At 48.4% G+C, this 57,671-nt stretch carries 54 protein-coding genes and 1 pseudogene (1 of these 55 running past the window's edge); 28 read left to right on the forward strand and 27 right to left on the reverse strand.

The annotated features are described in order from the left end of the window. The 8 genes and pseudogenes from BLU87_RS17900 to BLU87_RS15990 all read left to right on the forward strand — a co-directional run. Positions 1–173 (forward strand): annotated as a pseudogene (locus BLU87_RS17900) (L-glutamate gamma-semialdehyde dehydrogenase); the annotation flags it as partial. Positions 174–250: 77 nt separating this feature from the next. Next, the gene (locus BLU87_RS15955; RefSeq protein ID WP_092350667.1) at positions 251–1,159 is read left to right on the forward strand and encodes a proline dehydrogenase family protein; all 909 of its coding nucleotides are present in this window, start codon (positions 251–253) and stop codon (positions 1,157–1,159) included. A gap of 945 nt (positions 1,160–2,104) precedes the next feature. Next, positions 2,105–3,445, forward strand: coding sequence for a LuxR C-terminal-related transcriptional regulator (locus BLU87_RS15960; protein ID WP_092350669.1), 1,341 nt, complete (start codon positions 2,105–2,107; stop codon positions 3,443–3,445). Positions 3,446–3,997: 552 nt separating this feature from the next. Then, positions 3,998–6,166, forward strand: coding sequence for a molybdopterin-containing oxidoreductase family protein (locus BLU87_RS15970; protein WP_092350673.1), 2,169 nt, complete (start codon positions 3,998–4,000; stop codon positions 6,164–6,166). Positions 6,167–6,195: 29 nt separating this feature from the next. Next, a complete protein-coding gene (locus BLU87_RS15975) occupies positions 6,196–6,804 on the forward strand; it encodes a 4Fe-4S dicluster domain-containing protein (RefSeq protein ID WP_092350675.1) in 609 nt (202 codons plus the stop codon). A 405-nt stretch (positions 6,805–7,209) separates the two neighbouring features. Continuing rightward, positions 7,210–8,610, forward strand: coding sequence for an efflux transporter outer membrane subunit (locus tag BLU87_RS15980; RefSeq protein WP_092350677.1), 1,401 nt, complete (start codon positions 7,210–7,212; stop codon positions 8,608–8,610). Next, positions 8,607–9,842: an efflux RND transporter periplasmic adaptor subunit gene (locus tag BLU87_RS15985; protein WP_092350679.1), complete on the forward strand. Its 1,236-nt coding sequence runs from the start codon at positions 8,607–8,609 to the stop codon at positions 9,840–9,842. Before BLU87_RS15980 ends, BLU87_RS15985 begins: the two co-directional genes overlap by 4 nt. Then, positions 9,839–12,997, forward strand: coding sequence for an efflux RND transporter permease subunit (locus BLU87_RS15990; RefSeq protein WP_092350681.1), 3,159 nt, complete (start codon positions 9,839–9,841; stop codon positions 12,995–12,997). The genes BLU87_RS15985 and BLU87_RS15990 overlap by 4 nt, the downstream gene beginning before the upstream one ends. 116 nt (positions 12,998–13,113) lie before the next feature. On the opposite strand, the gene BLU87_RS15995 is transcribed toward BLU87_RS15990, so the two are convergent. Next, positions 13,114–14,613 (reverse strand): SDR family oxidoreductase, encoded by a 1,500-nt coding sequence (locus BLU87_RS15995; protein ID WP_245706655.1) that lies wholly within the window; start codon positions 14,611–14,613, stop codon positions 13,114–13,116. A gap of 58 nt (positions 14,614–14,671) precedes the next feature. Continuing rightward, positions 14,672–15,124, reverse strand: coding sequence for a DUF1499 domain-containing protein (locus BLU87_RS16000; RefSeq protein ID WP_092350685.1), 453 nt, complete (start codon positions 15,122–15,124; stop codon positions 14,672–14,674). Between the two features lie 336 nt (positions 15,125–15,460). Here BLU87_RS16000 and BLU87_RS16005 point away from each other — a divergent pair, with 336 nt between their 5' ends. Next, a complete protein-coding gene (locus BLU87_RS16005; protein ID WP_092350687.1) occupies positions 15,461–15,736 on the forward strand; it encodes a hypothetical protein in 276 nt (91 codons plus the stop codon). 1 nt (position 15,737) lies between these two features. Next, positions 15,738–17,315 carry an ABC1 kinase family protein gene (locus BLU87_RS16010; RefSeq protein WP_245706656.1) on the forward strand — a complete coding sequence of 526 codons (1,578 nt, stop codon included), beginning with the start codon at positions 15,738–15,740 and terminating at the stop codon, positions 17,313–17,315. 78 nt (positions 17,316–17,393) lie between these two features. Here BLU87_RS16010 and BLU87_RS16015 read toward each other — a convergent pair whose 3' ends face one another. Genes BLU87_RS16015 through BLU87_RS16025 form a run of 3 tightly spaced genes read right to left on the reverse strand, consistent with a single transcriptional unit; the run spans position 17,394 to position 20,668 of the window. Then, on the reverse strand, positions 17,394–18,506 hold the full coding sequence (locus BLU87_RS16015) for an NAD(P)/FAD-dependent oxidoreductase (protein ID WP_092350689.1): 1,113 nt from the start codon (positions 18,504–18,506) through the stop codon (positions 17,394–17,396). Positions 18,507–18,549: 43 nt separating this feature from the next. Then, a complete protein-coding gene (locus BLU87_RS16020; protein WP_092350691.1) occupies positions 18,550–20,016 on the reverse strand; it encodes a cryptochrome/DNA photolyase family protein in 1,467 nt (488 codons plus the stop codon). Further along, complete coding sequence (locus BLU87_RS16025) at positions 20,009–20,668, reverse strand: YbgA family protein (protein ID WP_245706657.1); 660 nt, start codon at positions 20,666–20,668, stop codon at positions 20,009–20,011. Before BLU87_RS16025 ends, BLU87_RS16020 begins: the two co-directional genes overlap by 8 nt. A gap of 210 nt (positions 20,669–20,878) precedes the next feature. On the opposite strand from BLU87_RS16025, the gene BLU87_RS16030 reads away from it, so the two are divergent. The 7 genes from BLU87_RS16030 (at position 20,879) to BLU87_RS16055 (ending at position 27,233) form a co-directional block, all read left to right on the forward strand. Next, positions 20,879–21,532, forward strand: a complete 654-nt coding sequence (locus BLU87_RS16030) for an endonuclease III domain-containing protein (RefSeq protein WP_092350695.1) — start codon at positions 20,879–20,881, stop codon at positions 21,530–21,532. Between the two features lie 68 nt (positions 21,533–21,600). Further along, positions 21,601–22,389 (forward strand): ElyC/SanA/YdcF family protein, encoded by a 789-nt coding sequence (locus BLU87_RS16035; RefSeq protein WP_092350697.1) that lies wholly within the window; start codon positions 21,601–21,603, stop codon positions 22,387–22,389. A gap of 167 nt (positions 22,390–22,556) precedes the next feature. After that, positions 22,557–25,337 (forward strand): isoleucine--tRNA ligase, encoded by a 2,781-nt coding sequence (gene ileS, locus BLU87_RS16040; protein ID WP_092350699.1) that lies wholly within the window; start codon positions 22,557–22,559, stop codon positions 25,335–25,337. Between the two features lies 1 nt (position 25,338). After that, entirely contained in the window at positions 25,339–25,833 is a 495-nt protein-coding gene (lspA, locus tag BLU87_RS16045) for a signal peptidase II (protein WP_092350811.1), read from the forward strand. A 5-nt stretch (positions 25,834–25,838) separates the two neighbouring features. Next, positions 25,839–26,480, forward strand: a complete 642-nt coding sequence (locus BLU87_RS16050) for a YigZ family protein (protein WP_092350701.1) — start codon at positions 25,839–25,841, stop codon at positions 26,478–26,480. Between the two features lie 73 nt (positions 26,481–26,553). Then, positions 26,554–26,679 carry a hypothetical protein gene (locus BLU87_RS17830; protein WP_281242588.1) on the forward strand — a complete coding sequence of 42 codons (126 nt, stop codon included), beginning with the start codon at positions 26,554–26,556 and terminating at the stop codon, positions 26,677–26,679. 50 nt (positions 26,680–26,729) lie between these two features. Next, positions 26,730–27,233 carry a DUF309 domain-containing protein gene (locus tag BLU87_RS16055; protein ID WP_092350703.1) on the forward strand — a complete coding sequence of 168 codons (504 nt, stop codon included), beginning with the start codon at positions 26,730–26,732 and terminating at the stop codon, positions 27,231–27,233. On the opposite strand, the gene BLU87_RS16060 is transcribed toward BLU87_RS16055, so the two are convergent. The 4 genes from BLU87_RS16060 to ilvA form a co-directional block, all read right to left on the reverse strand. After that, on the reverse strand, positions 27,219–27,662 hold the full coding sequence (locus BLU87_RS16060; protein WP_092350705.1) for a CGGC domain-containing protein: 444 nt from the start codon (positions 27,660–27,662) through the stop codon (positions 27,219–27,221). The two genes, BLU87_RS16055 and BLU87_RS16060, sit on opposite strands and share 15 nt — an antisense overlap. Before the next feature lie 36 nt (positions 27,663–27,698). Then, the gene (locus tag BLU87_RS16065; RefSeq protein WP_092350707.1) at positions 27,699–28,412 is read right to left on the reverse strand and encodes a TVP38/TMEM64 family protein; all 714 of its coding nucleotides are present in this window, start codon (positions 28,410–28,412) and stop codon (positions 27,699–27,701) included. Between the two features lie 153 nt (positions 28,413–28,565). Continuing rightward, positions 28,566–30,002 (reverse strand): cardiolipin synthase, encoded by a 1,437-nt coding sequence (cls, locus tag BLU87_RS16070; RefSeq protein WP_092350709.1) that lies wholly within the window; start codon positions 30,000–30,002, stop codon positions 28,566–28,568. An 89-nt stretch (positions 30,003–30,091) separates the two neighbouring features. Further along, entirely contained in the window at positions 30,092–31,303 is a 1,212-nt protein-coding gene (gene ilvA, locus BLU87_RS16075) for a threonine ammonia-lyase (RefSeq protein ID WP_092350711.1), read from the reverse strand. A gap of 221 nt (positions 31,304–31,524) precedes the next feature. On the opposite strand from ilvA, the gene BLU87_RS16080 reads away from it, so the two are divergent. The 5 genes from BLU87_RS16080 to BLU87_RS16100 all read left to right on the forward strand — a co-directional run bounded on the left by BLU87_RS16080 (position 31,525) and on the right by BLU87_RS16100 (position 36,941). After that, positions 31,525–32,040, forward strand: coding sequence for a Pycsar system effector family protein (locus BLU87_RS16080; protein ID WP_092350713.1), 516 nt, complete (start codon positions 31,525–31,527; stop codon positions 32,038–32,040). Next, positions 32,037–32,747, forward strand: a complete 711-nt coding sequence (locus BLU87_RS16085; protein ID WP_092350715.1) for a 16S rRNA (uracil(1498)-N(3))-methyltransferase — start codon at positions 32,037–32,039, stop codon at positions 32,745–32,747. The genes BLU87_RS16080 and BLU87_RS16085 overlap by 4 nt, the downstream gene beginning before the upstream one ends. 18 nt (positions 32,748–32,765) lie before the next feature. Next, positions 32,766–33,674, forward strand: coding sequence for a DMT family transporter (locus tag BLU87_RS16090; RefSeq protein WP_092350717.1), 909 nt, complete (start codon positions 32,766–32,768; stop codon positions 33,672–33,674). Beyond that, on the forward strand, positions 33,671–34,684 hold the full coding sequence (gene rsgA, locus BLU87_RS16095) for a ribosome small subunit-dependent GTPase A (RefSeq protein WP_092350719.1): 1,014 nt from the start codon (positions 33,671–33,673) through the stop codon (positions 34,682–34,684). Before BLU87_RS16090 ends, rsgA begins: the two co-directional genes overlap by 4 nt. Positions 34,685–34,766: 82 nt before the next feature. Then, positions 34,767–36,941: a diguanylate cyclase domain-containing protein gene (locus tag BLU87_RS16100; RefSeq protein WP_092350721.1), complete on the forward strand. Its 2,175-nt coding sequence runs from the start codon at positions 34,767–34,769 to the stop codon at positions 36,939–36,941. A 4-nt stretch (positions 36,942–36,945) separates the two neighbouring features. On the opposite strand, the gene BLU87_RS16105 is transcribed toward BLU87_RS16100, so the two are convergent. From BLU87_RS16105 to BLU87_RS16135, 7 genes are all read right to left on the reverse strand, one after another. Beyond that, complete coding sequence (locus tag BLU87_RS16105) at positions 36,946–38,187, reverse strand: BaiN/RdsA family NAD(P)/FAD-dependent oxidoreductase (RefSeq protein ID WP_092350723.1); 1,242 nt, start codon at positions 38,185–38,187, stop codon at positions 36,946–36,948. Between the two features lie 15 nt (positions 38,188–38,202). Next, the gene (gene pncB / locus BLU87_RS16110; protein ID WP_175498435.1) at positions 38,203–39,399 is read right to left on the reverse strand and encodes a nicotinate phosphoribosyltransferase; all 1,197 of its coding nucleotides are present in this window, start codon (positions 39,397–39,399) and stop codon (positions 38,203–38,205) included. Then, positions 39,396–40,043, reverse strand: coding sequence for an isochorismatase family protein (locus tag BLU87_RS16115; RefSeq protein WP_092350725.1), 648 nt, complete (start codon positions 40,041–40,043; stop codon positions 39,396–39,398). Before BLU87_RS16115 ends, pncB begins: the two co-directional genes overlap by 4 nt. 30 nt (positions 40,044–40,073) lie before the next feature. Continuing rightward, entirely contained in the window at positions 40,074–40,589 is a 516-nt protein-coding gene (locus BLU87_RS16120) for a dihydrofolate reductase (protein ID WP_092350727.1), read from the reverse strand. After that, complete coding sequence (locus BLU87_RS16125; RefSeq protein ID WP_092350729.1) at positions 40,583–41,596, reverse strand: nucleoside recognition domain-containing protein; 1,014 nt, start codon at positions 41,594–41,596, stop codon at positions 40,583–40,585. The genes BLU87_RS16120 and BLU87_RS16125 overlap by 7 nt, the downstream gene beginning before the upstream one ends. Positions 41,597–41,602: 6 nt before the next feature. After that, positions 41,603–42,067, reverse strand: a complete 465-nt coding sequence (locus BLU87_RS16130; RefSeq protein ID WP_092350731.1) for a pyridoxamine 5'-phosphate oxidase family protein — start codon at positions 42,065–42,067, stop codon at positions 41,603–41,605. Positions 42,068–42,238: 171 nt separating this feature from the next. After that, positions 42,239–43,003: a porin family protein gene (locus BLU87_RS16135; RefSeq protein ID WP_092350733.1), complete on the reverse strand. Its 765-nt coding sequence runs from the start codon at positions 43,001–43,003 to the stop codon at positions 42,239–42,241. Between the two features lie 134 nt (positions 43,004–43,137). On the opposite strand from BLU87_RS16135, the gene BLU87_RS16140 reads away from it, so the two are divergent. Together BLU87_RS16140 and BLU87_RS16145 are read left to right on the forward strand one after the other, a co-directional pair. After that, the gene (locus BLU87_RS16140) at positions 43,138–43,839 is read left to right on the forward strand and encodes a response regulator transcription factor (protein ID WP_092350735.1); all 702 of its coding nucleotides are present in this window, start codon (positions 43,138–43,140) and stop codon (positions 43,837–43,839) included. Beyond that, complete coding sequence (locus BLU87_RS16145; protein WP_092350737.1) at positions 43,839–44,903, forward strand: sensor histidine kinase; 1,065 nt, start codon at positions 43,839–43,841, stop codon at positions 44,901–44,903. Before BLU87_RS16140 ends, BLU87_RS16145 begins: the two co-directional genes overlap by 1 nt. A 42-nt stretch (positions 44,904–44,945) precedes the next feature. On the opposite strand, the gene BLU87_RS16150 is transcribed toward BLU87_RS16145, so the two are convergent. Beyond that, complete coding sequence (locus BLU87_RS16150; protein WP_092350739.1) at positions 44,946–45,548, reverse strand: FMN-dependent NADH-azoreductase; 603 nt, start codon at positions 45,546–45,548, stop codon at positions 44,946–44,948. Between the two features lie 186 nt (positions 45,549–45,734). Here BLU87_RS16150 and BLU87_RS16155 point away from each other — a divergent pair, with 186 nt between their 5' ends. Both BLU87_RS16155 and BLU87_RS16160 read left to right on the forward strand, forming a co-directional pair. Beyond that, positions 45,735–46,235, forward strand: coding sequence for a nucleoside 2-deoxyribosyltransferase (locus BLU87_RS16155; protein ID WP_092350741.1), 501 nt, complete (start codon positions 45,735–45,737; stop codon positions 46,233–46,235). Between the two features lie 317 nt (positions 46,236–46,552). Then, positions 46,553–47,029, forward strand: coding sequence for a cytochrome c (locus tag BLU87_RS16160; RefSeq protein WP_092350743.1), 477 nt, complete (start codon positions 46,553–46,555; stop codon positions 47,027–47,029). Positions 47,030–47,204: 175 nt separating this feature from the next. Here the strand turns inward: BLU87_RS16160 and BLU87_RS16165 are convergent, their stop codons facing one another. Next, positions 47,205–47,588, reverse strand: coding sequence for a hypothetical protein (locus BLU87_RS16165; RefSeq protein WP_092350745.1), 384 nt, complete (start codon positions 47,586–47,588; stop codon positions 47,205–47,207). Between the two features lie 397 nt (positions 47,589–47,985). Between BLU87_RS16165 and BLU87_RS16170 the strand changes: the two genes are divergently transcribed. Both BLU87_RS16170 and prpB read left to right on the forward strand, forming a co-directional pair. Further along, complete coding sequence (locus BLU87_RS16170; protein WP_092350747.1) at positions 47,986–48,663, forward strand: GntR family transcriptional regulator; 678 nt, start codon at positions 47,986–47,988, stop codon at positions 48,661–48,663. 53 nt (positions 48,664–48,716) lie between these two features. Beyond that, positions 48,717–49,616 carry a methylisocitrate lyase gene (prpB, locus tag BLU87_RS16175; protein WP_092350749.1) on the forward strand — a complete coding sequence of 300 codons (900 nt, stop codon included), beginning with the start codon at positions 48,717–48,719 and terminating at the stop codon, positions 49,614–49,616. Positions 49,617–49,868: 252 nt separating this feature from the next. On the opposite strand, the gene BLU87_RS16180 is transcribed toward prpB, so the two are convergent. The 9 genes from BLU87_RS16180 to BLU87_RS16220 all read right to left on the reverse strand — a co-directional run. Next, complete coding sequence (locus BLU87_RS16180) at positions 49,869–50,339, reverse strand: HAD family hydrolase (protein WP_092350751.1); 471 nt, start codon at positions 50,337–50,339, stop codon at positions 49,869–49,871. A 136-nt stretch (positions 50,340–50,475) separates the two neighbouring features. Next, positions 50,476–50,829 (reverse strand): RNA recognition motif domain-containing protein, encoded by a 354-nt coding sequence (locus BLU87_RS16185; protein ID WP_092350753.1) that lies wholly within the window; start codon positions 50,827–50,829, stop codon positions 50,476–50,478. Next, complete coding sequence (ylqF, locus tag BLU87_RS16190; protein WP_092350755.1) at positions 50,813–51,688, reverse strand: ribosome biogenesis GTPase YlqF; 876 nt, start codon at positions 51,686–51,688, stop codon at positions 50,813–50,815. Before ylqF ends, BLU87_RS16185 begins: the two co-directional genes overlap by 17 nt. Positions 51,689–51,846: 158 nt before the next feature. Further along, a complete protein-coding gene (gene aroC / locus BLU87_RS16195; protein ID WP_092350757.1) occupies positions 51,847–52,926 on the reverse strand; it encodes a chorismate synthase in 1,080 nt (359 codons plus the stop codon). 154 nt (positions 52,927–53,080) lie between these two features. Then, a complete protein-coding gene (locus BLU87_RS16200; protein ID WP_092350759.1) occupies positions 53,081–53,833 on the reverse strand; it encodes an NADH-quinone oxidoreductase subunit B family protein in 753 nt (250 codons plus the stop codon). 12 nt (positions 53,834–53,845) lie between these two features. Then, complete coding sequence (locus BLU87_RS16205) at positions 53,846–55,366, reverse strand: hydrogenase large subunit (protein ID WP_092350761.1); 1,521 nt, start codon at positions 55,364–55,366, stop codon at positions 53,846–53,848. Beyond that, positions 55,363–56,787 (reverse strand): proton-conducting transporter transmembrane domain-containing protein, encoded by a 1,425-nt coding sequence (locus BLU87_RS16210; protein WP_092350763.1) that lies wholly within the window; start codon positions 56,785–56,787, stop codon positions 55,363–55,365. The genes BLU87_RS16205 and BLU87_RS16210 overlap by 4 nt, the downstream gene beginning before the upstream one ends. Before the next feature lie 4 nt (positions 56,788–56,791). Next, positions 56,792–57,430 carry a hydrogenase gene (locus BLU87_RS16215; RefSeq protein WP_092350765.1) on the reverse strand — a complete coding sequence of 213 codons (639 nt, stop codon included), beginning with the start codon at positions 57,428–57,430 and terminating at the stop codon, positions 56,792–56,794. A gap of 55 nt (positions 57,431–57,485) precedes the next feature. Beyond that, a protein-coding gene (locus tag BLU87_RS16220) for an NADH-quinone oxidoreductase subunit H (protein ID WP_175498437.1) crosses the window boundary here: on the reverse strand, positions 57,486–57,671 show its 3' end. It continues 726 nt past the right edge of the window; 186 of the gene's 912 nt are visible here — the last part of the coding sequence; the start codon falls outside the window, past its right edge; the stop codon is at positions 57,486–57,488.

Below are 57,671 nucleotides of genomic sequence, written 5' to 3' on the forward strand. Positions count from 1 at the left end.
AACCAACTGGAGCCGTCGTTGGTCAACAACCATTTGGTGGAGGACGAGCCTCAGGGACCAATGACAAGGCCGGTAGCAAACAAAATCTGATGCGCTGGGCTTCAGTCCGTGCCATTAAAGAAAACTTTGTACCGCCACAAAGTTTTGAATACCCCTTCTTGGAGCAAGAATAAATTGACCCGCCCCGTCCGATAACGGTGACAGACGGGGCGCTCTCTTATTGAACCACACCGACCAGCAGGACAAAGTGATGTCAATTTTTAATTATGTTGTATCTAAATCCATTATGTACGTTCCAAAACCAATCATCAGCCACTTTGCCAAAGGGTACATTGCAGGATCAACATTGGCAGATGCCGTTCAGCTCACGAAAGACCTGAACCAACAAGGGATCATGACAACGATTGATATTCTTGGTGAGTTCATCACCACCATGGATCAAGCGGTCGGGTTTAAAAATGACGGTCTGAATATTTTACGCACCATTGATCGCGAAAATCTGGATGCCAACCTGTCAATCAAACCAACCCAAATGGGGCTGCTTCTTGACAAAGAGCAATGCTATGGAATTATTCGCGAGCTCGTCGCCGAAGCCAAAGAACTGAAGAACTTTATCCGCATTGACATCGAGGATGTTCCCGTTACCGACGACACCTTCGAATTCTTCCGCAGACTGCGTGAAGAGTTTCCAGGCCATGTCGGCACCGCACTACAAGGGTATCTCCGCCGCACCCCAGACGATGTCGTTGCCATGGCTGACGGCTATCAGAACTACCGTCTCTGCAAAGGGATCTACATCGAATCCCGGATGGATGCGTGGAAACACCCCCAAGCCATTAACCGGAACTACGTAATCTGCCTTGAACAACTCCTCAAACAAGGCGCTTATGTCGGCATTGCTACCCATGATGAGTCTTTGGTTTTTGAAGCGATGAACATAATTCGAAAATTGGATCTGAACCCTGACCAATATGAATTCCAGATGCTGTTAGGGGTTGATGAAGAATTACGGAAAATCATCCTTGCCGCCGGACACAGACTGCGTATCTATGTCCCCTATGGGGAAGATTGGCTCCCCTACTCACAACGTCGGCTCAAAGAAAACCCAATGATCGCCCAGCATGCATTGAAGCAAATGTTCGGTTTAAACAAGCAATAAAAAACATAAGACCTCCGCCTCAAAAAGGCGGAGGTCAAGAACCACCTGTCGATACAATTCCATCGTTGTTTTCGAAGGTCTTTTTGCCAATTCATTTGATCAAAGTCATTGAATTCAGCTTATAGACAAATCATAGGTGCAGTGATTGAATTGGAAAATGTTACAATAACGACTTCCTACCAACTGGAATCGATCCGGCAAAGCCGATATACAACCACTCAGTCGCGGTAGGATCTCCGGTTTTCACACCCGTTTCTGGTGAAAGGCTACTGCCCATAGCAAGGACATCCATCGCTAAGAACGAGCCCTGCGCCATTTCGTTTGCGGTGACTGCGACAAGAAATAGTCATTGGATTAATCCCATTCCGAGAGGGAATATTGCTGCCATCCAACGGACATCTGAGTCATCAAAATAACCAACCCGAGGACATTGATGCTTCCGGGTCAAACCATTGAACTGACGATGTTTTTACCAATGGGAACTTCGCTATTACGAATATGTCGATGGCTGATTATTTGACATTGGACAAAACGGCTGACGTAACACTCAAAGCTACTCCGACTCGAAAGGTGCAACCTCTCTAGAAATGACAGATTCAACCCATGCCACTTCATCGGTCAGGGCAAAGGAGCTTTCATTGGAGGGATAGGCTTGCTGACCATAGTCCAATAAGTCGATAGCAATCACCCCTCTTCGTTTATCGAATGTCCAGCATCTGGCTACGGAATAGCTCGGTATGCCGTTGCCTTTTTAACCATGATATTTGGCAAAGTTCTTATCATCAGAACAATTCAACTTCCGGGTTAATCTCATTAAATGTTTGTTTTTGTTAGACTAAATACAATTTTTTTTGTACTCTTATCTATCCCTACGGGTTGAAAATCTATATAGTCAATTGTTAACCAATCCACGCGAATATCTACTTGAAAGGTTCCTAAGAACGTATGGATGATCATCTCTTTGAAGACCTCAATGCCAGCCTGGACACCTTCCTGATTGTCTGGCCGAAACGTATGGGAGAAGCTGGTTACCTGGCCCATACAACAGCAAACAGACATGATTGTGTTGCATCGTTCCGAGGAATGCTTGAATCCATCCGTTGTATGCTCCCCGATCAAGGGGTGCCGCGGTTTGCCTCGATGTTGAAGGAAGCACAGGCAAATGCCCCCTTTCTGCTGCAAAACGCCCGAAACCATAGACTACGGGGGATAACTGGAGAGATGTATCTAGGGTGTTTCAAAACCTTAATTCACTCCCTGGAAGACACGGTCCTGACATTAAAATATAGTGCCGAAGAAAAGCTCAATGTTATTTTGAAGATCCGTCTGGCTTGCGATGTCTTGGAGACCCTCTTTATTGATGATTGGGAGCGCTCAAGTGCCCATGAAATGACGGAGCAACTCCAAGAGGTTAATCGACTTTTAACACTGAAAAAAAACCGTTATGAAAATATCTTTCGCAGCACCTCAGACTTGGTTATCCTCACTGATCACAATGGCGTCATCAGTGAAATAAATCCCGCAGCGAAATATTTTTTTGCTACCGAAAACTTACAAATTAAGCACTTCTGGGAGTTTCTGAGTATAGATTGTTGCCATATGGATCAATTACTTGATGATTACCCTATTGATGAGACCCATGAAGTGACCTCCCGTGTCAGTGGACATGTCTTCAATTTACGCATCGTCCCTCTTTCGAGAGTCTCCCTTGCCACCCTAGGTTATATGTTAATTCTTAATGACATCACCCTGTTCGTCAATTATCGTCAGGAACTGGAGCAGAAGGTTCACGAAAGGACAGCTGAGTTGATTTTGTCCCAAGATCTCCTTCGACATGAAAAATTACAGACCGATGAAATGAACGTAACCTTACGTAATGTCATGAAGAGTATCGAATCCGACAGGTGCAAACAAGAACAGAGCATCACCTCGAAAATTCGTTCGCAGATGCTTCCCGCCCTTGAGAAGGTTCGCCTTGAGACATCATCCGGCATTAGGGCAAACCTGATTGACCAGATAGAGCAGCAGTTAACCGCCTTGACTTCAGATACGAATCTGGAGTTGGATGCCAATCGTCTTAAATTAAGCAAAACCGAAACGCGTATCTGCGATTTTATTCAGGCTGGCTATTCTTCCAACGAGATCTCCGAAGCGATGAATCTTGCCTTTGATACGATCCGCACTCACCGTAAAAATATCCGTAAGAAATTGGGTCTGCAGGGAAAAGATATCAATCTCTTTTCTTACCTTACGAGTAGGAACCATCCCAGCCCAGAAGACAAATAATCAGCATATCTCCTTTACGGAATTCTTTTATGGGGTATAGATAAATACCCCATAAAAACCCCCAGAGATCCCCTTCCCAAAGTCAAGCATGACCATTAAGATAAATTCAACTGCTTAGAAGGTGGATTTATGCTGAATGGCCACAATAAACCTGTTAAAAATATACCAGTTATCCCTATTTTTTGGGGTCAACTGAAAGGCGCTTTTGTTGCCTGCTGCAGCATTGTTATGCCGGAAGTATTTGTCGATTTACGTTCCCGTCCTTGCCACCTCTCGTCCCAAGTTATACCCCAAAGATTACCCCATTTTGTCAGCTCCAAAGAAGCAGTCCTGCCACTTCCTGCTTCAGCGGTCTTTGGGAAAGTGAATTGATTATGGGACAAGCTGCGCCGGGTCTTGGAACCAACCTGAAATATTCAACAAAAGAAAAGATAAGGATATTTTCAGTCGTTAGAAGAGTCAGTCAAAGATGTCTGACTCAAATATAATCTGTCTCCAGAAAATGGGAGAGGTTCACTCACTAACTCAGGTGTATGAAAGGGAGGAGCATGTATGGATTCTGAAATTAGCAGAAGGAACTTTCTAAAAGGTGCCGCCGGGGTATCTGCCTTAACATTAAGTGGGCTATGTTTTATCGACATTTCACCCGCCAAAGCAGACACGGTAAAATACCCCATCACACGTTTTAGGAATGTATGCCCAAGGAATTGTCACGATACCTGTGGCATGATCACTGAAGTGCAAGATGGAAAGGTGATTCGGGTATACGGAGATCCAGACCACCCAATCACCAAAGGGGCCATGTGTGTCAAAGGGGTCTCCTACATTAAGCAGCTCTACTCACCTGAAAGACAACTGCACCCCATGAAGAGAGTCGGGAAAAAGGGGGAAGGAAAATGGCAGCGCATCAGCTGGGATGAAGCCATCACCACAATCACCGATAAATTCAAAGAGACCATAGCAGAAGACGGCAACGCGGAAGCGATCTGGGGTTATTGGTACTCAGGCACACTCGGTGCTGTAACGAACTACAGCATGAACAGGCGCTTTCTCTACAAATTAGGGGCCTCACGGATAGCTCAAACTGTCTGTTCCGAAGCGGGTAAGGAAGCCTGTAAGTACACATTTGGCACCCAGGAAGGGATGGACCCTGAAGACTTTGTCAACTCAAAGTTGATCGTCTCTTGGGGTGTCAACGAACAGGCGACCAACGTCCATGCCTTTAATTTTTACAATAAAGCCTTTGAAAAAGGGGCAAAATATGTCGTCGTCAATCCCCGCAGAACTGAAGGTGCGGCCATGGCGGATATGCATATCCAACCACGCCCGGGAACTGATGCTGCTCTCGCTCTAGGGATGATGAATGTCATCATCGCAGAAAACCTTTACGACAAAGACTTTGTTGAAAAAAATACTCTTGGATTCAAAGAACTCAAAGAGCGGGTTAAAGAATATCCAGTAGAAAAAGTCAGCCAAATCACTGACGTTCCAGTCAAACAAATTGTTGAATTTGCCCGCTTATACGCTAAAACTGACCCAGCAGCAATCCGCGTTGGTTTTGGTATCCAGAGAAACACCAACGGCGGCATGATGGTCCGGACCATTAGCTGTCTACCTGGGCTTTGTGGCAACTGGGGCAAGCCTGGAGCAGGACTTCTCTATATCAACACCAACTGGAAATGGAATTTTAAGCACCTGTACCATTTTGACACTCCAAAATCACGCTCTCTCAATATCAACAAGTTGGGCGAGGTCCTGTTAGAGAAAAAAGATCCTGTCAAAGCGTTGTACGTCTACAACAGTAACCCTCTGGGGATGACCGCAAACCTGAACAAAGTAAAAAAAGGGTTGGAACGGGAAGATCTGTTTACCGTTGTTCACGATCTGTTCATGACCGACACGGCAGATTATGCCGATATTTTCCTCCCCGCGTCACACTTCATTGAGCAGTGGGATTTCCATCAGGCCTATTGGGGTCTGGTCGTTCAGGTGAATGAAAAAGCGGTTGAACCTCTGGGAGAAGCACGACCCAACTATGAAGTCTTCCGGGCACTGGCAAAAGGGATGGGTTATACCGACAAGACCTTTGATGAGGATCCCGTCGATATCATAAAAGGGGCTTTGAATACCGACGATCCAAGAATGAAGGGGCTCACCTTTGAGCGTCTGGTCAAAGAGGGGGCAACACGGATTAACACTCCTGACAGCCCAGCGGTATTCTTTAAAGATCACAAGTTCCCGACCCCTTCAGGGAAAATTGAGTTCTACTCCGAACAGGTCGCCAAGCACGGTCTTGACCCTGTCCCCTTCTATGCTGCACCACTGGAGAGCCGGGATGGTTCACCAAAATTACACAAAAAATACCCTCTCGTTTTATTGACGGGTGCGACCAAAAACCTCCTCTCAACTCAGTGGTCCCAAGAAGCCTACAATCAAGAAATTGATCCGGTACGGAGAATTGAGATCAGCCCTGAAGATGCAAAGGCAAGAGGGATCAAAACTGGGGATCTGGTAAGAGTCAAAAACGACCGGGGCAGCATCCAACTCACAGCGCTGGTCATTGATACGGTCAGACCAGGTGTTGCTTCTGCGGATAAAGCCTGGTGGCCAAAGCTGTGTCCAGACAACCAGAATGTCAACTTCCTGACCCCTGACACTCTGGCAGATATGGCTGACAACTCAACTTACCATACGAATCTTATTCAAGTAGAAAAAGTATAATTTCACAACCTAAATGGGAGGTATAAACTGTGTCTACGAAAAAAATGGTGTTTTTCTTTGACCAAGCAAAATGTGTCGCCTGTCAGGCGTGTGAAATAAGTTGTAAAGTCGTCAACAAACTTCCACTCGGAGTCAGGTATCGAAAAGTTATATCAACCGCATATACGGGGACATCTATAGCCTTACGACCACATCTATCAATGGCTTGTAATCACTGTGACAATCCAGCATGTATGAGTGTCTGTCCTGTTGATGCCTACAGTAAAAATGCCGAAGGTCTTGTGATTCATGATCCGGAAAAATGTATTGGCTGTCAGGAGTGTATGGGCGCATGCCCTTATCATGCACCGCAATTCAATGAAGAGACAGAATTGGTACAAAAATGCGATTTCTGTGCTGATCGCTTAGAAAATGGGATCCTTCCGGGTTGCATTGAAGGCTGCCCAGCTAAAGCTTTGACTTTTGGTTATGCTTCTGAAATTGCAAGTAAATACCCAGATTTCAAAAGCGTACCCAACCTGAAGAAAACGTCTCCAAACTTCATGGTCAAAGAAGGAAGCCGGTTGCACACAACCAATGGAAAAAACAAACCTGAAGGGTACACAGGTGAAATTGCGGAATACTTAAAAGATGCTTAAGCATCAGTAACATCGACGATCGGTACAGTACCCTTATCGATCATTGATTCAAGCAAACAAGGGCGGAGTTCGGGAGTAGATCCTGAACTCCGTTCCTTTTACAGCCTCCGCCCTCTTTCCAATGCTCCTGCCTCGGTCAGATTATCCTCCTTCATCCTGAGTGAAAACTCACCGCAGCCAACAACTCGGTAGAAAACCCACCTTTACCGCACCAGCCGCTTGGTATAAGCTCCCTATTATCTATTACGAGCTATGTTCCGAAAAAGATAAGCTAAAAAGCCTTCAAGGCCTTAACAAAACTTTACATAACTATCCTATATTTAACACCATAGCCATGGCTAGAAGCGTAACATTGGGCGCTCCTATTTAAATTATAAGTACTGAACCAAAAGAGAGACCGACGCGATGACCCCTAAACAGAGCCTGCATCTGCTGCTGTTGTTACTGTTCCTGAGCGGCTGTAGCCCCTTTAAAGCAGAGCTTCAGCCAGAGAAACTGGCTGAACTTCCACCAAGCTATTCCGTAGCCGGAGCCATGACTGAAGTTCCTAGCCGTTGGTGGCACAGCTTTGCCGCTGATGACTTGAATCGACTCATTGATGAGGCATTGAACGACAATCTCTCCCTGAGACAAGCTTGGTCCAGGCTGGTACAGGCACAGGCGTTGAGTCAACAAGTCCGCAGCAGCCAACAGCCCGACCTGAATGCGACGGCCGAACAATCCTACAGCCACACCCGAACCGACGGCGACACGACAAACAGCGACGCTTACTCCCTTGGCTTAAGCAGTAGTTTTGAATTGGATCTTTGGGGTCGGGTTGCGGCTGAAGTCGAGAGCCAGAACAAAGAAGAGCAGGCAACCCGGGAAGATTTACATGCCGCAGCAATAAGCTTGGCGGCTGAAGTGACCGATCTCTGGTTACAGATAATCGCTCAACAACAGCAACAGCAGTTGTTGGCAGAACAGATTATAACAGCACAAAGCTATCTTGATCTGATTGACCTCCGTTTTCGGAAAGCCCAAGCCACGTCCCTCGACCTGTTGCAGCAAAAAGAATCCATTGCCGCCCTGCAAGCCAAGCTGCCGAGTGCATATGCCACTGAACAGCTGTTACGCCACGAGCTGGCCGTACTCCTGGGTAACACACCACGACAACCGCTGGACTTGATCACCACCAAACTGCCGCAACTGCAACCACTGCCACCGTTAGGGCTCCCTGCGGAATTACTGCAGCAACGTCCCGACATTCGTGCAGCCGATCTTCGCTTACAGGCCGCTGACTGGGACCTGACGATCGCTAAAGCAGATCGACTTCCGGCCTTAAAATTGACCGCATCTGTCACCACCAGTGGTGATTTTGGTGACCTATTCGACAACTGGTTACTCAACCTCGCTAACAACCTCACAGCACCACTGCTCGACGGGGGCTACCGTTCCTCTGAAGTCGAACGGCAACAAGCAATCATCTCTGAAAAACTGGCTGATTATCAACAAACCGTATTGACGGCTATCCACGAAGTTGAAGATGCGCTGATCAGTGAACAACAACTGCAGCAAGAGATGTCGGCTCTGCAGCACCAGTTAAGCCTCGCAGAAAAAGCCCTTTCAACTGCAAAATACCGCTACTTGAAAGGGCTCATAACCTATCTACCAGTATTGACCGAACTGCAGAGTGTAGAGCAGCTGCAAGAAGATCTGCTCAATCAAAAACTTAACTTATTGACCAATCGGGTCGTCCTCCATCGAGTTTTGGGAGGCGACTGGACTGAACAGCTGCCGGTGCAGCAACTTGAGGTGCAATTATGAATCATCCTGAAACCCACCATCCAGCCCCGGCAAACGCAAAAAAGAGAGGCTATAAATCAACCCTGCTGACACTGCTGGTCATCTGTATAATTCTCATTTCCGCCGTTCTGGCAGGAACCTTCCTAGTCAAGACCGCCCCGAAAGCAAACCGGGTAAAACCAGTAAAAGAGGCTCCTCTGGTAACAACAATGCCGCTTGCACCAACTCTGGAACAAGTCACAGTCAGTGCCATGGGGACTGTAGTTCCAGCCAACGAGTTAAGTTTAAAGACGGAAGTTAGCGGCCGGATTATCGGCGTCCACGACAGTTTTGAGCTCGGTAGCCAGATCAACCGCGGAGACAAATTGCTGGTTCTGGAGCCTGCTGACTATCAATTAGCCGTAGTTGAAGCCGAAAGTCAGGTTGCAGACGCTGCCTACGCTCTGGCCATCGAACAGGGCAATCAGGAAATCGCACAGCAGGAATGGGAGCTCTATGACGACCGGGATTCAGCCAGCGAGCAGGATCGTGAACTGGCACTCCGTAAACCACACCTCCTCAAAGCTGAAGCTGAATACCGTGCCGCCAAAGCAACCTTGGCCCAAGCGCAACTGGATCTACAGCGAACCACCCTATACGCCCCTTTCAACTCTCTGGTAACAGCCAAGAGCGTTGAAACAGGCAGCTACTTATCCGCGCAGGAATCAGTCGCCACCCTTGTCGGAACCGACCATTATTGGGTTCAGGTCTCACTCCCGGTTGATCGTCTCAGCTGGCTCGAAATTCCACACAAAGCTGGCGGTCAGGGATCAGCGGTACTGATCACCGCTGGCGACAAACAAAAAGTCGGTACCGTCTCCAAGCTCCTTGGCGATCTCGCAGATGAGGGGCGCATGGCTCGTCTGCTCGTTACCGTCGAAGACCCTCTGGATCTGAAAAAGCCAGCAGAGCAGCGCCAACCATTACTTCTTGGTGAATATGTCCGGGTCGAAATCGATGGCAAAATGTTAGCTGATGTCATCAGCGTCCCCCGCTCGACTCTGCACGATGGTGATCAGCTTTGGTTGTTAGATGAAGAAAAACAGACCTTGCTGATTAAAACCGTCGAGGTGCTCTGGCGCGACAGTGACCGGGTTTTGCTGCGTAACAATCTGCCTGAGAAAACCCAATTAGTGACCAGCAATTTAAGTGTTGCCGTCGACGGCATGCAACTACGGCCGGAAAAAGCTCACCAACCAGGGGAGCAGAAATGATGCAGTCGCAACACAACACCAAAGGCCCTATTGCGTGGATGGCCAGTAACCCTGTCGCTTCCAACCTGCTGATGCTGGTCCTGCTGATCGGCGGGGTATTCTTCATGGGACAGATCAAACAGGAAGTGTTCCCTGAATTCGACAGCGACCAGGTGACTGTCAGCGTCACCTATAGCGGCGCCAGTCCGGCTGAGGTGGAACAGGGAATTATCCTGGCAATCGAAGAGGCCGTCAGTGGTCTCGATGACATTGATGAAATCAACTCTAGCGCCAACGAAGGGCGGGCCACGGTCACCATAACCCTGCTCACTGGCGGTGATCTACAGAAATTAGCTCAGGATGTCCAGAGTGAGGTCGATCGCATCTCCACCTTTCCCGATGAAGCCGAAGAACCGTCGGTCGAAATCGCTACCCGCAAACGGGATGTCATCTCACTTGCACTCTATGGTGACCAAAGTGAAAAAGTGCTGCATGATCTGGCAAATGATTTCCGCAACACTTTACTGCAAAACCCAGAGATCACCCAGGTTGAACTCAACGGTACCCGGCCACTGGAAATTTCCATCGAAATTCCGCAGGAGAAATTGCGGGCTTACAATCTGACTCTCGATGAAGTTGCGACAACACTCAGCACCGCAGCAATAGAACTACCGGGCGGGGGAATCAAGACGTCAGGGGGAGAGATCCTCCTCCGCATGCAGGAACGGCGCGATTATGGTGCCGACTTTGCCAAACTACCGGTCCTCACGGATAATAACGGGACACAACTCCTGCTGGAAGATATCGCGACCATCACTGATGGTTTTGAAGAAACCGACCGTTACGGCGAATATAATGGTAAACGTGCGGTAATGATTGATGTCTACCGGATTGGCGATCAGACCCCTATTGAAGTGGCTGATGCCACCAAAGCGGAAGTAGCACTGTGGCAACAGCAGCTGCCTCCGGGAGTCTACATTACCGCAGTTAATGATCGTTCTGAGGTCTTCAAACAACGACTTGACCTACTGCTTGGGAATGCTTATCTCGGACTCTCTCTGGTCCTCATACTGTTAGGGATATTTCTCGAAGCACGACTGGCATTCTGGGTCACCATGGGCATTCCAATCTCCTTTCTGGGTGCCTTTATTGTCCTGCCTGCGCTCGGCGTGAGCATCAACATGATCTCCATGTTTGCTTTTATCGTCGCCCTAGGGATCGTGGTTGATGACGCTATCGTCGTCGGCGAAAATGTCTACAAGTTTCGCCAGCAGGGAATGCCACCACTCCAAGCCGCCATCGCAGGGGCACGTGAAGTGGCTATGCCGGTCACCTTCAGTATCTTGACCAATGTGGTCGCTTTCATGCCCCTCTATTTTATCCCCGGGATTATGGGCAAAGTGTTCAGGGTGATTCCGGTGGTCGTTATCACCGTCTTCCTGGTTTCGTTGATTGAATCTCTGTTCGTGTTACCAGCCCACTTGGCACACTTGAAAGAGAACCGTCGTGGTGGCCTGCTGGGGGCCTTGCATAACTTCCAGCAGCGTTTCAGTCAAGGGTTCACCCGCCTGATCAAACATCGCTATGCCCCCTTTTTACAACTCTTGTTGCGTTTCCGTTATTTGACCTTAAGTGTATCCTTTGCCGTACTGATTCTTACTGCAGCACTGATCATCAGCGGGCGGATGGGGATGACCATGTTTCCGCGCGTCGAATCAGATTTCGCCAGAGTGACGGTTTCTCTCCCATACGGGTCACCGGTTGAGAAGACCGAAGCGGTACGGGACCGATTACTCGCCAGCGCCGCACAAGTAGCAGATCAATACGGTGGCGAAGATTTGGTCGTGGGAACTTTTGCCGATGTGGGAAAAACAGTCAACGGCACTTCCGGCAGCCACACTCTGGAAATCAAAGTGTTCATGGTTGACCCGGAAACACGGGCCATCCCAACCGCCCAGTTCATTCAACAGTGGCGCAAAGCAACGGGAGAGATCAGTGGTCTCGAAACCATCATGTTCCAATCTGACTCTAGTGGCCCAGGCTCGGGTAAAGCTCTTACGGTTGAATTAAGCCACACCGATCTAGATATTCTGGAACAAGCGGGTCAAGACCTGGCCGAGGTTCTATCCGGCTATTCCATAGTCTCAGATATTGACGATGGCTTCGCACCTGGCAAGCAGCAACTTGACTTCCGTATGCGTCCCGAAGGGTTGAGCCTTGGACTCAGCGCAAAAGAGGTCGCTCTCCAGGTCAGAAACGCTTATGACGGTGCCGAAGTATTGCAACAACAGCGCGGCCGCAACGAAGTAACTGTAACCGTACGAAAACCGAAGAATGAACGAATCTCCGAATTTGATCTGGAAGAGATGATTCTGCGTAGTCCCAGCGGCATCGAAATTCCGTTGCGGGAAGCTGTTGACATCGAACGTGGCCGTGCCTATACCAGCATCGATCGGCGTAACGGCCGGCGTTTTATCAGTGTCACTGCCGATGTCCGTCCTGACAGTCAGAGTGGACAGATAAAAAACGCCTTGCTTGCTGATGCGTTGCCACAATTGACCGATCGCTATCCTGGTCTGGCATTCAGTTTTGAAGGGAAACAGGCTGACATGGCTGAGAGTATGACCAGTCTGGTCACCGGTCTCGGATTGGCTCTGGTTATGATCTATGCGCTATTGGCGATACCGTTCCGCAGCTATATGCAACCAGCGATTATCATGATCAGCATCCCGTTTGGAATTGTTGGTGCCGTCATCGGGCATCTGTTACTCGGTTACAGTCTGAGTGTCATGAGTATGTTTGGGGTGGTTGCTCTGGCCGGGGTGGTCGTCAATGACTCGCTGGTGCTGATTGACTTTGCCAATCGTAAACGACTCACGGGAGAAACCGCTCATGCAGCAATCGTTGATGCCGGAATCCTGCGTTTCAGACCCATCATGTTAACGACTCTAACAACCTTCTGCGGACTGATGCCGATGATTTTCGAAACATCCCGGCAGGCGCGCTTTATGATCCCGATGGCAATTTCTCTGGGGTTTGGCATCCTCTTCGCCACCCTGATCGCCCTGTTATTGGTCCCTTGCCTCTATTTGATAGTTGAAGACATACGCAAGATCCTTAAAATCCAAACACCAATGACAGCAGCAACTGAGAACCCGCCGGTGAAAGCAGGATAAATTTGTATCAACCCGGCAATATAAAAAAAGACACCTGAATAACACTTGGTTAAGTTATTCAGGTGTCTTTCTTATTTTTGCACGCCAGTTCGAGACGCAGGAGGCCAGATAACGACTCAAAATTTCTCCGGTCCAGAAATGATTTTTTTACCCGAAGCAGCAGCAATACCTTGCAGCATACCGGTAAAAACATAGTGATGAAACGGCATGACTGCGTACCAGTAGGCCATTCCAAACAGACCACGGGGCAAAAAACTTGCGACCTGTTGTAATTCAGTATGTTGCTCATCTCGTTGTAACAACCGGAACATAAGCACCGCTTTCCCCGGCATTTTCATTTCAGCTGAGAGCACCAATAGATCAGACCTGTTCACAGCGACCACTCGCCAGAAATCAATCGCATCACCCGGATAAATTTCGGCAACGCTACGTCTGCCTCGACAGAGACCGACCCCTCCACAGAGACGATCTAACAGTCCACGAATTTGCCATAACCAATTGGCATAATAATAACCAACCTGACCTCCTATCGAACTGACTGCAGGCCAGACATCCTCCCGTTGAGACGCTAAAATAATTCTCCGGGAGTCGGTATAAAGACTTCCTCCAGCCCAAGCAGGATCGCCGGGATCGCTCCATTCTGCAGGAGGAATTGTTCCTGAATTAGTCCAGGAGGTTTCAACCTGATGCTGCTTGATGCGATCCAGAGCCAGACGGATGGATTTCCGACAATCGAATAGCTCCTGTGGCAATAAGGTCGCAAGTCGATTTTCATGACAAATCACCGGATTGCTCAAACCCTCAGCCAACGGTCGAGCAATGGCCGCCGGGACTGGTGTCACCAAGTGAATCCAGTAGGAACTGAGTCGGGGAGTTAACACCGGAACAGGAAGAATCAAACGCTTTGGCAATCCTGCTTCTTCAGCGTAAAGTTGCATCAGTTTGCGATAATTGATCACCTCCGGTTGACCTATATCAAAAGTCTCGCCGACAACGTCTTGATGTTCTAAGCAACCGATCAGATAGTGCAAGACGTTACGCACCCCGATCGGCTGACATGGGGTATCAACCCAGCGTGGGGTTATCATGACAGGAAGCCGATCAACCAGATAACGGAGGATTTCAAAAGAGGCACTCCCTGAACCGATAATCATTGCAGCCCGTAAAATGGTCACAGGAACAGACCCGTGGCGGAGGATATCGCCAACTTCGGTACGTGATTGCAAATGGTGACTGAGGTCGCCCTCCACTTCACCCAGACCACTCAGATAAATGATCTGCTCCAGTTTGGCACTCGCCGCAGCTGCCGCCATATTCTTAGCAGCCACACGGTCAGTCTGGGAAAAGTCTGTCACATCGGGGTTCATCGAGTGCACCAGATAATAAGCAGCCCGGCAACCATTCACCGCTTGACGCAACGATTCTGCATCAAGGATATCCCCTTTAACGATGGTGAGTTGAGGATGTTGAGCCCAGGGGCGATCTTTGAGTTTTTCTGGTGCGCGGGCCAGAGCGACAACCGCATAACCTGCATCCAGCAATCGAGGCAGTAATCGTCCACCAATATAACCGGTCGCTCCGGCCACAAAAATCGGTTGTGATTTTTGACTCATCATCCAACTCCTGTCTGAACAGACAACGTCGCTGATGGCGGTAACCTCCGAACGACACAGATTATTCTATCACTCCCCGATACGCCAAAGCGGCGCGTATCTTTTCAATCCGCCTGCGGTTGACACCGAAATCCGAATAACCTGTCCGCGCAGCAGAACGGATAGCAATAACCCCCTGCTCCGCCCGCAACTGGAATTCCAGCTCATCGACAAAGCCAAACACAGCGCTGCGACATTCAACATGGAGATAGTCACTGGTCGAAGTGATGACCTCTGTCCTTGGCATCTGACCGACCTGCTGCTGGAGTTCTTTCCAAGCGACATCATCCGCACCCTTGATCTTAAACGGAGAGATTTGCTGTTTGCTATCGCTGCTATCTGTTGCAACACAATTGGGCGACGATGGACAGGGCTTCAATTGAGAATTCTCTGCTCCGATACCGGGACTGCTACAGGCAGCTAACAGGATCGGTAGCAGTAAAAACGGGGTGACAATACGATAGTTATTAATCATTTTTTTCTCCTGAATCAAATACAGCAGCCAACCTCTCTTTTGCAGATTGCAAACGGATAAACATGTTCCAAGTGTAGCAGCTCTTTGCTGGCAACGTACACAATTCAACCGATTCCAGTGCGAAAGATATCTCATCAGGTTTTTATCGCCTCTAAAGCATAAACGGATGGAATCGAAAATATATTTTTCATTTACGAAGGCTATCGACATCGAGCCCCTTCCCGTCAACGATATTGAAGCGTAGTATGGCCTTTTCAGCCGCAGGGATATTTGCTTGTATGGATCATAAGCGATATATTTCTCTTATCGAGAGCTGTCGTTAACAGGAGGACATTCATGGATAAGAAACTCGAACAACTTTTTTACGCGGCCCTTGGCGGGGCTCTAGCAGTCAAAGAAAAGATTGAGAGCAGCAATGAAGAGATCAAAAACTGGCAGGAAAAAAGTGAAGAGCATGCCCGTACCTTTTTTGACGACATGAGCAAACGCGGCGAAAAGGAGAAAGAGCAGTTCAAAGGGATGCTTAAAGATCTGCTGAAAGAGATCATCACGGAAATGGATCTGGCAACCAAAGAGGATCTGGAAAAACTGAAGCAGGAACTGGATAAGTAGCTTGATCAAGCGTTTCTTTATTGCCTTATATCTCTGTCGGCCGCAGCGGAGCTACGCTGTCTTCAGGTTTCTGGTCACGGTGTTCCTGTTATTCCGAAGACGGCCACGTTGGTTGCTCTGGACGCCACTGAGCCCTACCGCTCTGGTCGAAAATATCCGCTCACTCGGTGCCAGCTTTCTTAAGCTGGCTCAGGTTCTGGCGACCCGAGCCGATTTTTTTGATCAGGAATATTTACAAGCGTTACGGCAGCTGCATGATCGCATGCCAGCCATGAGTAAAAAACACCGTCAACGTGCGTTTCAGCGCGCCTTTCCCACCCCAAAAGTATTTGCAGATTTCGACGAACAACCGTTGGCCAGCGCCTCAATTGGTCAGGTTCACAAGGCAATCCTCGCCGCTAGCGGTAAAACCGTCGCGGTCAAATTATTGCGGGAGAATATCCAGTTTCAGGTGCGTGTCGATATTCTGTTACTCAATCTGTTCCTGAAAATCTTCCGACCACTGTTTTCGGACCAGACCCGTCATTCGATTGAATCGGTCTTACAAGCCTTCAGCCTGGTCATCCGTCAAGAAGTCAGTATGTTGCAGGAATTGGCCAACATGGAACACTTCAGCCAGGTCTATGCTGAATCAGGGATCCGCTTTCCAACTCCCTACAAAGACTACTGCTCTGACTATGCGCTGGTAATGAGTTTTGAAGAGGGCACCCGCATTGATGACGTCGCTGCAATTCAAAAGTTGGATGTGACTTTCTCACAACTCATCCGCCAACTGGTCTCCTTTTATACCGAGCAGATGCTGGTAAAAGGCTATTTCCACGCCGATCCGCACCCCGGAAACCTGTTAGTCAGTCCCGCTGGCGAGTTGATTCTCCTCGATTTTGGCATGGTCAGCCGGATTCCCAAGAGCATGCGGCAAGCGATGATTTATGCCGTTAAGGCCGCCTACGAAAGAAATTTTGACCTGCTGATCAGCGCCACACGGAAAATGGGGATATTAACCGAAGAGGCCCATTTTGACACTTTGAGCAGTGTCGCAGAAAGTTTGTTTGATATTTTTGACAGCGAACACCTTGATTCTTCGAGCATGCAAGGTTTGGCATTCGGCGTCCTCGAAGTCCTTCACGACCAACCCTTCAAACTGCCTCAAGATGTTATTTATGTCATGCGGGTGAGTTCTCTTATCGAGGGTCTTGGCACTCAGTACGTAGAAAACTTCAATGGGGTCAAAGATATCCTTCCGATTCTGAAGGAGTCTCTCCCCCGTGCCCTTGGTGAGGATCGCCTCCTCGTGGAGAAATTAAAATATGAATTTCTCCAGTTGCCAATCACGGCCACCAAAGCACGCAAAGTTGTTGAGTTGGCAGAACAAGGGGATTTGATCGTGCGCATGGCACCCGCCGACCGGCAGTACCTGCTCGAGCAGATGAGTAAACACCTACGCACCCTTGGTTGGTTGATCTTTTTTCTTGGGGGCGCATTTTACTTCCAAAGGCAGCCACAGAGTTGGGCCACTTACCTCTCTATCGCCGCTCTGATCGCGGCCGCAATTGTCATGCTGAAAAAAAAACGTCATTAAATAGAGCGGTATCTTGCCACATAAAAGATCGGTAATCGCGCTGAGGCGGACTCTCTTAGCATCAGGATCGAAGATCAATTATTCAGAAGCCTGATAGCGTTTCATGAATTTGCGATCAATATAATTTTTCAACCGAAAAGTGCCAGGACCACCAAAGACAAATGGCCGTCGATAGAATATTCCCGTGTCGTCCCCCAGATTGAAAATCTGCAAATATTTCCCTTTCGGCTTAAAAGGTTCAAACTTGCCTCCCCCTAAAGCCGCATGCAGATTGTGATAAATCACCGGGTTTTGACGTACGGCATACACACCAACCTTATCGAGCGGAGCTGCAGTAAAGTGGATACAGTCTCCGCCAGCAAAAATTGTCGGATAGGCAGGGCATTGCAGATAGCGATTCACCAGTAATCCGCCATCCGTTCCGGTCGGTAGCCCTGATTCCCTGAATACCACGCTGGGTTTGACGCCTGTAGCGATAAAGATGACATCCAGGTCGCAGGACTGACCAGCAGCGAAAATCACCTGACCGGTTGCGACAGCCTGCACCGGACGATTCTCTTCAATGCGGATAGCCCTTTTACGCAACGAACTATAAGCCATTTGCCGCACTCTCTCTGGGTAGTGGGAGAGCAGTTGATGACCGGTAAAAAGGACAACATCGAGAGGATGCATCTGCGCTTCCTGGCCGAGACGCCAGACATTGCCTGCTATCTCAAGGGCAGAGACCCCGCCACCGACCACACCGACAGAGACCTTCTTTGTCCGCCCCAGCTTGAGGATACGCTGTCGTGCCTGAAACAATTTCTCAATAGGTTTCACTGCAAAGACATCATCCTGCGGCTCTGACAGCAGATCTGCGGAAACCTGACTGCCGAGATTGCAGGAAAGAACGTCGTAAGGGAGTTCTCCCCCTGAATCCAAGCAAACCCTTTGCCTGATCGGGTCAATCCGCTGCACCTTAGCCAGAGTAAAGGTTGCCCCCTGCTTCTCTGCAACTGTTTTTACACTGAAACGGATCTCTTCCGGGCTGTAAGTAAGTCCCAGCATTCCCGGCCCCATACCGGAATAATAATGATACGCAGATGGACCAACAACATGGACGTCATAACCAGCGTCGACAAACGAACTCAGTTTCTCCATGGTCAACATATGGGCATGGCCGGCACCGGCAATAACAAGTTTTTTCTTCATTTTACGCTCCACCTACAGGGTTAAACAAAAGCACAATTCTACTTCAACTGTTCGTGTACCGCTGCAGATATTGTTTGACCGAAAACTTCCGAGCGGTATTCTCCGAAGTCATATAACGGATTTTTCCAAAAATAGGTCGTTCTGGCCCCCAAGCACGATCATATCGCCCCAGACACCATAAGATGCCGTTGACCGAATTGGGGTCACGGCCATCAAGGGCATATTTATCGTTGAGCGTGAACATGACCTGCATCGCCGTTTCAGCATCAGGACTCCATTCAAGGATCTTCTTTCCCCAGAGCATACGCAAATAGTTCTGCATCCGCCCTTCTTGCCGCAATTGGTTCTGCGCTGCGTTCCAAAGAGGATCATGGGTTTGCGCCTGTTCAAACTGTTTCATACTGTAGAGATAAATCCGTGGGTCGTCTCGGTGTTTAGCGAGCGATGCTTGCGCCCATTCTGGCAGGGAATAATATTGATCATAACCCGCCCGCAAGGATGCAGCATTGAAACCGAGCTCCCGCCAAGTCACCAGCTCATCAAGAAAACTCTCTGCCGCCTCGCTCAGCCCCCACCAGCCACTGCGCTTGCCTCTGGTTTCAGGCGACAGCTGGCCAATGGTCCAACCTTCCTGTACAAACAACTGCTGCACAATCTGATGCGTCGAGATGTGCCCATAATGGAGATAGGGGGAAAGTTCGCTGGAGACTTGCTGATCGGGTTCACTTCGCTGCAAATACAAAGGTAACCGTTCAGCAAGAAAACGCTGCAGATACCGCTCCGCCGCCTTGAATCCGCCCTGTTCTGCCGTTGCTTCGACACAGTGATTGATCGGCAGACGGGCAAGAGTTTGCCGATCTGCACGTAACAATTGACCGGTGGCGGGCGGCCAGAAATCTAGCACCTCTGCAGCAACCATTTCCAGCCGTGGCAATTGAACCGCCCGTAACGGATCAGCCAGGGGAAGATCGAACAGGTGACCTGGTAGCTCCTTTTGCAAAAAACGACGAAAGGCATACGCGGTCGGGAAATCATGATCGGCAGCCCGCAACGGTAGCAGCCCATTACTATCGACGGCTTCCATGTAAACAGAGATTTTCGCAGCTGCAGCTTGAAGCATATGGGGATAAAAACAACCTGGATAGTCGTCGGTAATAATCACACTGGCAGTTTCTGCCAATTTCTGCAACAACCCTTTGCCCGCCCCTTTTTCAGTTTCAACAAAGGGGTAATAACAAGCCGCTGTAGTCGCAAAGTGTTCAGTATTATCCGCCATTCCTTGCAGAATAAAGCTGTGCATACGGTCGCTGGCATGAGGGTAATCGCTGCGCAGCGCTTCCAGAATCAATAGCGGTTTTTGCAGCTTTTCTGCCCATTCAACCGCTCGCTGTAACGCAAAGTTATAGAATGGGCGGCGAAAAGCCGTCATCCAGTAGAGGACAAACTGCCCCTGGTCAACGATTGAGCCATGGTTCAGCTTCCGCAGCCGCAGCGTCGGGATCTCAGACATGACCACCCTGTCGTGATGCGAGGAGAGAGGGGTTGAGGTAAACCTGTTGCAACAGATATGGTTGCTGATATTTATGAGCTAAATGATTGAGCAAGGTGATGGGGACAATAAGAGGGGCTTGCAACGTACGGAAGCGGTCAAAAGCAGACATAACCTCCTGTTTTTCAGCAGCGCTGAGATGTTTCTTGAAGTAACCAAATATATGCTGCAATACATTGACATGTTTCGGTATCGTCGTATTTAGACGCAAAGTGTTCAGCAACAGCTGCAGATAGTCCTGATAGAGAATTTCAGCCTCCATCTCTCCCGATCTGGCCACCAGTTTTCCCATCTGCCGATAGCTTTCGACCCACCGGGCCATGATCAAGTATTTATGACGGCTATGAAAATCGACTAGGTTTCCAGCAGTTTTCCCTTGTCCGAGGGTTTTCAGCCAGCGTTTCAACACAAAAGTGTTGATCATGAAATCCTCACGCTGCAATGCGTTCTGTCCACACCGTTCCTCACCAACATCCGGACAGACAAAAACATATTCAATTGCAGAGGCAAGGGTGGAGGTCACAAAACTGGCCAAGTCATTGTCACCAGCAAAGCCAGGTGCTATGTCAATCAAGCCAGGACAGATTCCAAGGCGAATTTTCTCTTTTGCCATGATCCCTCGCAGTGATAATAAATTGATTCTTTTCTCCGTCCGACGACCACCAGCCATGGTACATAGTTTTAATTTTAAAGGGATCATGAAATAATTGACACTCTAAAGTCCTTTTTCTGAAAGGAATTCAGACCTGCCGAGGATAACGATGAACAGAACGGCTTGGGTGCACGACCCCACAAACACATGATTCAAATCCGAAAGGGGCACATGAACAATCTGCTTGATATCTATCAAAGACTCACAAATCACTACGGCACGCGCAATTGGTGGCCCGCTGAAACCCCTTTTGAGGTGATTGTCGGAGCAATTCTGACTCAGAATACCAACTGGAAAAATGTTGAAACCGCGATTTTCAATCTACGCCAGAAAAATGCCCTGACGACTGATGCTATCCTGCAACTGGACTTGGAAACTCTGGAGCAACTGATCCGCCCCTCTGGCTTCTTCCGTCAAAAAGCGCAACGATTGCAGCTCTTCTGTCTTTATCTACAGGACCATTACGCAGGAAGCCTTGATGCGTTATTTGCTCAAAAACTTGATCTTGTACGTGATGAACTGTTGCGCTTGAAAGGGATCGGCCCAGAGACGGCTGATGCTATCCTCCTCTATGCCGGACGACTTCCATCATTTGTCGTTGACGCCTACACCAATCGCCTGTTTGGACGCCTTGGGATTCTCTCCGGAGACGAAAAATATGCTGACGTCAGGGACCTGTTTATGTCGCAGCTGCCAAAAGATATCCAGCTCTACAGTGAATATCACGCTTTAATTATCAACCACTGCAAACAGTTCTGCCGTAAAAAGCCACTCTGTCCCGGCTGTCCTTGTGCTGATATCTGCCTGGAAAAACAACCGAATTGATTAATTAGAGCAACTGCGCTAATGTTCCGCTTGTTTCTACTCTTTATTAAAGACTGGAGTGGCTATTGATGGATCACTACCTGTTTCTATTAAAAAAATTTCTTGGCAACTTGTTAATGCCAGTGCCTGTCACCTTGCTGCTGTTGCTCTGGGCCCTTTTATTACTGCTGCGCCGCAAGACCCGTTGGCTCGGCGTTGTCGTGGTTTTTCTTGCCACCGCGCTGTTATTTGTCACCAGTTACACCCCTCTGAGCAATCAATACGTCGCCCCATTTGAAGCCCAGATTCCCAGTTATCAACAATCTCAGACTCCAGTTGACTATATTGCCGTCCTCGGCCACTGGCACCAATCCATTGCCAATCAACCCGTCACCAGTGAACTCAGTCCGACAGCAATCGTTCGCCTTGCTGAGGGAATTCGTATTTACCGTCTTAACCCCGGCAGTAAACTGATTTTTACCGGTTTCAAGGGACTCGCTAAAGATCCGGTTTCCTACCCGGAAAAGCTGCGTGAACTGGCTCTGGCTTTAGGGATTCCAGCGGCAGATATTTTAATTTTTAACGGCCCTAGAGATACCATGGAAGAGGCGGAGGTCATTGCAGATCATGTCGCCGAATCCACCCTCGTCGTCGTCACCACTGCGGTCCACATGCCACGCGCCCTGGACCTGTTCCACCGTGCCGGACTTGACCCTATCCCCGCACCCACGCAGCACCTGAGTAAACCCACTAATAGCTGGTGGATCTTTCCTTCGGGCGAAACCCTGGCACACAGTGAATATTTGGCTCATGAACGACTGGGATTACTCTGGATCAAGTTGACAGGACAGGTCAAAGAATACCTCGACAAAGAATAAACTGATTTTGAGGCTAAACGATCCGGTTTAGCATCCGCAAGTGGCAAAAAAACCTACGCTTTCAAACCCTTTCCCCTTGAACTTAAAGGTTCTATTTGCTAGCTTGCGAGTTTAGTTTTATTCAAAAAAACAACCTCATAGCACAATCCCTGCGGAGACATGTTGGCATGGACTACAAAGACACTTTAAATCTACCCAAAACCGATTTTCCAATGCGCGCTAATTTACCCAAGCGGGAGCCTGAGCTCCTTAAACATTGGCAACAGATCGACCTCAATGAGCAACTTGAAAAAAACAATCAGGGCAAGGAGAGTTTCATCCTTCATGATGGCCCTCCTTATGCTAATGGTCATCTCCACATGGGCCACGCCCTGAATAAAATTCTTAAAGATATTATTGTTAAGAGTAAACGGATGCAGGGGTTCTTCACCCCGTACGTTCCCGGTTGGGATTGCCACGGGTTACCGATTGAATTGATGGTTGACAAGAAACTTGGCAAGAAAAAACGTGAAATGAGCAAGGCTGATTTCCGCCGTCAGTGTCGTGAATATGCCAAGGTCTGGGTGCAGACACAGAGCGAAGAGTTTCAACGCTTAGGTATTTTTGGCGACTGGGAAAACCCTTACCTGACAATGACCCCCGATTATGAAGCAACAACCGCACGGGAATTGGCGCGTCTGGTAGAACGGGGCTCGCTGTATAAAGGGAAGAAACCGATTCACTGGTGCTCCTCTTGTGTGACCGCTCTGGCTGAAGCCGAAGTCGAATATGATGAGCACGTCTCACCATCAATCTATGTGAAATTCCCCTATGTTGATGAGCTGCCAGCGGAGCTGTCTGAGCTGAGTGAAAAACCCTTAAATTTTGTGATCTGGACCACAACCCCATGGACAATCCCTGCGAACCTGGGAATTTGCCTGAACCCCGAACTAACCTATGTCGCCGTTGAAGCAAAAGGTGAGTATCTGGTCTTGGCCGAAGGCTTATACGAAGGGGTGATGCAAACCCTCGGGATTGAAGACTATTCAGTCGCAGCAACTTTCGCCGCAGAGCTGTTTGACAATAAAAACTGCCGACACCCCTTCTACGACCGCAACTCGCTGTTGATGCTCGGTGATCATGTCACCCTGGAAGCTGGGACCGGCTGTGTCCATACAGCCCCCGGACATGGACAGGATGACTATGTGGTCGGACTCAAATATGGCCTCGAAATCTATAACCCTGTCGATGACTATGGTCGCTATCGGCAAGACCTTGAGTTGTTCGGTGGCATGAAGCTTAAAGATGCCAACGCTGCGGTGAACGCGAAACTCTCTGAAGTTGGCGCGTTGCTCCACGAAACTCAGGTCAGCCATAGTTACCCCCATTGCTGGCGCTGTAAAAAGCCGATTATCTTCCGGGCAACGGAGCAATGGTTCATCAGCATGGAAGAGAATAATTTACGCCAGAAAGCGTTACAAGAGATCGAGAAGGTCGAGTGGATTCCCAGTTGGGGGCGCAACCGCATCTTCAACATGGTTGAGGCTCGCCCTGATTGGTGCATCAGTCGCCAACGGAGTTGGGGAGTTCCGATTACCATCGCCTACTGTGAAAAATGTGGCGAAGCACTGAACGACGGTAAAATCATGCACCATATTGCCGATCAGTTTGAAGCAACCGGCAGTGATGTCTGGTTTGAAAAAGAGGCCTCCGAATTGCTCCCTCCTGGTACGGTCTGCCCTGCCTGTGGTCATGATAAATTCACCAAAGAATCAGACATTCTTGATGTCTGGTTCGATTCCGGCGTTTCTCATGCTGCCGTCTGTGAACTTCGCGAAGAGCTGCAAAGCCCCGCCGATCTCTACTTGGAAGGTTCTGACCAACATCGTGGCTGGTTCCATTCCAGCTTGTTGGAATCTGTAGGCACGCGTGATCGAGCCCCCTACAAATCGGTCCTGACTCACGGTTTTGTCCTCGACAAAGATGGCCGACCAATGTCGAAATCCATGGGCAATGTCATTGCTCCAGAAGAGATTATTAAAAAATATGGTGCAGAGATCCTGCGCCTATGGGTCACAGCTACGGACTATCGTGATGATATCCGCCTCAGTCAGGAGACCTTGCAGCGCCTATCTGACGCTTACCGGCGCATCCGTAACACCGCACGCTATCTACTGGGCAACCTGAATGGCTTTGATCCAGTCGTCGACACCGTTGCGGACCAAGATCTACTGGAAATGGATCGCTGGGCGATGTCGCGCCTTAATCGCTTGACTCAAAAGGTTGCCAGCGCTTACGACAAGTATGAGTTCCACGTCATTTATCACGCGATACATAATTTTTGCACCATCGACCTGAGTGCCTTTTATCTGGATATCCTCAAAGATCGTCTCTACACCAGTCCAAAGCAGAGCATTGCCTATCGTAGCGCCCGCGCAACCATGTATCAGATCTTAGATGCTTTGACCCGCATTCTAGCCCCGGTTCTAAGCTTTACGGCTGAGGAAATATGGCTGGACCTGCCAGGTCAACGTGAAGCAAGTGTCCATTTGGCAGATTTCCCGCAAGTGAATTCAAGCTACCTGGATGATCAACTTGAAGAACGCTACGAACAACTGCACAAAGTCCGGCTTGAAGTCTCCAGACAACTGGAAAAAGCCCGAGCGGATAAACAACTGGGACAATCCCTGGAAGCCAAAGTCTTACTTGATGCCCCAGAAAACTATCAGCAGTTATTGACGGACTACCTTGACGCTCTACCCACGTATTTTATCGTTTCACAAGTCGAATTGACCAAAAATCTTTCTGCAGCAGTTGACGCAGAAAATATTCCCGGCTTGAGATTACAGATTCTCCCAGCGGATGGAGAAAAATGTGAACGCTGCTGGAATTACGCGACCAGCGTGGGACAAAATAATGAACATCCAACAATCTGTGCCCGCTGTACAGATGCTTTGGCTGCCGGTTAATATGAGCAAATACCGGATTTTTACTCTGGTTGCCAGCTGCAGTTTACTGCTGGACCAAATCAGTAAAATCTATATTGATAACAACTTTGAGATTTCTCAATCAAGGCGCATTATCAGTAATTTTTTTCATTTGACCTACGTTCGCAATCCGGGGGCAGCTTTTGGTATCCTTGCTGACAGCTCGATCCGTTTACCTTTTTTTATTACCATTTCAGTCCTTGCTACGCTTGGAATTCTCTGGTTCATCCGCAGAATTCCAAGCGAAAAGCATTGGCAACACCTGGCATTAGGCTTAATTTTTAGCGGGGCCTTGGGCAATCTCATTGACCGCATCCGCCTTGGTGAAGTGATCGATTTTCTGGATGTTCACTGGTACAATTATCACTGGCCCGCATTCAATGTCGCTGACAGCGCCATCTGCGTGGGGGTAACGATTCTATTCTTCTGCTCCTGGCATGAAGAAAAACTCAAAAAGAGGCAACCTGGTAAGGTCTGAAATAAATGGCCCAAACCCGCTACCCGATACCCGCCGAACGGTACCGCTGTGAAATTGAAGTCAAACACAGCCGCTTCATCACCACCGTTGTATCAACAGACACCCCCGACGCTGCACTCGACTTTATCTCTCAAATCAAACAGGAATTTCCTGACGCGACACATAATTGCTGGGCTTACCTGATCGGCCCCCCTGGTAGTACCGACCGCATTGGCCTCAGTGATGATGGCGAACCACACGGGGTCGCAGGGAAGCCAATGTTAACCACGATACAACACAGCAGACTCGGGGATATTACCGTCGTTGTAACGCGCTATTTCGGTGGTACGAAGCTTGGTAAAGGGGGGATGGTCAAAGCTTACACTCTTGCGGTCAAGACAGCTCTCGAGCAACTTACAATGACCGAAAAGATTGACTGGGTCGCATTATCGCTCCACTTTGACTATCAGTTTCTGGACAGCATCGAGCGCCTTCTTCCCCAGTTTGAAGTGGTCTTGATCGAGAAACAATTTGCTGAAAAGATCTATCTCCAGTTGAAACTGCCGGAGGAAAACTGTGCTGATTTATGTACGCGATTGACAGATCTGACTGCGGGACAGATTGAGTTGATCAGCGACCAGAACTCTGCGCAGATAGATAAAGATTAAAAAAAATCGACAGGGTCGTTTTCCACTGATATGATATTTAAGTGGTTGATCTAAATCGTTAAGGAGAATAATTATGCTACGCACTCTGTTGGTTTTGTTGTTGCTATCGACCCTCTTTATTTCTGGTTGCGAATGCGTCACTGGATTTGGACGCGACCTGCAAAAAGCTGGCAGCTGGATTGAACGAAATGCCAGCTAAGCCCTTTTCATCAATGCAAAAGGTCCCTTTCATCTCCTCCGGATTTTAACATGGAACCAGAGTTTATCACGCCAAACAGTCAACGATATAGTGTCAGACCCTTCCCTGCCTATCGGCATCTACCATTCACTAACGCCCACCCTTTTCTTGACCAGGACGGCCACTCTTATGGGGAAAAACTAACCCCTGTGGACTCCTTCACAACACAGAACTGGCACCATTGTGATGAATACCTCTACAGTATTGACCTGTTCAACCATGGCTTCTGGTGGGAAGCACACGAGAGACTCAAATATGTGAGTATTGGTGCCGGGCGGGAATCGGAGATCGGCCAATTTGTGCAAGGGCTGATTCAAATCGCAGCGGCACTCCTCAAGCACTTTATGCAGGAAGAGACGGGAGCGAGCACCCTGGCAGAATTGGGAGCCAAAAGGCTACAGACATTCACAGGGCTCTATCTGGGAATCGATGTGGATACTTTGCTTGCCCAACTCCAAGATTGTCTGAAAACTGCAGATGCAAAATATCCACAGATTCATTTAGTCATAAGCTAATCGCGTGGGCTCATCGGCCAGCGTCGGGCGAAGAATTTCTTCCCATTCGGGATCATTCCATGTCTTTAACTGGGAATGAGTCGTAAGATATTTTTGCGGGATGGGATGGGTGCCATACACCACCTCAAGGCCATATTTTGTTTTTATAAAATCACGAAAATAGCGGATATGAGGACACGGTGGATAGCCGACAATAAGTCCGGTCGCCAGATGAATCACCTCAGCTCCGTTTCCCTTCATTTCCTCCACAGCATATTCAATATTTCCACCAGGACAACCAGCACAGCTGGTATAGCCAACAACCTCAACATCCATACCCTGATAGCGGCGAAAAGCCCCCTCTTTGTTACGCACGGATTTGAAACACTTTCCACCTGCACAGCGGCTATAACGGTCGCAGATGATAATACCAATATTGACCTTTTTCATTGTTGATCTCCTTCGGTAAGAATTGACTCAACATGCTTAGAGATTTATTTTTTGCGGTAGATAAACGGTCTTGCGCATCTTAACCCACCTCAATCCCACTTTCATCAATAATGGGAAAAAACCTATGAGCAGAAATGAGACAATGATACTCGGAGAAAAGGCCCCAGAGAAAGAATCCATTTTGCTGAGTTGAGTCCCGGCATTGACATACAATGCATTATGAGGAAACTTTCCAATCTGAGTAACCCAGTAGAAGGTTGCCACACGCATCTTGGTCAAGCCCATGAGCAGGTTAATCAGAAAACAAGGAAAAAGGGGGATCATTCTAAGGTAGAAAAGGTAAAATCCACCCTCTCGGGAAAAGCCATGATTAACCGCCCTGAGACGCGATGGGTAACGATTTTGCAGATATTTACCCAACAAGCTCCGCGAGCTGAGAAAAGCCAGAGTTGATCCGAAAACATCCGCAAAAGAAACAATCAATAGCGCCAGAGGAAAACCAAACAGCGCCCCCCCTATCAAAATCATCACAGATAAACAGGGAATGGAAAGAGCTGTCAAAATCAAGTAAGCAAGAGAATAGCCCAACAAAGTTAGTGTAGGATTTTGTTCGTAGTATTGCTTATAGATAATGTGGCGGGTTTTTAGGTAGTCAAAGGTAAGATACTGGTGTAGATCAAAAACAAAAAAACTACCGATGAGCAGGAATAAACCCACCAATATGAGGATTTTAGCATAGAGCTGCTTCATCGCATGCCCCGATTATGTTGACAAAAAATCAATAGTTAAAAGTGATGTTTCTCAGTCTAGCTGAAAACCACGAAATAATAAACCTAATATATAGATATTACATTTTAATGATTTTGGCCGCATCTTTTCGCTTTGCAGTAGAGCGCAGGAGAGTTAGAGCAGGGGCGCTAGTATCCGGGCAAAGCCCTCTTTCAACCGCTGCATATGAGTTAATTGTCTGCGGCGTTCTGATGTCACTTCGTGAGCAAATTGGCTCATATAAAGAAAATCTTTTTCCAATTTTGCGGCAATTTCTTTACCAAAAAAGAACAAATTACCCTCAAAGTTTAAACGAAAACTGCGTTGATCCATATTGGCAGAGCCGGCCGTCGAAAAAACTTGATCGACAACGGCAGTTTTCGCGTGAGGAATGATATTGTCCATTTTAAAAATACGGACACCCGCATTGAGCAATTCGTCAAAGAAAGAACGCCCTGCATAATCCACAAGGAAATGATCTGAATGGCCGGGAAGCAACAATCTCACATCAACCCCACGAAGTGCTGCCGTTTGCAATGCCATAACGATTGGTGGATCGGGGACAAAATAAGGAGTTTCTATCCAAACCCTCTCCATAGCTGTGTTTATGGCAACAAACAGCAAAGTATGAATCGTTCTCCAACGCTCATCTGCTGGACCACTTGCCAAAAATTGAGCACAAATAGCGCCATGGCAACGGATATCAGGAAAATACTTTTTTATTGCTACGTCTTTGCCGGTCGCATAGAACCAATCCTGACAAAAAACCCCTTGAAGCTCATAGACGACCCGGCCACTGACACAAAGATGGAGGTCATTCCAGCGGCCACCCAAACCGAGATAAGTGTCTCCAATATTCATACTCCCAGTGAAACCTAGCTTGCCATCGATGATGACAATTTTGCGGTGATTACGGTGATTGACCGAAACCTGTCGGCTAAAGAGATTAAGGGGTAAAAATCTGGATACCTCGCCACCGGCAGCAATAAGTGAGGTGAAAAAACTTGTTTTGGTGGCATAGCAACCAACATCATCAAGTAACAACCGGATTTCAACACCTCTTTCAGCTGCCCGGGTCAGAGCCTGACAAAAACGGCTTCCAGTCGTGTCCATTTCCCAAATATAATAGGTCAGATGAATGTGTTCTTGCGCTGCATCTATGGCGTGTTCAAGGGCATCAAAAGCTTTGCTTCCATCTCGGTACATTTCCACTTCACAGCCGGGCTGGGGACCGCAGTCATCAAGTTTAGCAGCAAGAGAATAAAGAGAGCTGGCAACGATGTCATCAGTGTCAGATAATTTCTGCTGCCGGCGAAAGCGGGCAAGCGATGGCACAAGGTGCTGTTCTGCACGATGTCTTTTTCGGCGGAACATCCGAATACGCGTCGTTCCCAACAACCAAAATGCAAGCATTCCGAAAAAAGGGAGAAAAACAATCACCAGAATCCATGCGATACTCGCACCTGATTCACGGCGCTGTAAAAGTATTTTGGGAATTAAAAAAGTAATAACCGCAAGATGTAAAAAAACCAAACTGAAGATGAGCCAGTTTGTAGTCAAAAATATCATCATGGAAGCTATGCACTCTTTTCCTAAAGCCAAGGATGACAATTCATCCCCGCTGTGAATCTTACACATTCCCAGAATCAGACCGTAACAAATCAGGAAATCACCTCAGGACGATACCTTTCATCTTCCAACCGCATCAGTATCTCCTGAATATGTTCCGCCCCACGGGTTTCCAGGTCAAGAAGAACTTCTGCCTCTCCCAAAGGCAAAGAGGACTTATGGCGATCATGACTCACCTGAAAAATGTTCGCTTTTAGCTCACTGAGGATGTGGGTCAAATGCGCCAAAGCCCCTGGAATATCAGCTATCTCTAGACGCAATTGCAAATAACGCCCCTCGGTCAACAGCCCTTTCTCAACCACCCTCGCCAGATTATGAATATCCAGATTTCCTCCGGACAACAGACACAGGGTATTCTCTTTGCGGACTTTTCTGAAACCATAAATCAATGCTGCCAGACTGACAGCACCGGCCCCTTCGACAACCAGGTTGCTTTTTTCCATCAAACTGACAATAGCCCTGGTGATTGACTCTTCATCAACGGTGATAATTTCATCAACGTAGTGTTCAATAATTGGAAACGTCAACTCCCCAATTTTTTTAACCGCCACTTCTTCAGCAAAGGAATGGGTCCGCGTCGAGATGCTCTTGGGATAACCATTGCGGCGTGCCAAACTGGCACTGGCAACACCAGCAGCTTCCACCCCAATAATGCGAACTCCCGGTTTAACAGCTTTGATTGCGGTCGCAATCCCGGCAATCAGCCCACCGCCGCCAACCGGCACGAATAGAGATTCAATTGTTGGTAACTCCTGGAGGATTTCCAAACCAATCGTACCCTGCCCGGCCATAACCAATTCGTGATCAAAAGCCGGCACATACAGCAAGTTATCTTTTTCGGCCAATTGCCGGGCATAACTTTCGGCCTCTTCATGGGTGTCTCCATACAGTTCGACTGCAGCACCATATTGTAAAGTCGCCAATTCTTTAGATAATGGAGTACCATCGGGCATGATCACCCGGCAGGGGCATTTCAGAGATAAAGCCGCACTGGCGACCCCTTTCCCGTGGTTTCCCCCTGAAGCCGTTATGATGCCGTTTGCCAGCTGTTCTACGGGGCGTTTTGAAAGAAAATTATAAGCGCCACGAATTTTGAACGATCCGGTGTATTGATGATTTTCACATTTGAAGTAGAGAGGGGCTCCCAGCATTTTTGAATAGAAGGGCGAATGGATTATTTCCGTAGGTCGGACAACCCCTTTCAAACCCAGCGCCGCTTCATCAATCATTTGAGGTGTCAGCATCAGTCACTCCCATCAGCAAAGGTCAAAGAAACAAATGTCTGCTTTTGATCCGGGTCAGAAAGTGCACCTGTAGAGAATAGCTCAGGACTCTGATTTTTCTCCGTTTACTTACGGATTCAGGTTCGAAAAAGAAAGTTTAGCATAGATAATGAATTCCGCTGCCTTGCACCGAAAAGATCTGATAATATCATCTGTCTAACTTAAGATGAGGAGAGTTTTCAATGACAGACATTCCCAAACCGGAAGAACCTTTTCTCCCGCGACTACTTGCCAGCAATGCGTTGCGTGCCAACCTGAGCAAGCACATGGATTTAAACAAGATGGCTGACGCCAAGTCATCAATGATCATGACGGTTTCATCTCTGGTCATCACCATCACCCTGACCCAATATGACAAGCTTGAATTGATCACCATCCTGTTATTAGCCAGCTCTGGCATCCTGGCAGTGATTTTTTCCATGTTGGCGATTATCCCCCCATTTCACGTCACCGACCACACCAACCTGTTTTATTTTCGCTCCTTCAGTGATCTCTCAGAAGAGGAGTTCAAACAACAGTTTGCTGAAACCATTGCCGACAAAGAGAAGCTCTACAACGCCTATTTCCATGAAATCTATTACTTAGGTCGATATCGTTTGACCCGTAAATATAAGCTGATCCGTAATGGATTATGGAGTCTCCTTATCGGACTACTCAGTGCTACGGCATCCGTCATCATTTTACATTTTCCATTATGAACTTAATCCTGCTCAACAATGATGACTTTACAGATCCAACCCGGGTTCGATTGTCTGGACGCCGACTGGAGCATATCGTCAACATTCAGCGTGCCAGCATTGGCGATACATTGCGTGTTGGGGAAATCAATGGTTTATCAGGAACCGGAAAAATTTTAAGTCTGAGCAATGAAGAACTGGAAATGGAGGTTCAACTTGATCAGTCCCCGCCAGAGCCGCTCCCAATCACCCTGCTTCTGGCCTTACCGCGACCCAAGATGTTAAAACGGGTATTACAGAGTGTCAGCTCTCTGGGGGTGAAACAGATCTACCTGATCAATAGTTACCGGGTCGATAAAAGCTTCTGGGGAAGCCCTCTGTTGCAACCTGAAAAGCTGAGAGAACAGCTGATATTAGGATTGGAACAAGCCCGTGACACGCTACTACCTGAAGTTCACCTGCAGCCCAGATTCAAACCATTCGTCGAAGATGAACTCCCAGAGATAATCGGAAAGTCGGACGCCTATATTGCCCATCCTGGGGCCACGATGCCCTGTCCAAAGGCTCTCGATCAGGAGATAACCTTAGCCATCGGCCCAGAGGGGGGATTTATCCCTTACGAGGTCGAAAAACTGCAAACTTGTGGCTTTGTTCCCATCACCCTGGGAGAGAGAATTTTACGCGTTGAAACCGCCGTCCCTGTGTTACTGTCACGGCTTACCCCCTAACCGAATAATGAAATTTGCATGAAAAATAAATTTTCCTATATTTACCTGTTAATGATATTACCGCCGCTATTCTGGGCCGGAAATTCGGTTCTTGCGCGTGGTATCGCCGAGATGATCCCACCAGTGGCCCTGTCGTTCTGGCGCTGGACCATTGCGCTGATAGTTTTGCTCCCCTTCACCTGGAAACAGGTTCGGAGAGACTGGCCAACAATCTGCGCAGCGAAAAAGAGTATATTTCTTCTGGGTCTTCTGGGGATTGCTGCATTTAATACGCTGCTCTATACCGCAGCTCACACGACCACCGCTCTCAATCTCTCGCTGACTCAGTCGGTGATGCCAGTCGTGATTGTCGTCATCAGCTTTGTCCTGTTTCATGAGCGTATTTCTCGCTTGCAGCTGTTTGCTATCATTCTGTGCACTTTGGGAGCCGGCTACATCATTATTCAAGGAGACTGGCAAAGATTGATGCAGCTTGAATTTGTGAGCGGCGATCTGATCATGTTGTTTGCGGTTACCCTTTATGGACTCTATTCGGTCTTTCTGCGTAAACGTCCAGCAATCCATCCCATGAGTTTTCTCACCACAACATTCACCGTCGGTGTTGTGTTATTATTGCCCCTGTATCTGTGGGAGTGGCAGCATACACCGCCACTGGAATTAAACCCGGCGGTCATGTTCAGCCTTCTCTATGTTGCCCTGTGCCCGTCGATTCTCGCTTACCTGTTTTGGAATCGAGGCATCCATGAAGTGGGTGCCAACAAAGCAGGTCTGTACATCAATCTAGTGCCATTATTTGCCTCATTTCTGGCGGTGTTGTTTCTTGGGGAACGTTTTCAAAGTTATCACCTCATCGGCATCATCCTTATCGCTAGCGGGTTGCTGCTGTTCAACCTCCCTCTGCACCGCACAGGAAGGATCAGAATATGACCCTTGAAGATTGGGGTTGGACCCCTTTTTTTACTGCGCAGATGAAACCCTGGAAAAAATCTGGATGGCTCCCTGCACGGGTTATTCGTGGAGAGAAAAATTATTTCCGGGTTTGGACTCTTCAAGGGGAATTGACTGTCCGCTTTGCTGGAAAAATTCGTCATAAAGCAGGCAGTCGGGTTGATTTTCCAGTCGTGGGAGACTGGGTTATGGTCGAACCGCAGAGTGGACAACGTGGAATTATCCACGCTCTGTTGACACGCAAAAGCTCTTTTTCACGCAACCTCCCCGGTCGCCGGAAAACCAAAGGACAAGAACGGGCGGAACAGCAAGTTATTGCTGCCAACGTCGATCTGGTGTTCATTGTCAGCGGACTCGATCGGGATTTCAATATCCGCCGAATTGAACGTTACTTAACTCTGGTCAGCAGCAGTGGTGCTGACGCCGTTGTCCTGCTCAACAAAACCGATCTTTGCGAGAGCCCTGAAAAGTATAAAGCTCAGGTCGAGGAAATTTCCGGCAACACCCCCGTTCACCTGTTTATGGCCCGTCACCCTGGGCAGCTTGAGATTCTCTTTAACTACATGCAACCGGGAAAAACCATTGCCCTTCTTGGCTCTTCCGGGGTGGGCAAGTCAACGATTCTCAACGGTATGCTTGGAGAAGAGCGGCAGAAAATTGGTGCTGTCAGCCAAGCGGATGGAAAAGGTCGCCACACCACCACCCACCGTGAGTTAATTCTGTTTCCTACCGGTGGGATTCTGATGGACAATCCCGGTATGCGGGAACTGCATCTCTGGGGTAACGCCGATGACCTTACTGAATCCTTTGCAGATATTGAAACTCTGGCGGCGGATTGCAAGTTCTCTGACTGCCAGCATAAAACTGAACCGGGGTGTGCCGTCACCAAAGCACTTGAGGCAGGCACCTTGAATTCAGAGCGACTTGTCAGTTATCATAAATTAAAAAATGAACTTCAAAGTCTGACTCAACAAAAGAATAAATCTTGATTGTTACACGAAGGAATAAACCATTACTTTAATGACAATTTGAGGAAGAGTTTTTTGATTCTTACTTCCACGGGGGAATATTTTGCTACTGCGCTTGAAATTCCTGCTTCTTATCTGCATCCTTATCCCTTTTCCTGTTCATGGGGAAAGTACCACCATCAGGGTTGGGATTGACAATAACCCTCCGCTGACCTTTATTGATGCACAGGGTCAGGCCAGTGGCTTGCTTCCAGATCTCTTCACCCAGATCGCCAAAGCGAAAAAATGGACGATTAAATATGTCCCCTGTCAATGGCAACAATGCCTTGAATCGCTTGCGACAAATGATATCGACATTTTACCTGCGATTGCCTACACCCGAAAGAGAGCCAATCAATTTCACTTTGCCAATGAAGTCATCGCCAGTAGTTGGGGGCAGATTTATCAGCAAAGCGACAGCAAACTCACGTCGGTGTTGGAACTGGCAGGAAAAAAAATGGCTGTTTTAAAACAGGATATTTTCCTTCTTGGCGAACAGGGCATGCTTCACGTTGCTAAAAATTTCAACATAGAGGTTGAATATGTCGAGGTCGAATCTTACCGGGAAGCCTTTACCCAACTGCAACAGGGGACAGTCGATGCCGCGATGGTGGGACGCTTTTACGGGTTTAAAAATGCCCAGAAATTCAACCTCATTCCTACCCCCATCATGATCAACCCGATTCAGATCCGCCCCGCCTTTGCCACAGCAGTCCCAGAGCGCTACAGAGCCGAGTTTGATCAGTCACTCCACGAATGGAAACAGTCATCAAACTCGATCTATTACAACCTTATTGATAAATGGTTTGACGCCAAAACCCCGGACCGGCTCCCAACCTGGTTGATGCCAGCCCTTTACTCACTGCTGGGAGCATTGCTCCTGCTGCTGTTCATTACCCTATGGACGCGCAAGCAAGTCAAGATCAAGACCCTGGAACTCTCCAACCAACGACAGCATTACCGAGTATTCTTTGAAGAATCTCAATCAATAAAGCTTTTGGTGGACCCTGAAACTGCGAATATTGTCGATGCTAATCCAGCAGCTTGCAGATTCTACCAATACAGCCCCGACCAGCTCAAAAACATGAAAATGTGGCAGATCAATCAAATTGGAGAGGGTGAAGTCAAGGACAGATTAACCGAAGCAATAAGCCAAGATCAGCAGCAATTTGAACGGATCCATACTCGTGCAGATGGAACACAGGTTCCGGTGGAAGTCTATAGAAGTCCGATTCAAAACAGAGGTCGAACCTTGCTCTATTCCATCATCCACGACATCAGTAAAAGAAAAAAAGCAGAACAAGAGCTCGAAGAGCGTAATAAATTCCTCCAATCCGTTATTGATGGCGTCTCTGATCCGATGATGGTGATTGGTTTAGACTACCAGATCCTACAACTGAATGAGAGCGCTCGTAAGCAACAACCTGAAGAGCCCAATAGTCATCTCACCTGTCATCAACTGTCTCATGCTTCACAGGTCCCTTGCACTGGCGATAACCATCCTTGTCCGCTGGTCGAGGTTCAGGAAACCGGGGGTTCTGTGACAATGATCCACCAACATGTCACTTCTCAGGGCAAACGAATTTATGAGCTCTGTGCTTCTCCGCTATTTGACGCAAAGGGTGAAATCTATGCCATCATTGAGGTAGCGCGAGACATTACTGAACGGCTGCACATTGAAGAGCTTCTCAATGAAAACGAAAAACGCTTACATCATCTGGCCCATCACGATTCCCTGACCGACTTACCAAACCGGCTCCTGTTTGATGATCGATTAAAGCAAGCTCTCAGCAAGAGTCGGCGAAGTGGCAGACAGATTGCGCTATTTTTCCTCGATCTAGACCATCTGAAGTGCATCAATGATAATCTGGGGCACAGCTATGGTGATTTACTCCTGATTGACGTTGCTAAACGGCTGCGAGCATGTGTTCGTGAAAGTGATACTGTCGCTCGTATGGGTGGAGATGAATTTCTGGTTCTACTGGAAGACATTGAATCGATTGAGATGGTTGCAACGATGGCTGAACGCATCTGTGATTCCCTGACACACGAACTGGTCAAAGGAGAGTTCAAACAAAAAATCAGTGTAAGCATCGGTATCAGCATTTACCCTGACGATGCTAAGTCGGGACCAGAGATGATGAAAAATGCAGATCTGGCAATGTACAGAGTCAAAAAGTCAGGAAAAGCAAACTATCAGTTTTATTCTGCCCCTCAAGGCCGCTTTCTGTTTGATTAAGGCTTTACCCTTTTGCTGCACAGGTGCCCGCAAGATAACCTGTTGACCAGCAAAGCTGCAGATTATAACCTCCTGTTGGCCCATCCAGATCAATGACTTCCCCAGCAAAATAAAGATTTGCGATTTTTTTGGATGACATGTTGCGCATATCAATGCCTTGCAGCGAGATCCCTCCCGAAGTGATAATGGCTTTCTTGAAGCCTTCAACCCCAGTGACGCTCAACTCCATTCTTTTAAACAGTGACAGCAGCTTGATCCGTTCCACTTTGGTCACTGAATGACATTTTTTTTCCGCCACGATACCGGAAAGACGGATAAACAACGGGATCATGTCTTTGGGCAGTAGATTCTCCAATGAATTACGAAAATCTTTATTACTATGAGCTGACAATTCCCGTTGCAAACGTTTATCAAAAAGTTCAAGTTCAACGGCTGGCTTCAGATCAACAAGCAGTTGCACTGCACCCTGTTTTAAAGCATCACGGATCTCCGCACTCATATCAAGGATAATCGGGCCACCGATGCCATTGTTGGTAAAGAACGCCTCACCAAACCGTTGGGTAATAATTCTACCGTTATGCTGAACCGCAATATGGACATTTTTCAAGTTAAAATCGGTCAGTTCTCGAGTCCAATTTTCGGCTAAAAAAACGGACACCAGCGCGGGTTCGGGGTCAATCAGGGGGTGATTAAATGCTTTACCCCAGCCATAACCATCACCAGTACAGCCGGTTTCCGGATACGATAAGCCCCCGGTTGCAATGACAAATTTATCCGCTGCAAATGATCCCGCAGAGGTTTCGACTGATGTCAATAAACCTTCTTCGCAATTCAATTTCTGCACCGTGCATAAGGTCAAGAGCTCAACGCCAGAGGCGATAACAAATTGATCCAGAACTCTCTGGACATCGCTGGCTTTCCCTTTTTCAGGAAACACTCGACCACCACGTTCAACCCTTAATGGCAAACCACGTTGCTCAAAAAAACTGATCGTATCATCGACCCCGAAAGCAAAAAGAGCTGTCAGCAGAGCTTTACCATTGCGGCCAAAGGCTGCACAGAATTGTCGTGGGTCAGACTCATTGTTGGTAATATTACAGCGCCCCTTACCGGTGATGAGAAGTTTCGACCCACAACGCCGTTTTTTTTCCAACAATAAGACTTTTGCCCCTGACATGGCAGCAAACCCGGCAGCAAACATACCGGCTGGGCCACCGCCGATGACGATGACATCATATTTTTTCATGCTGTAGATTCATTCCTATTTGATCTCATAAACGCTCGACAGGTAGCGTAAATATTCTGCATCTTCACACATGCTCTTCCCTGGCTCATCAGAAATTTTAGCCACCGGCTTGCCGTTTACTGCAACCAGTTTGATCACCATATCAAGAGACGGAATACCAACATCATTGGTGAGGTTGGTGCCGATACCAAAGGATATGCGCGCTTTCCCCTTGAAATAAGCATAGATTTCAAGCATCGTCGGGAAATCCAAGCCATCACTGAATACCAGCGTTTTGGTCAGTGGGTCGATACCCATCTGTTGATACATGGAGATGGCTTTTTCTCCCCATTCATACGGGGAACCACTATCATGCCGCAGACCATCATAGAGCTTGATGAAGTAGGGATCAGAAAAATCGCGGATAAAAGCATCCATCGAGTAACAATCCGTCAGCGCAATGCCCAAACGCCCCCGATATTCACGCACCCAGCCTTCAAGGGCCGCTTTCTGCGCATCGGCCAGACGAGTTATCGCCTGCCAACTCTGGAACCATTCGTGCGCCATCGTGCCGATAGGCATCATCCCTAAAGTACGGGCAAAATGGAGATTGCTGGTTCCTGAAAAACATTTCGGCAGCTCTTGCTGTAATCGTAGCAACACCTGTTTCTGCCAGTTCTTACTGGCACGCCGTCGGGTACCGAAGTCAGCAAAGGAGAACCCGGACGTGTCCCCTTGCCGCTTTAATAGATCAATTTTCTCTGTCAGATTCTGTTGTGCGGTGGCCAACTCAAAGCCACCACAGTGCTTAAAAGTATGGAGTTCACTGATTATGGCAAGGGCATAAATTTCAAACAGGGTGACATGAATCAGTGGTCCACGAAAACGGAGCTCAATGTCATCTCCAGCGGGACGGAGTTCCACAAAGCGCATATCGAGACGGAAAATCCGTAAAAACTCAATCAGATCAACTTTAATAAAGGGGAAAGTTGCCAAATATTTCAGTTCGTCGTCAGTGAAAGAGAGATCACAGAGATGTTCCAGCTGACGCATGATTTCTGGAATCAAATCGGCAAGGTTATAACCTTTCAAATCTCGACATGCAAACTTCCACTCGACATCTACAGTACGAAATTCAGAGGCATGGTAAAAAGCCTGTAACATAGTGATCTTATACAGATCAGTATCCAGCAGACTGTCGATTAACAGATCGTTCTGAGCAGCCGAACTCATAACAAAACCAGATCATGACTGGAATTGACAAATTCAGCCCCTGCCTGACGTAATTCTTCCAAGCCTTGCTCACTGGTCGCAGTGGCAACGCCACGACAAGCAGCTCGGTTAAGAATCACCCGGAACCCGGCTTGCAAAAGTTGTAACCCTGTGGTCTTGACACAGTAGTCTGTCGCCAGCCCGCCCAGCAACAGGGTGTTAATTCCCTGTGTCTGCAGCCACTCAATCGCTCCGGTGCTGATCCTCTCTTGCAGGTCCTGAAAACAAGCGCCGTAGGGGTGCATCAAAGGGTCTTTACCTTTTTCAACGACCAGATCATAAACAGCCTCATCAGGAAGGCCAGGAATCAGCCGGTTCCCTTCCGTTCCCACGACACAGTGGGGAGGCCACTTGATATCCAGATTCGGATAGTCCCCCGCAACCGGTTGCATCACTTCAGCCGCTGAGTGCGCCACCCACGGAGCTTCGAGCGGGTGACAATCCTTACTCACCAGACGCAAGCGGGCAAATCGGGCTTGAGCATTCAGTTCATCCGCGATTTCATCACCTTGGGCAACCGGCAACTCAGCGGGACATAAGGGTGTAAATCCACGTTGTGGATCGACATCAAAACTCGCAGTCTTATCCTTATCGACCTCAATCATAATCTTCTCACTCAGGATATCCCTCTATTTTCAGAGCTTATGTTGTGTATCTGACGAAAGTACCTGTAAACTTTGAGAGCGTTGTAAAATCGTAAATCGGTAGTCCAAAGTAGCGCTGATTTGCTTGGTATAAATAGACCTAAAAACACCGTCAGCTATTTCAGGGAAAAAAGCATCTCCATCCGGTGCAATGTCGAGTTCTGTCAGATAAATCCGTTCTGCCATCACCAATGTCTGCTGATAAATCTCAGCTCCACCACAAATAAAGAGCTCCTCAGCTGATTTTGCAAGCTGCAGAGCGGCTGCTATTGTGGTCGCCACATCACAACCCGACACATTATAATCTGGGTCACGGCTTAAAATAATCGTTTGCCGTCCCGGTAGCGGTTGACCAATGGATTCAAACGTCCGCCGTCCCATGAGTAAAGTCTGCCCCATGGTTAATCTCTTGAAGCGCTGCAGGTCATCGGGAAGATGCCAAGGGAGCTGCCCGCCCTTGCCAATCACCCGGTTTTTCCCCATGGCAACAATAATGGAGATCAACAACAGCCCACCCCTGTCGCTGAGAGGTCTGTTTTTGTACGCCGCATCAGGTAACGGTCAAAAATAGAAGGGGGCAGCACCTTGACCAGACGAGCCAGCAGAAACACGACGAGCAGTGAAAACAGTAAGCGCCCCCATAAGGCCCCAGAGATATGCGCCCCCAGCACCATCAATAGCAGGGTATCTTCAAAAATACTGTGGCAGAGCCCCATAAGGGCGACCGAAGAGAATATATCACGCGGACTTAGGTGTCCCGATTGTGCTTCTTGGATAATCAGTCCACCACCGTAACTCAAACCAAGGGTCATGCCGATAATGGTAATCGGGGCCGCTTCACGCCCCATTCCCAACACTGTCAATACCGGTTCCAGCAGGCGCGTCATCAGATCACTGATTCCGAGCAATTTCAACACCCGTAAAAATGTCATCAAGGCCAGAATTATGATAAAAATCATCACCATGTTACGCAATTCTGCAATCGCCCAGGCACTCCAGTTGGGCGCCACTAACTCAGGATTCCAGAGGGCATGATTAGCTTGCTGCAAAGTTCCACTCAACTGATAAGTCAGATGCAGAATCCAGCCCAGCAACAGCGCACCACCGATACGGATCACCGCCATCACCCGGAATCGGGTTCCCGCTTTTTGCGCGATCCGCAATTCAACCGGCAAGCCGTGAGCGACCAGAATCATACTCCCCAGAACTGTCACCTGGGCGACAGTGAGTTCCAATCCCGGAGCCACCGAGGCAAAGACCACCATACCACCATATATACTGGTGACCATAGCGGTGGCCCAGACCAATCCAAGTTGTCCAGGCAACCCGACCAACTCCATCACCGGTCCCAGCAACACCCCCAGTTGATCAACAATTCCCCATTGCTGAAGAAATCGGGTCACAATGCTGATAGGGACAATAATTTTGAATAATTCTCCACTGGCATGCAACGCCGCGAAGAACAGTTCAACCAGCGATTTTTTGAATTGGCTGAAATTACCGGTAAAAGACATGATGAATCATCCTTCAACCCGCGACTGCTTAACTGTCATGGCCTCGATTTCAAGCTTGAAAACAGCTGTTGCTTGAATCATTTCATCAGGATAATTGAAAGCTGCATCGCTGTATTGTGCCATAAACAGATCCAGCGCATGACGCTTCTCTGCAAAACTTTCAAACAGAGTGATCTGACCATGTCCAACCACAGATTGAAACCTGACCGTCCAGTCACAAGCTCTGTCTCCAGTAATCAGTCCTAGGTCAAGGACTATGGTGAATGCTGACTGGCCATGTTTTCTGATCAGATCAATTTTACGCCCTTCCCGAGCGGCGTGGAAGTAGAGCGATCCTTCATGATAGCTATAGTTCAAGGTCACCTGATACGGAACCGGTTCAGCAGAAAAAGCCAGTTGACAAGTTCTTCCTGTGCGTAAAATTTTTTCAATGGTGTCCTGATCAATCACTGCTTTATCGCTACGGCGCATAAACCATCTCCAACGACATCATAAGAGGTGAATATGATATAAACCTGTTTAATATCTGAAACTACCTAAAAACACCTGCAAAAGACAAGAAAAAGCCCATCCTGTTTTTGTAGATGGGCTGTTTCTATGTGTTGATGCTGTCTTGTCAGGATCAATCTATTAACTGATGATTTAGAAACGGATCATCACCCCGGCAAAAGGCCCAGAAAATTGCGTTTCCACATAGATATCATCTTCGTCGATTTGCAAATCAAAATAGCGGTATCCAGCATAGATTCCAACCATTGGCACCGGTGAAAACTCCAGCTGCGCTTCGGCATCAAGAAAGTGATTATCATCAAATTCCATGTAACCGACCCGTCCGATCACCCCGAAGTAATCCGCCAGTGCAATCCGAGTACGTACGCCAAGGGTCGGGATTGGCACCGTGCCTGACTCCGACTCCGGTTCAGAAAAGCTTTCAGCGTCAAACATGACATCGACATCAGCAACCTTAACCGCCAACTCCAACCCCAATTGGAAGCGGGTGGGGAGATCGTCAAAGTTAAGCAGATAATACGTGTAACCAATATCATAGAGATCAATATTCAGATCTGACTTTGCCGTATCATTCACACTGAAGGAGACACCGTTAAATTCACCAGCGACGGTCAAGGTTCCCGTGCCAGAAAAACTGATCGGAAGATAATTGAATGAGAGCTGAGAGTCTCCCCATTTCAAGGCAACTTCGGCGGTGATATCTTCACTGTCCTCCAGATCCAGATCTCTTTCCAAATCCAGTTGAGTTCCGACACCATTGACATTCCCGGCGATCGACCCTTCCGGGCTCAGCAGTTGATATCCCCCCTTTAAAGAGAGAAATTCATCAGCAAAGGTCGTTGTAGACAACAGCAGAAAAATGGCACACCAAGGTAAAACTTTCCATTTATTGAACATGATCATCTCCTTTGGATTTTTGTTTGATCCCTGCGGAAGAGTAACAAACATTAAATTGAAAGTCAGTATTTCTATTCAGCTCGCAACTTTCAATCCTGTTATGATAAGAAGAACCATTGACGCGGGAGACAGATATGAGCGAAAGCATGCAAAAAATTCTCGTTATCGAAGACGATAAGAATACTGCCACCCTCGTTGCCACCTATCTACAGAAAGAGGGTTATGCCACCCTGATTGAGAATGATGGGGTGACAGGACTGCAGGTTGCCAGAAAGGATAATCCCGCTCTGGTCATCCTTGATCTGATGTTACCGGGGATTGATGGACTGGAAATTTGCCGTCATCTCCGCAACGAATCAAATATCCCGATCTTGATGTTGACCGCTCGTGAAGAGGAGATTGATCGGGTGCTGGGATTTTCACTCGGTGCCGATGATTACGTCGTCAAACCTTTCAGTCCGAGAGAACTCGTTAAAAGGGTCAAAGCCATTCTAAGGCGGACTCATCCGCCTACACCGGCGCCCAAGGTACTGCAATGGCAGCAATTACTATTGGATCCAGAGAAACACAAAGTCAGCTTGGGAAAAAAAATCATCAATCTGACCACCTCGGAATATAAACTTCTCTACACCCTGATGGCGTCACCGGGCCGGGTCTTCAGTCGGGCAGAATTATTGAAAAACCTTTATCAACAAGAAGAGGCAGTGATTGAACGGGTCATTGATGTCCATATCAATAAGTTACGGCAAAAAATTGAAGCCGATCCCGGTAATCCTACCTACATAGAAACCGTTCGTGGCTTTGGCTACTGTTTCGCTGATACAGGTTCTCAATAATGAAAAGATACCTGCTCTGGAAACTGTTGTTAAATATTGTTCCGGTCATCATCGTGACAATTCTGGTGGTCTGGCTCGCCATCGATAATTTAGCCGCGACCTACTTCATGAATCTGATGGAGAATTACGCTATTGAACCGCATGACAGCAACCGCATGTTTATTGAGGCCGTCCATCGCTACCTCCTCTGGGCCGCCCTGGTTGCCATGGTTCTGGCATTATTACTCAGTTATCTGATGACCAAGCGGGTCCTACGCCCTCTGTTACAGATGACTCAAATCTCCAAAGAGCTGGCCTCAGGTCATTTTGCCAATCGGGTAGAAGTTGTCTCCCGCGATGAGGTTGGTCAGCTGGGCTCTGCCTTTAACCAGATGGCCAATAGCCTTGAACAACTGGAACAGTTACGCAAGAATATGGTCACAGACGTCGCCCATGAACTAAGAACGCCGCTGACAAACTTACGTGGCTATCTTGAAGCTCTGAGCGACGCGGTTGTACCACCATCCATTGAAACGTTTCGCATGCTGGAAAATGAAATTCTGCGCCTGGTCAACCTTGTCGATGACTTGCAACAGCTCTCTAAAGCTGAATCGGCTCAGGCCTTTTTGAAACGGCAGAAGCTACAAGTTGACATTCTGATGACACAACTGCTGTCACTGTTTGAATTGCGACTCAAGGGCCAACAAATCGCCGTCCAAGTCAACCTAGAACCCCGAGACATACGCATCGCTGCCGATCCCGATAAACTATTACAAGCGCTGCGAAATCTGGTGGAAAATGCACTGCGCTATGCCCCCAAAGCAGGAACCATCATCATTGCCGCTCACCGCATCCAGGATATGGTCGAGATTTCTATCAGCAATACGGGAACCGGGATCGCAGCCGCTGACCTGCCATACATCTTTGAACGTTTCTTCCGTGTCGATCGATCCCGCTCCCGTGATCACGGCGGTGCAGGTATCGGACTCGCAATCGTGAAGCAGCTCGTTGAAGCCCATGGCGGGAAAGTCGGGGCAGAAAGCAAAAATGGATTGACCAAAATATGGTTACAGCTCCCCGCTTAGAGTTGCCTGCGCCGTTGCCATTTCTTTAAGATCTTGGACGTCTTAAACCACAGAAGTGATCGTCTTCTCAGCATTTTCAATTGCAGCGGCCCTTGCTTCGGCACCTGAACCAATTTTTTCAGCACGGATGAAAGTCAAATCCTGCAAGCCCATAAAAGCGAAGAGGGCCCGTAGGTAGGGTTCCTGAAAATCTCGCGACTGGGCTGGACCTGCAGAATAGAAACCTCCCCTTGACTCAATCACAATAACCCGTTTATCCGCCAATAAACCTTGCGGACCTGAAGCTGTGTACTGAAATGTCACTCCGGGACGCAACACATAGTCAAACCATGAACGTAACCCTGTGGGGATACTGAAGTTATACATCGGTGAACCAACAACCAAGACGTCTGCCGCCTGCAGCTCTGCAACCAGTTCGTCAGAACGGGCCCGGGCGGCATCTTCGGCTTCTGATTCCGGGACTCCGCGGATGCCAGCGACGGTTGCGGTATCAAGATGGGGTATGGGATCACAACCAAGGTCGTGTTCAATGATTTGCGCTCCGGGATTTTTGACCAGCAGTGCGGCAACAGTTTTAGCAACAAGAACTCTTGAGACAGAGTTCTCCGCTAAGACACTACTATTAAAAACAAGAATATTTTTCATAAGATCTCCATTATCCTATTTTTAAACAACAAGGAAATAAACACTAACGTTGTCAACGCGCAACACACAAGATAAAGTACAATAACACTATGTCGTTCAAATAAGAGTGTCTGGGCAAGAAAAATATCTCAAAAAACAAAAATGACCCTCAGCAACGACTGCATCATGACTGAATGGGGATCTCTTATGCAGAAAATCTATCTTGCGGGCCCAGATGTCTTCGAGCCCGATGCGATCCGTGTTGGAGAAAAACTAAAACAACTCGTCGCTGAATATGGCTTTTGTGGCTTGTTTCCTCTCGATAACGTTATTTCAACTCAAGGGAGCCCTCAGGCTATTGCCAGAGCTATCCGTGCGGCTAATATAAACCTTATCCAATCTGCTGATATTGTAATGGCGAATTTGAACCCTTTCCGCGGGATAGAACCTGATTCCGGGACAGTTTTTGAAGTGGGCTTTGCGACAGCACTAGGAAAAGAGGTGTACTGTTACGCCGCCGATTGCCGTGAGATGATCACCAGAATCAGAGAGAAACAACGTCTGGATGCCACCGCAACACGCTGTCAGGATGGCAAAATTATTGAAGATTTTAAACTCTCGCACAATCTCATGATGATTGATCAGGTGGTAGCGGTTGATGCCGCTTCATGCCTGGCTTATATAAAAAAACAACATCAAACTGATTGAACTGGGGAAAATCCAATTCCGAAGATATCATTCTTTGTTTATTCCTCAAGAAACGTAGTCTAAATCAGGTATTCCCAGTCTCCTCGACTAGATTCTAATTTTAAAAACCTCCCCTGATATCATCCTGCTTCACACTTCTTAACAATCTGTACATATTCATGCAATAGAGACATGGCAGATATATATTTGCTTGGGATAAACCTCACTAAGCACACACAATAGAGAAGCCCAGACCATTGAGTTCAGAACTCAGTGGTCTTTAACTAACGGTATCATTTTGATACGGTGTCGATCATTTGATTAAGGAAGGTAACATCATGAAAAAGAATCTGGCCAAAGCATTAATTGTCGTAACAATGTTCTTCTTTGCAGGCTCAGCACTTGCTGAACTCGCAGCCATCGGTCCGAATGATAAACCGATCCAGGTCGTGTTGGCGCGCAAATGTGTAAAGAATGTCATGATGGCCAATTTTTTGGCGATTAAAGAAAAGTTGAAGGCTGGAACGACTGATGGCATAACCCTCAATGCCCACTCTATTGCCTCTTTGGCGGTATCGATGCCACCGCTATATGAGAATACTTATGCAGAAGTCTATCCCATCGAGGGCTCAGAGTTTAAATATATTGGCGGTTCAATGTCCGGATATGTCCAAGCGAGCCAGGACACCTTTTCTCAAGCTATGGCATTGGCTGAATTTTCACAGAGCAACGATATTGCAGCTACGCAAGCACAGGCTGACAAACTTCTTGCATCCTGTAAGGGTTGCCATGCTACTTACAGGAGTAAGATTTAAGTCACTGTCCTTACAGAGACATCCTTGTGACTTACCTCCTAAAAGGCCACTCTGAATGTTGATGTAACGCAATCGGCTCTGATTCCAAAGCCGCTGCTTGAAATAGCAGCGGCTTTGGTTTCTCTGCTCGTCGGAAGTCGGCAGATTCTCTCCCCGATCCAGAGAGAAAAGGCCTTCAGTCAAAATCGTCACAGACATGGTTTTTAGAAGGGTCGAAGCTGTCATTCATCCCCTCAATCGCCCCTTCTGGAACAAACCCTTGTGCCATCTCGCCACACTTTTGCATTTTTATCAGGGTTGGATTTTTCATCGTTTTTTTACCAAACTTGATCGCTTCTTTCTGTGCTTGATCTCTTTTTCCCTGCTGACAAAGAGATTGGAGCATGGCTTCCATTTCCTCTGCTTCTTGCTCAAATATTCTCAGTTCCTCTTGATCAACCGTTGCCATACATTGCTGCATCTCCTGCAATGCCTCCATCATCTTTCCCATATCGGGTTGGTCCTGCGCAGCAGCAACAACTGGAAACAACAAAAACAACAGAATAACGATACTTTTCATGATTTTTTATACTCCTTATAAATTGATGTAGATTTCGGGGACATCTTATCTATTTCTAAAAATGCCATGATATCATCTTAATTTCTATATTTGAGATCAAAATAACCGCTAGTTGTTGTCCTCCCCTCCGCGCATAAAATAACGGTACACAGGAATAAGAGAAAGGAAGTTTCGACACCCATTCCCGGGTAACACCGCCAGAATGGAACCACTGCTTTGAAACCAAGTACGGAAAATGTTTGCGGGTTTTAGAAGTCATGACACGAGGCATAATTGTCAACAATCTAATCTTATTTTTTTCTTGCAAAGAATAATTTGCATTATATATGATGTTTAAAGGCTAAAAAAAGCTATTGCCTATTAATATTGTTAACAATAAAGAGGTTTTGATTTCATAATGAAACAAAGTGGTCGCACGACTCTGACACCAGGGATTGTTGAACAATTAAGTTTGGATATCGCCGAAGGCCATATTGAGCCGGGACAAAAACTCAGTGAAGCGATGCTAGCGAAGAGGTTCGGAACAAGCCGTGGACCAATTCGTGAGGGTTTGCGGCGCCTAGAAGAACGTGGACTGGTTAGTTTTCATCCAAATATTGGTGCACGCGTTGCCACATACAGTGTCAAAGACTACATCCATCTGTTTCAAGCTCGAGAAGCAATGGAAGGGATGACGGCTAAATTAGCGGCAGAGTCAATGTCTCTGGATGACAAAACCATCTTACGTACTGTTTTTCACGAACACGAAAAACAACTCATGAATCAACCAGACAGTCCTTATGATCAAGACCCTGGTGATTGGGACTTTCACTACCTGATCGCCAAACGCTGTGGAAATCCAATTTTATCCAGTCTTTTATGCGATGAATTATATCAGCGCATACGGCTGTGCCGAAAACAACATTGCAATACTCCTGGAAGGGGGGTTCGCGCCCTCAAAGAACATCGACGCATCCTGGAAGCAATAGAAGAGAACGACGGAGAGTTGGCGGAACTGATGATGCGAAGGCATATTGCAGCGGCACGAAAGGTTCTAGAGTCTTTCTTATTGGCAAACCCAACGACCATCAAATAAAAATAGGCGCAGCTATAAACAATCACAAAACTCACTAAAGTAAAGAGGTAATTATGAATTGGCTTGAAGGTAACAATGCAATAGAAGTACTCCCAGGAGAACGGCTTGATCAACTTCTCCAACGTGATGGTATTTTAAAGATTCCCGGCGCCCACAATGCTCTTGCAGGGCTATTAGCCCGTGAAGCTGGATTTGAAGCTTTGTATCTTTCAGGAGGAGCTATTTCTGCGAGCATGGGACTTGCGGATCTAGGAATCATGACCATTGAAGAGCTCTGCGGATTCGTTAAGACCATTGCCCGAGCAACCAACCTGCCCATTATTGTCGACGGTGACACTGGATATGGTGAAGCGCTTAACGTCATGCGCCTCGTTCGAGAATTAGAAACATCAGGGGCGGCAGCAGTCCACATTGAGGACCAGGTTTTACCGAAAAAGTGCGGCCACTTAAGTGATAAATGTCTCATTCCGGCAGAAGCCATGGCTGAAAAGATCGCTGCCGCTGTCAAGGCCAGAACGCACTTGAAAATCATCGCTCGAACGGACTCCTTTGCTTCAGAAGGGCTGGAAGGTCTAATCAATCGATCAAAACGCTATCTCGATGCCGGAGCCGATGCAATTTTTCCAGAAGCATTAACGTCTATCGAAGAGTTCCAAACTGTTGCGAACGCGCTGGACTGCCCGCTTCTGGCAAACATGACAGAATTTGGACAAACTCCCTACCTTACTGCTGATGAATTTGAGCAGCTGGGATACAAAATGCTCATCTGGCCCGTGTCATCACTGCGAATTGCCGCCGGTGCTATGGAAACCTTCTACAATCAACTTTTCGAAAATGGCACAGCAAAACCACAACTCGAAAAGATGCTGACACGTAAACGCCTCTATCAGGTTCTTGACTATGAGGGGTATGAAGCACTTGACAGCGCCATCCTCAAAAGCAGTTACAAGTAACGTTGACAATTCTCTTTACCGATCTTACAGCAACATATTGAACCAACGCCCTCCAACTGATGATCTTTATGCTGTAGCAGTCGCAATTTTCTCTGCTACAGCATAAGCGTTGGAAATCATCGTTTATCATCGGTAAATATATGTATGCATCGGAGTTGTAGGTTGGAGAAAATCCGACCAAGACGGTCAGATCAAGTTTTCGGGGTTACACTTTCGGCGTATTTTGGATGGCAGAGCTTTTTTCTGCAACCATCAGGTCCGCAGCGTTGCGATCAGACGTTGAGGTTTCAGTAACAAATCGAGAGCTGCTCGAATGTCGGGCACCAGGATATCTGCAGCTAGAACCGCCGCCATTGAAGCTCCTTCTGTTTGAGCAATAACCATACTCAATTTTGCAGCTTTCAACATCAACTGATCGTTGCGGCCATTCCCGACTGCAACGGCAGTTTCAGCACCAAGAGTGTTAATATAGTCCAGTTTCTCTTTCGCTTGAGCCGTTGTAGAGATCACCGCCAATTCACAGGGAATCGCGGTCACTTCCTGCTCAACACTGCCGAATGTATCTGCGGTAATAAGATGAATTTTGAGCTTTTCGGCCAGTTGCAGTAACCGCTCCTGAACCCCCGGAATCAACAAACCATCACAGGCAAGGGTCCCATTAAAATCAAGCACCAGATCATTGAACTTCAACTCCCCGCAACCGGGGACAGTAATTTGCAACATCGACTTGTTCCTCCCGCAGCCTGAGCCCCATGAGATACAGTGGCGAATAGAGTCACTCCCCGAAAGATCCAAAGGCTAAACCACGGCGACAGCAGAGATCCACTAAAGCCGTTTTTCTGGAGAGCACCAAAAGGGATTAACGGACCTTTTTCCGTCCTTTCGGGACTCTTTTTCGGCGACTGCGTCTTTCAGGGATTTCGACAACATCAGAATCAGCGTTCATCTCTTCTTTTGACTTCGCGGCACTCACATTAATGCAACGATCAATCAGTCGAGTGCCGTCCAGCATGTTGATTGCGTCTCTGTTTTCAGCCTCAGTCGCCATCCGGATAAACGCGATCCCTTTAAAGTTACCGTTTTTCGGATCCGTGAGCATGTGGATGGAACGGACCGTACCACAGACCGAAAATAGCTTGTGGAGATCTTCTTCCGTTGCCTCAAAGGAAATATCAGCAACAAATATATCTTTAATCTTAGCTTTGGGTTTCATTGGTTATTCCCTTTTCAAAGGCTCCAGGAGCTTCTTCAGGCCGCTCCAGAGAAATTTGCCCCAAACTCCCGGCTCTGAGTTCACGTAACAGTAACTCTGCGGCCCGATGCTGATCGACGCCACCGCCCTTGATCAAACACCCGCGGCGGCGACCGACTTCTTCAACAATTGCCAGAGACGTTTTTGGTAATTCCGATAATTTATAGCGCTTCATCAACAAAGCAGGATACTTTTCTGCCAGATATTGCGCTGTGGTTAAGCCAACTTCAAAAGTATCATAGGCGTTATCACCAATCGCTCCGCTTGCTGCAAGTCTGGCAGCTCCAGCAAGATTTTCCAGAATTGGCCAAAGGAGCCCAGGGGTATCCGAGAGGAGAATCCCATTACGCAAGTCAATTTGCTGCGGACAGGTAGTGATAGCAGGCTTGTCGCCAACCCGAGCGATTTTTTTCCCGGCCAGGGTATTAATCAGCGTCGACTTACCAACATTGGGAATCCCCACCACCAAAACCCTTAACGGCTTCTTCGCCAGAGAGCGGGCGGGAAGGAGCTTACGACATAGTTTTGGAATCAATCCGGCATCACGGCGACTCGTCGCTTCGATGGGAATGGCTTTGACACCTTGTTGTTTCTCTAGAAACTCAACCCACCTTTTGGTCACGGTCGGGTCGGCGAGGTCATTTTTATTAAGAACTTTGATACACGGCTTGTCACCGCGCAACCGCTGCAAAAGCGGGTTGGAGCTACTGACCGGAAGTCTGGCATCGAGAACTTCAATCACCAGATCTATCTTGGGCAATATTTCAATAATCTGCGCCCGGGCTTTTTTCATATGCCCCGGATACCAGTCAATAATCATATCTATTCACTTTCAAGAAACATGGATAACAATACAACTCAACGGAAAGGCGGTGAGAGGAAAAAACAACAAATTAAGTGTTCAGACAAAAATAAGGGTATTCCCTGCGGCCTCTGCGCTCCCCTCATCTCTCCGGTAAAATTATTGCAAGCACAATCTTACCCGCGGATTTTTTGCAGCATCACCAGATCGGCCAGAACCAGAGCGGTCATGGTTTCAACAATAGGGACAGCGCGTGGCACCACGCAGGGATCATGACGACCTTTCGCCTCTAGAGTTGTTTCTGTACCAGCATAGTCAACCGTCTGTTGGGCCTGGCCGATGGTCGCCGGAGGCTTGAACGCGATCCGGAAGTAGACCGATTCGCCATTTGAAATCCCCCCCTGAACACCACCACTATAATTTGTTGTTGTCCCCAATCGATCCCCTTTTTTAACGAAGGGATCGTTGTGAGCTGAACCATGCATGCGGGCGCCGGCAAAACCGGAACCGATTTCAAACCCCTTAGTTGCAGGCAAGGAGAGCATCGCATGAGCCAGTTTAGCTTCCAGACGATCAAAGACCGGCTCCCCAAGTCCAGCAGGAAGATTACGACAGACACAACTGACAACCCCACCAACAGAATCTTTCGCTTCACGGGATGCCGTGATCTCTGCAACCATCTTTGCAGCAGCTTGAGGGTCGGGACAACGGATCTCGTTGGCATCAACCTGCGCCCGGGTTATCGTCTCCATGTCGACAGCGGTGCTGTCGTGATCGCCGACAGAACTGACCCAGGCAACGATTTCAATGCCATATTCCTGCAGCAGATATTTCTCAGCAATCGCACCAGCCGCAACCCGACCGATTGTTTCCCGGGCACTGGAACGGCCACCACCACTGGAGGCGTGAATGCCATATTTCATCTGATAGGTGTAATCGGCATGGGATGGGCGAGGAATCTGACTCATGGAGCCATAATCACCGGGGCGTTGATCCTTGTTGTTCACCATCATGCCGATGGGAGTCCCAAGGGTCAAACCGTTCTCAACCCCAGAGAGGATTTTGACCTGATCTGCCTCATCCCGCTCGGTGCCGAGCTTGTTTCCACCGGGTCTGCGCCGGTCAAGTTGCAACTGAATATCGGCTTCGGTTAAAGACATCCGTGGTGGAACCCCATCAACAACCACCCCGACTGCCGGACAATGAGATTCACCAAAGGTACTGATTCTGAAAATACGACCAAAACTACTCGACATACTGACCTCTACTGAGCATCGCTAAAACGGAAAGAAGATATAACCCTTAAAGGAGTCAAGAGCATAACAGAAAATAGCCTGCAGGGCTATTTTGTCCGCTACCGTCATCGCCACAAAGTGACTCCATGTTTACAGCGTCCTGAAAGGGGATCTTCTAGCGTCGGTTGAGGAGGCGCAATAATCCATCGAGGGCGGTGTACGGGTGGGGAGGACAGCCGGGGATATAAAGATCAACCGGCAGCAGATCACCGATGCCATTGTTGGTCTCGGGGCTGTCACGAAAAGGACCACCGCCGATGGCGCAGGCCCCTGAGGCAATAACCAGTTTCGGTTCCGGAATCGCTGCATAGGTGTCCAGCAACGCGCTCCGCATGTTCTCTGTCACCGGACCCGTCACCATAATACCGTCAGCATGGCGCGGCGAAGCGACAAATTGGATGCCGAAGCGACCAAGATCAAACACCAGCGTTCCCAACACGTTCAGATCGGCCTCGCAGGCATTACACCCCCCAGCTGATAGCTGGCGTAACTTCAACGAACGGCCGAACAATTTAAGCATCCGCTTGTTGAGTTTTTCTGCCAGACGGTAAGTCTCATCGCCTAACAGCAAATCGTCACGGCTGCGGGTTGCAAGACGATAGTCATGACTGAATTCCAAAGCCCCTAGCTCGGCCACTGGGCAATCGGCGCAGAACAGGCAGCGCCCCACATCAATCTGCAATTGACCCGCAACGCTCTGCACTGCGGCAAAGGGACAACTGGCAACGGCAGCTGACTGCTGTTGCTGATCCAGATTCGGGGTGATTTGCGGCAAGCCGCGAAACCTCTCAGACAGAGTCGGTTCCTGTTGCGGAAATTTCCCGGTCCGGTGTCCCTGACGTAGGCGTTCGCTTAAAATATGCAGCATAATAATGGCTCCTTAGAGGTCAAAACCACAGTAGGAGAGGTTAAAACTCTTGTTACATAACGGAAAATCAGAAATTTGTTCGCCCCGTAGGACCATCGTCATCCCCGCCCAGTTATGGAAAGAGGGGTCGACAATTTTGTACCGGGCTAGCTGTCCTTGCCCATCAGTGAGACCAACATGAACAACTTCACCCCGCCAACCTTCACAGAGTGAAACCGCCAGACTGTCAGGTGCCAGGGGCCCGAGGGGGATACGATTTTCCCCGGACTGTAAAGACTGGAGAGCCTCTCGAATCATCCTATGCGATGCGTAAATTTCACGACGGCGGACATTTCCCCGCGCGAAGACATCGCCATCTGTTTCAATGATTGGCGCATCAAAAAGCTTCTGTCTCCCCCCTAACGGATGGTGCAGTCGAGCATCCCGCATTAATCCACTCGCGCGGGCGACAACACCGACCAGACCTAGCTCTTCCGCAGCATCGATGGACAACACTCCGGTCCCCTCAAAACGGGCCAAGACTGATGGGCTGTCGAAACTGAGCTCAATCGCACCACGTGTTTCCGTTTCTAACACAGAGAGGCGCTGTAATAACTTATCAACAAGCTCGGGGTTGAGGTCAAACTGGACCCCACCGGGTCGTACTAACCCGCGCCCGAAACGGCTGCCACAAAGGTCTGCCATAAGGTTGAGGTAATCGCCACGTAAGCGACCACAGAAGGAAGATGTCGGTAAATAACCCACATCACCGGTCATCGCACCAATATCACCGACATGATTGGCTAAACGCTCTAACTCCAGCGCAATGGCGCGCACGGCGTAAGCGCGGGGAGAAGGTTCAACGGTTGAGAGACTTTCCAGCACCTGACTGTAAGCAATGGTATGGCCGATACTGGTATCACCAGCCGCAGCCTCCAGTTGATAGATGCTCGCAGGATGTGGCCCGCCGATGAGCATCTGTTCAATCCCGCGATGCTGAAAGCCAAGCGAGATCTCCAGATTCATCACCTTTTCACCATGACATTGAAACCGAAAGTGACCCGGTTCAATCACTCCAGCATGGACCGGACCGACAGCTACTTCATGAACCTCTTCCCCTGCAACCTGGTAGAAGTCCATATCACCGGGGATGGGATGGAGATCAGGGTCCCGCCCCCAGATATCAGCCGCAGCGATCCAGTTTTGATGAAAACGCACCGGTTTCAACCACGGGTGCCCTTCCGGACGCAACCCATACTGTTCCGCCAATTCCCGCTCGAACAGGTGCAACTGCGGACATTCCGGCGTCAATGAAGGAAAACTGTTTTGCACTCGGGTGTGTAATAATGCCAGCTTGCCCTGCCAATCGTGGGCGAGAACAGCATACAGATTGACACCATCAGCATCAGGATGGCCAAAGAAACTGGCTATCCGGGCATCACCTGCAACCTCCTCCAGCAGCGATTCACGAAAAGTGGGAAAGTCAAGGCATGGCAACTCAGTTAGGGGCACACAGGCCCCATGATGAAAGGAGATCAGCTTGGCGCGGTTCATGGTTGCACCTCCAACAGTGCCGCGGCATTTTGCAACGCCTGCTGTAACGGTTCTGGGATATAGACCCCCAGCACCAACACCAGCAGGATAAAAACCGTCGGCGAGATACAGAGCAACAAACGATCACGGAAACCACTGGTTTTTGCTTCTGCTTTCCCTTGCGTTGCCGCTAACACCGTCGACCCCATACCGATGAAGACCAACGCCAGAAACAGCAGCACAAACAGGCCAACAAGCAGATGATGATTTGCGAAGATACCCCGCAGAATAGTAAACTCACTCATAAACGGGCCGAACGGTGGTGAACCGGTAATCGCCAGAAATCCAGCGAGAAAGAGAGATCCAGAGACCGGGAGCGCAGAAATTACGCCACGCACCTCAGTCAATCGCTTACTTGAATAGGCACGTTGGATATTCCCTGCCGCCAAGAACAGACTCCCTTTGGTCAGAGCATTGTTGATCAGATGCAACATCGCCCCAAATGTCGCTAAGCCACCAATGCCAACGCCGATGGCCAGCAGGCCCATATGTTCGACCGATGAATAAGCCAACAGCCGCTTGATATCCGGTTGCCGAACCATAAAGATAGCGGCCAGACACAGCGACAGCAATCCCATACCAAGAAGCGCCTGCCGTGCCATGGCTCCGTCACCAGCAGCGCTCATCAACTGGACACCACGTAGAATCGCGAGAAAAGCGACGCTGGTTAAACCACCGGCTAATAAAGCGCCAACCAGTCCAGGGGCCTCACCGTAGGCGTCAGGTTTCCAACTGTGCAGTGGGGCGAGCCCCATCTTGGTACCAAAACCAACCAACAGAAACACGAAGCCACCATGGAGCCACGGTTTGCTCAAGGATCCCGCCATTTGTAACAGTTCATCCAGTTGCAGACTCGCCGGAGAACCACTCCCTAGTGCAGCATAGGCCACAAAGAGCAATCCCAGCATCGCTAGGGCGATCCCCACGGAGCAGATCAACAGATACTTCCAGGTCGCTTCGATCGACAGTTTGTTGCGGTTATAGTAGATCAACGGCGCACTGGAGATCGTGGTTGCTTCAACCGCCATCCACATCATCCCCAAGTGGCGGGCGGCAATCGCCAGCGTCATCGCACTGAGAAAGATCAATAAGCAGGGGACCATGATTTTATTGCCGCGATCACGACGGATATCCAGATAACCGACAGCGTACAGAGCGCAACCAAAAAACAACAGACTGGTCACCACCAGCACCAGCGTCGACAGGGCATCGAGGCCGAGCCAGATACCCCGCAGAGGACGTTGCTCAACAGCGAGCCAGACGCTGCATAGAAAATGCAGTCCCCCACTGACCGGAAGGAGCCAGGAGCGGGTCTGGTAATTTGGAATCAGCAAACTGATGACCGCGACAACCAGCGGAAAAATAATTATAAATTCGAGCATTACCTTATTCCTTGAGAGCGGTCAGACTTTCGGTATTAATTGACGAAAATTCACGGTTGATCTGGTTCATAACGATTCCCATAACAAAGACGCCGACCAACAGGTCAAGCAACACCCCCCCTTCGACCATTAATGGCAGCGCCTCGCTGAGCAACACCCCAAAAATAAAAATGCCATTTTCCAACATCAGATAACCAAGCACCTGGGTAATCGCTTTGCGCCGGGTGATCAGCAGCAGAAAACCGGAAAACATGGTTGCCAGCGCGGTGGGAACAAATAAACTATCTAAGTGCTCCACAGCCAGGGGCAGAAAATCGGCAAACAAGAAGGCTCCAGCGGTCATGAGAACCCCAAGGATCAATGTTGGAACGAAGCCGATAACCGGTTCCACCTCACGCCGAATCCGCACCTCACGGATCGCCCGCAACAGCAACAAAGGGATAAATACCCCCTTGAAGAGCAGCGCTCCGGAAAACAACACGAGTGAGTGCAAGGAGAAGCCGTGAACCGCGAGAGGCAACAGCGCCAACAGTGCCCCCTGGAGCGCAACAATACGGATACAGGCTCCGAGTCGGGCACTGCCGAGGGTGAAAAAATTGATCAAAATCACCGTCAACAGCAGCGGGTTGGTTATTTCCATAATGGTTTTCTCTCCAACAAATGACTCGATAAAAACCGAGCGTTTTTTATTTCATCCTTCAACGTAAAACCAGAACCAGAGCAAAAATTGACAGCAGCGAAGTTCCGACCAGCACCTGTGGTACCCGAGGGAGTTTCAAACGTGCCATAGCCGACTCAATCACGCCGATAAGGACTGCCAGCACACTTAATCCCGCCAGGAAAATCAAGCTATTGGTCAACCACCAACCCGTATCCCACGGGAT

Source organism: Desulfuromusa kysingii (assembly GCF_900107645.1).
In the GTDB taxonomy this organism is placed as follows: Bacteria; Desulfobacterota; Desulfuromonadia; order Desulfuromonadales; family Geopsychrobacteraceae; genus Desulfuromusa; species Desulfuromusa kysingii.

Bases quoted from the DNA above. Each gene is read 5' to 3' on its own strand.
- BLU87_RS16130 (WP_092350731.1), bottom strand. From the start codon at position 42,067: ATGCGCCGTAGCGATAAAGCAGTGATTGATCAGGACACCATTGAAAAA.
- BLU87_RS16080 (WP_092350713.1), top strand. From the start codon at position 31,525: ATGACAGACATTCCCAAACCGGAAGAACCTTTTCTCCCGCGACTACTT.
- BLU87_RS16140 (WP_092350735.1), top strand. From the start codon at position 43,138: ATGAGCGAAAGCATGCAAAAAATTCTCGTTATCGAAGACGATAAGAAT.
- BLU87_RS15980 (WP_092350677.1), top strand. From the start codon at position 7,210: ATGACCCCTAAACAGAGCCTGCATCTGCTGCTGTTGTTACTGTTCCTG.
- BLU87_RS16180 (WP_092350751.1), bottom strand. From the start codon at position 50,339: ATGTTGCAAATTACTGTCCCCGGTTGCGGGGAGTTGAAGTTCAATGAT.
- BLU87_RS16055 (WP_092350703.1), top strand. From the start codon at position 26,730: ATGGAACCAGAGTTTATCACGCCAAACAGTCAACGATATAGTGTCAGA.
- BLU87_RS16150 (WP_092350739.1), bottom strand. From the start codon at position 45,548: ATGAAAAATATTCTTGTTTTTAATAGTAGTGTCTTAGCGGAGAACTCT.
- BLU87_RS16035 (WP_092350697.1), top strand. From the start codon at position 21,601: ATGGATCACTACCTGTTTCTATTAAAAAAATTTCTTGGCAACTTGTTA.
- BLU87_RS16015 (WP_092350689.1), bottom strand. From the start codon at position 18,506: ATGAAGAAAAAACTTGTTATTGCCGGTGCCGGCCATGCCCATATGTTG.
- BLU87_RS16085 (WP_092350715.1), top strand. From the start codon at position 32,037: ATGAACTTAATCCTGCTCAACAATGATGACTTTACAGATCCAACCCGG.
- BLU87_RS16125 (WP_092350729.1), bottom strand. From the start codon at position 41,596: ATGTCTTTTACCGGTAATTTCAGCCAATTCAAAAAATCGCTGGTTGAA.
- BLU87_RS16020 (WP_092350691.1), bottom strand. From the start codon at position 20,016: ATGTCTGAGATCCCGACGCTGCGGCTGCGGAAGCTGAACCATGGCTCA.
- BLU87_RS16050 (WP_092350701.1), top strand. From the start codon at position 25,839: ATGGCCCAAACCCGCTACCCGATACCCGCCGAACGGTACCGCTGTGAA.
- BLU87_RS15960 (WP_092350669.1), top strand. From the start codon at position 2,105: ATGGATGATCATCTCTTTGAAGACCTCAATGCCAGCCTGGACACCTTC.
- BLU87_RS16000 (WP_092350685.1), bottom strand. From the start codon at position 15,124: ATGATTAATAACTATCGTATTGTCACCCCGTTTTTACTGCTACCGATC.
- BLU87_RS16205 (WP_092350761.1), bottom strand. From the start codon at position 55,366: ATGAACCGCGCCAAGCTGATCTCCTTTCATCATGGGGCCTGTGTGCCC.
- BLU87_RS16105 (WP_092350723.1), bottom strand. From the start codon at position 38,187: ATGAAAAAATATGATGTCATCGTCATCGGCGGTGGCCCAGCCGGTATG.
- BLU87_RS15995 (WP_245706655.1), bottom strand. From the start codon at position 14,613: ATGATGAGTCAAAAATCACAACCGATTTTTGTGGCCGGAGCGACCGGT.
- BLU87_RS16185 (WP_092350753.1), bottom strand. From the start codon at position 50,829: ATGAAACCCAAAGCTAAGATTAAAGATATATTTGTTGCTGATATTTCC.
- ylqF (WP_092350755.1), bottom strand. From the start codon at position 51,688: ATGATTATTGACTGGTATCCGGGGCATATGAAAAAAGCCCGGGCGCAG.
- BLU87_RS16210 (WP_092350763.1), bottom strand. From the start codon at position 56,787: ATGCTCGAATTTATAATTATTTTTCCGCTGGTTGTCGCGGTCATCAGT.
- BLU87_RS17830 (WP_281242588.1), top strand. From the start codon at position 26,554: ATGCTACGCACTCTGTTGGTTTTGTTGTTGCTATCGACCCTCTTTATT.
- BLU87_RS16065 (WP_092350707.1), bottom strand. From the start codon at position 28,412: ATGAAGCAGCTCTATGCTAAAATCCTCATATTGGTGGGTTTATTCCTG.
- BLU87_RS16200 (WP_092350759.1), bottom strand. From the start codon at position 53,833: ATGCTGCATATTTTAAGCGAACGCCTACGTCAGGGACACCGGACCGGG.
- lspA (WP_092350811.1), top strand. From the start codon at position 25,339: ATGAGCAAATACCGGATTTTTACTCTGGTTGCCAGCTGCAGTTTACTG.
- BLU87_RS16025 (WP_245706657.1), bottom strand. From the start codon at position 20,668: ATGGCAAAAGAGAAAATTCGCCTTGGAATCTGTCCTGGCTTGATTGAC.
- rsgA (WP_092350719.1), top strand. From the start codon at position 33,671: ATGACCCTTGAAGATTGGGGTTGGACCCCTTTTTTTACTGCGCAGATG.
- pncB (WP_175498435.1), bottom strand. From the start codon at position 39,399: ATGAGTTCGGCTGCTCAGAACGATCTGTTAATCGACAGTCTGCTGGAT.
- BLU87_RS16160 (WP_092350743.1), top strand. From the start codon at position 46,553: ATGAAAAAGAATCTGGCCAAAGCATTAATTGTCGTAACAATGTTCTTC.
- BLU87_RS16060 (WP_092350705.1), bottom strand. From the start codon at position 27,662: ATGAAAAAGGTCAATATTGGTATTATCATCTGCGACCGTTATAGCCGC.
- BLU87_RS16115 (WP_092350725.1), bottom strand. From the start codon at position 40,043: ATGATTGAGGTCGATAAGGATAAGACTGCGAGTTTTGATGTCGATCCA.
- BLU87_RS15970 (WP_092350673.1), top strand. From the start codon at position 3,998: ATGGATTCTGAAATTAGCAGAAGGAACTTTCTAAAAGGTGCCGCCGGG.
- BLU87_RS16165 (WP_092350745.1), bottom strand. From the start codon at position 47,588: ATGAAAAGTATCGTTATTCTGTTGTTTTTGTTGTTTCCAGTTGTTGCT.
- BLU87_RS16155 (WP_092350741.1), top strand. From the start codon at position 45,735: ATGCAGAAAATCTATCTTGCGGGCCCAGATGTCTTCGAGCCCGATGCG.
- cls (WP_092350709.1), bottom strand. From the start codon at position 30,002: ATGATGATATTTTTGACTACAAACTGGCTCATCTTCAGTTTGGTTTTT.
- BLU87_RS16145 (WP_092350737.1), top strand. From the start codon at position 43,839: ATGAAAAGATACCTGCTCTGGAAACTGTTGTTAAATATTGTTCCGGTC.
- BLU87_RS15990 (WP_092350681.1), top strand. From the start codon at position 9,839: ATGATGCAGTCGCAACACAACACCAAAGGCCCTATTGCGTGGATGGCC.
- BLU87_RS15955 (WP_092350667.1), top strand. From the start codon at position 251: ATGTCAATTTTTAATTATGTTGTATCTAAATCCATTATGTACGTTCCA.
- ilvA (WP_092350711.1), bottom strand. From the start codon at position 31,303: ATGCTGACACCTCAAATGATTGATGAAGCGGCGCTGGGTTTGAAAGGG.
- BLU87_RS16170 (WP_092350747.1), top strand. From the start codon at position 47,986: ATGAAACAAAGTGGTCGCACGACTCTGACACCAGGGATTGTTGAACAA.
- BLU87_RS16030 (WP_092350695.1), top strand. From the start codon at position 20,879: ATGAACAATCTGCTTGATATCTATCAAAGACTCACAAATCACTACGGC.
- prpB (WP_092350749.1), top strand. From the start codon at position 48,717: ATGAATTGGCTTGAAGGTAACAATGCAATAGAAGTACTCCCAGGAGAA.
- BLU87_RS16090 (WP_092350717.1), top strand. From the start codon at position 32,766: ATGAAAAATAAATTTTCCTATATTTACCTGTTAATGATATTACCGCCG.
- BLU87_RS15985 (WP_092350679.1), top strand. From the start codon at position 8,607: ATGAATCATCCTGAAACCCACCATCCAGCCCCGGCAAACGCAAAAAAG.
- BLU87_RS16135 (WP_092350733.1), bottom strand. From the start codon at position 43,003: ATGTTCAATAAATGGAAAGTTTTACCTTGGTGTGCCATTTTTCTGCTG.
- ileS (WP_092350699.1), top strand. From the start codon at position 22,557: ATGGACTACAAAGACACTTTAAATCTACCCAAAACCGATTTTCCAATG.
- BLU87_RS16005 (WP_092350687.1), top strand. From the start codon at position 15,461: ATGGATAAGAAACTCGAACAACTTTTTTACGCGGCCCTTGGCGGGGCT.
- aroC (WP_092350757.1), bottom strand. From the start codon at position 52,926: ATGTCGAGTAGTTTTGGTCGTATTTTCAGAATCAGTACCTTTGGTGAA.